The 57,257-nt window shown below is 69.0% G+C and carries 47 protein-coding genes and 4 pseudogenes (1 of these 51 running past the window's edge); 20 read left to right on the top strand and 31 right to left on the bottom strand.

Translation table 11 applies throughout. The annotated features are described in order from the left end of the window. Positions 1–2,347: the 3' portion of a SpoIIE family protein phosphatase gene (locus IEZ19_RS26210; protein WP_229840787.1), read on the top strand. Its footprint begins 56 nt before the window's first position; the window shows 2,347 of its 2,403 coding nt (coding positions 57–2,403); its start codon lies off the left edge, out of view; its stop codon occupies positions 2,345–2,347. 52 nt (positions 2,348–2,399) lie between these two features. On the opposite strand, the gene IEZ19_RS26205 is transcribed toward IEZ19_RS26210, so the two are convergent. The 10 genes from IEZ19_RS26205 to IEZ19_RS26160 are packed head-to-tail and all read right to left on the bottom strand — an operon-like array spanning position 2,400 to position 13,062. Next, positions 2,400–3,401 (bottom strand): acrylyl-CoA reductase family protein, encoded by a 1,002-nt coding sequence (locus tag IEZ19_RS26205; RefSeq protein WP_189313746.1) that lies wholly within the window; start codon positions 3,399–3,401, stop codon positions 2,400–2,402. A 15-nt stretch (positions 3,402–3,416) separates the two neighbouring features. Further along, positions 3,417–4,610 carry an acyl-CoA dehydrogenase family protein gene (locus tag IEZ19_RS26200; RefSeq protein ID WP_373297050.1) on the bottom strand — a complete coding sequence of 398 codons (1,194 nt, stop codon included), beginning with the start codon at positions 4,608–4,610 and terminating at the stop codon, positions 3,417–3,419. Beyond that, on the bottom strand, positions 4,607–5,758 hold the full coding sequence (locus IEZ19_RS26195; protein ID WP_189313744.1) for an acyl-CoA dehydrogenase family protein: 1,152 nt from the start codon (positions 5,756–5,758) through the stop codon (positions 4,607–4,609). The genes IEZ19_RS26200 and IEZ19_RS26195 overlap by 4 nt, the downstream gene beginning before the upstream one ends. Then, positions 5,743–6,645 carry a 3-hydroxyacyl-CoA dehydrogenase family protein gene (locus IEZ19_RS26190; RefSeq protein WP_189313743.1) on the bottom strand — a complete coding sequence of 301 codons (903 nt, stop codon included), beginning with the start codon at positions 6,643–6,645 and terminating at the stop codon, positions 5,743–5,745. The genes IEZ19_RS26195 and IEZ19_RS26190 overlap by 16 nt, the downstream gene beginning before the upstream one ends. A gap of 3 nt (positions 6,646–6,648) precedes the next feature. Continuing rightward, the gene (locus tag IEZ19_RS26185) at positions 6,649–7,449 is read right to left on the bottom strand and encodes an enoyl-CoA hydratase/isomerase family protein (RefSeq protein ID WP_189313742.1); all 801 of its coding nucleotides are present in this window, start codon (positions 7,447–7,449) and stop codon (positions 6,649–6,651) included. A 15-nt stretch (positions 7,450–7,464) separates the two neighbouring features. Then, a complete protein-coding gene (pcaF, locus tag IEZ19_RS26180) occupies positions 7,465–8,664 on the bottom strand; it encodes a 3-oxoadipyl-CoA thiolase (protein WP_189313741.1) in 1,200 nt (399 codons plus the stop codon). Then, positions 8,661–10,295 (bottom strand): AMP-binding protein, encoded by a 1,635-nt coding sequence (locus IEZ19_RS26175; protein ID WP_189313740.1) that lies wholly within the window; start codon positions 10,293–10,295, stop codon positions 8,661–8,663. Before IEZ19_RS26175 ends, pcaF begins: the two co-directional genes overlap by 4 nt. 12 nt (positions 10,296–10,307) lie before the next feature. Further along, positions 10,308–11,054 carry an SDR family NAD(P)-dependent oxidoreductase gene (locus IEZ19_RS26170; protein WP_189313739.1) on the bottom strand — a complete coding sequence of 249 codons (747 nt, stop codon included), beginning with the start codon at positions 11,052–11,054 and terminating at the stop codon, positions 10,308–10,310. Between the two features lie 34 nt (positions 11,055–11,088). Beyond that, positions 11,089–12,234, bottom strand: coding sequence for an acyl-CoA dehydrogenase family protein (locus IEZ19_RS26165; RefSeq protein WP_189313738.1), 1,146 nt, complete (start codon positions 12,232–12,234; stop codon positions 11,089–11,091). Positions 12,235–12,264: 30 nt separating this feature from the next. Continuing rightward, positions 12,265–13,062 (bottom strand): enoyl-CoA hydratase-related protein, encoded by a 798-nt coding sequence (locus IEZ19_RS26160; protein WP_189313737.1) that lies wholly within the window; start codon positions 13,060–13,062, stop codon positions 12,265–12,267. Positions 13,063–13,215: 153 nt separating this feature from the next. On the opposite strand from IEZ19_RS26160, the gene IEZ19_RS26155 reads away from it, so the two are divergent. Together IEZ19_RS26155 and IEZ19_RS26150 are read left to right on the top strand one after the other, a co-directional pair. Continuing rightward, positions 13,216–13,860 (top strand): TetR/AcrR family transcriptional regulator, encoded by a 645-nt coding sequence (locus tag IEZ19_RS26155; protein WP_229840783.1) that lies wholly within the window; start codon positions 13,216–13,218, stop codon positions 13,858–13,860. Then, positions 13,857–14,084 (top strand): hypothetical protein, encoded by a 228-nt coding sequence (locus IEZ19_RS26150; protein WP_189313735.1) that lies wholly within the window; start codon positions 13,857–13,859, stop codon positions 14,082–14,084. The genes IEZ19_RS26155 and IEZ19_RS26150 overlap by 4 nt, the downstream gene beginning before the upstream one ends. Positions 14,085–14,301: 217 nt before the next feature. Here the strand turns inward: IEZ19_RS26150 and IEZ19_RS26145 are convergent, their stop codons facing one another. Next, on the bottom strand, positions 14,302–14,946 hold the full coding sequence (locus tag IEZ19_RS26145) for a carbonic anhydrase (protein ID WP_189313734.1): 645 nt from the start codon (positions 14,944–14,946) through the stop codon (positions 14,302–14,304). A gap of 52 nt (positions 14,947–14,998) precedes the next feature. Here IEZ19_RS26145 and IEZ19_RS26140 point away from each other — a divergent pair, with 52 nt between their 5' ends. The 3 genes from IEZ19_RS26140 to IEZ19_RS26130 all read left to right on the top strand — a co-directional run bounded on the left by IEZ19_RS26140 (position 14,999) and on the right by IEZ19_RS26130 (position 18,443). Beyond that, positions 14,999–15,697, top strand: a complete 699-nt coding sequence (locus IEZ19_RS26140; RefSeq protein ID WP_189313733.1) for a GNAT family N-acetyltransferase — start codon at positions 14,999–15,001, stop codon at positions 15,695–15,697. A 178-nt stretch (positions 15,698–15,875) separates the two neighbouring features. Beyond that, complete coding sequence (locus tag IEZ19_RS26135; protein WP_189313732.1) at positions 15,876–17,096, top strand: MalY/PatB family protein; 1,221 nt, start codon at positions 15,876–15,878, stop codon at positions 17,094–17,096. Between the two features lie 432 nt (positions 17,097–17,528). Beyond that, a complete protein-coding gene (locus IEZ19_RS26130) occupies positions 17,529–18,443 on the top strand; it encodes an RNA repair domain-containing protein (protein WP_189313822.1) in 915 nt (304 codons plus the stop codon). A gap of 284 nt (positions 18,444–18,727) precedes the next feature. On the opposite strand, the gene IEZ19_RS26125 is transcribed toward IEZ19_RS26130, so the two are convergent. Together IEZ19_RS26125 and IEZ19_RS26120 are read right to left on the bottom strand one after the other, a co-directional pair. After that, complete coding sequence (locus IEZ19_RS26125) at positions 18,728–19,732, bottom strand: aldo/keto reductase family protein (protein WP_189313731.1); 1,005 nt, start codon at positions 19,730–19,732, stop codon at positions 18,728–18,730. Positions 19,733–20,139: 407 nt separating this feature from the next. Beyond that, a complete protein-coding gene (locus tag IEZ19_RS26120) occupies positions 20,140–21,075 on the bottom strand; it encodes an RNA polymerase sigma-70 factor (RefSeq protein WP_189313730.1) in 936 nt (311 codons plus the stop codon). Between the two features lie 697 nt (positions 21,076–21,772). Here IEZ19_RS26120 and IEZ19_RS26115 point away from each other — a divergent pair. Then, the gene (locus tag IEZ19_RS26115) at positions 21,773–24,547 is read left to right on the top strand and encodes a helix-turn-helix transcriptional regulator (RefSeq protein WP_189313729.1); all 2,775 of its coding nucleotides are present in this window, start codon (positions 21,773–21,775) and stop codon (positions 24,545–24,547) included. Positions 24,548–25,075: 528 nt separating this feature from the next. Here the strand turns inward: IEZ19_RS26115 and IEZ19_RS51025 are convergent. Both IEZ19_RS51025 and IEZ19_RS26105 read right to left on the bottom strand, forming a co-directional pair. Beyond that, a pseudogene (locus IEZ19_RS51025) lies at positions 25,076–25,325 on the bottom strand (DUF5133 domain-containing protein); the annotation flags it as partial. A 338-nt stretch (positions 25,326–25,663) separates the two neighbouring features. Then, on the bottom strand, positions 25,664–26,593 hold the full coding sequence (locus IEZ19_RS26105; protein WP_189313728.1) for a UTP--glucose-1-phosphate uridylyltransferase: 930 nt from the start codon (positions 26,591–26,593) through the stop codon (positions 25,664–25,666). A 992-nt stretch (positions 26,594–27,585) separates the two neighbouring features. On the opposite strand from IEZ19_RS26105, the gene IEZ19_RS26100 reads away from it, so the two are divergent. From IEZ19_RS26100 to IEZ19_RS26090, 3 genes are all read left to right on the top strand, one after another. Next, a complete protein-coding gene (locus IEZ19_RS26100; RefSeq protein ID WP_189313727.1) occupies positions 27,586–28,326 on the top strand; it encodes an SDR family oxidoreductase in 741 nt (246 codons plus the stop codon). A gap of 120 nt (positions 28,327–28,446) precedes the next feature. After that, positions 28,447–31,134, top strand: a complete 2,688-nt coding sequence (aceE, locus tag IEZ19_RS26095; protein WP_189313726.1) for a pyruvate dehydrogenase (acetyl-transferring), homodimeric type — start codon at positions 28,447–28,449, stop codon at positions 31,132–31,134. Positions 31,135–31,303: 169 nt separating this feature from the next. Beyond that, positions 31,304–31,789, top strand: coding sequence for a MarR family winged helix-turn-helix transcriptional regulator (locus IEZ19_RS26090; protein WP_189313725.1), 486 nt, complete (start codon positions 31,304–31,306; stop codon positions 31,787–31,789). 164 nt (positions 31,790–31,953) lie between these two features. Here IEZ19_RS26090 and IEZ19_RS26085 read toward each other — a convergent pair whose 3' ends face one another. The 6 genes and pseudogenes from IEZ19_RS26085 to IEZ19_RS26065 all read right to left on the bottom strand — a co-directional run bounded on the left by IEZ19_RS26085 (position 31,954) and on the right by IEZ19_RS26065 (position 35,917). After that, positions 31,954–32,865 (bottom strand): sigma factor, encoded by a 912-nt coding sequence (locus IEZ19_RS26085; protein WP_189313724.1) that lies wholly within the window; start codon positions 32,863–32,865, stop codon positions 31,954–31,956. Beyond that, the gene (locus IEZ19_RS53580; protein WP_189313723.1) at positions 32,852–33,292 is read right to left on the bottom strand and encodes a transposase; all 441 of its coding nucleotides are present in this window, start codon (positions 33,290–33,292) and stop codon (positions 32,852–32,854) included. The genes IEZ19_RS26085 and IEZ19_RS53580 overlap by 14 nt, the downstream gene beginning before the upstream one ends. Positions 33,293–33,600: 308 nt before the next feature. After that, positions 33,601–33,780 (bottom strand): M20/M25/M40 family metallo-hydrolase, encoded by a 180-nt coding sequence (locus tag IEZ19_RS51020; protein WP_229840808.1) that lies wholly within the window; start codon positions 33,778–33,780, stop codon positions 33,601–33,603. Between the two features lie 191 nt (positions 33,781–33,971). Then, a pseudogene (locus IEZ19_RS51015) lies at positions 33,972–34,526 on the bottom strand (M20/M25/M40 family metallo-hydrolase); the annotation flags it as partial. 25 nt (positions 34,527–34,551) lie between these two features. Continuing rightward, positions 34,552–34,863: a hypothetical protein gene (locus IEZ19_RS26070; RefSeq protein WP_189313722.1), complete on the bottom strand. Its 312-nt coding sequence runs from the start codon at positions 34,861–34,863 to the stop codon at positions 34,552–34,554. A gap of 133 nt (positions 34,864–34,996) precedes the next feature. Then, a complete protein-coding gene (locus IEZ19_RS26065; RefSeq protein WP_189313721.1) occupies positions 34,997–35,917 on the bottom strand; it encodes an MBL fold metallo-hydrolase in 921 nt (306 codons plus the stop codon). Between the two features lie 311 nt (positions 35,918–36,228). Between IEZ19_RS26065 and IEZ19_RS26060 the strand changes: the two genes are divergently transcribed. The 3 genes from IEZ19_RS26060 to IEZ19_RS53575 are packed head-to-tail and all read left to right on the top strand — an operon-like array spanning position 36,229 to position 37,418. Next, positions 36,229–36,789: an HPP family protein gene (locus tag IEZ19_RS26060; protein ID WP_444545195.1), complete on the top strand. Its 561-nt coding sequence runs from the start codon at positions 36,229–36,231 to the stop codon at positions 36,787–36,789. A gap of 27 nt (positions 36,790–36,816) precedes the next feature. Continuing rightward, positions 36,817–36,966, top strand: coding sequence for a hypothetical protein (locus IEZ19_RS53125; RefSeq protein WP_308429005.1), 150 nt, complete (start codon positions 36,817–36,819; stop codon positions 36,964–36,966). After that, positions 36,963–37,418, top strand: a complete 456-nt coding sequence (locus tag IEZ19_RS53575; protein ID WP_373297049.1) for a histidine phosphatase family protein — start codon at positions 36,963–36,965, stop codon at positions 37,416–37,418. The genes IEZ19_RS53125 and IEZ19_RS53575 overlap by 4 nt, the downstream gene beginning before the upstream one ends. Before the next feature lie 117 nt (positions 37,419–37,535). On the opposite strand, the gene IEZ19_RS26045 is transcribed toward IEZ19_RS53575, so the two are convergent. After that, complete coding sequence (locus IEZ19_RS26045) at positions 37,536–39,014, bottom strand: catalase (RefSeq protein WP_189313718.1); 1,479 nt, start codon at positions 39,012–39,014, stop codon at positions 37,536–37,538. A gap of 533 nt (positions 39,015–39,547) precedes the next feature. Between IEZ19_RS26045 and IEZ19_RS26040 the strand changes: the two genes are divergently transcribed. Continuing rightward, positions 39,548–40,279: an alpha/beta fold hydrolase gene (locus IEZ19_RS26040; RefSeq protein WP_229840780.1), complete on the top strand. Its 732-nt coding sequence runs from the start codon at positions 39,548–39,550 to the stop codon at positions 40,277–40,279. A gap of 145 nt (positions 40,280–40,424) precedes the next feature. On the opposite strand, the gene IEZ19_RS26035 is transcribed toward IEZ19_RS26040, so the two are convergent. The 7 genes and pseudogenes from IEZ19_RS26035 to IEZ19_RS26005 all read right to left on the bottom strand — a co-directional run bounded on the left by IEZ19_RS26035 (position 40,425) and on the right by IEZ19_RS26005 (position 47,851). Beyond that, complete coding sequence (locus IEZ19_RS26035; RefSeq protein WP_189313717.1) at positions 40,425–40,784, bottom strand: hypothetical protein; 360 nt, start codon at positions 40,782–40,784, stop codon at positions 40,425–40,427. A 19-nt stretch (positions 40,785–40,803) separates the two neighbouring features. Further along, positions 40,804–42,483 (bottom strand): aa3-type cytochrome oxidase subunit I, encoded by a 1,680-nt coding sequence (gene ctaD, locus IEZ19_RS26030; protein WP_229840778.1) that lies wholly within the window; start codon positions 42,481–42,483, stop codon positions 40,804–40,806. Between the two features lie 38 nt (positions 42,484–42,521). Further along, complete coding sequence (gene hemQ, locus IEZ19_RS26025; protein ID WP_189313716.1) at positions 42,522–43,262, bottom strand: hydrogen peroxide-dependent heme synthase; 741 nt, start codon at positions 43,260–43,262, stop codon at positions 42,522–42,524. Between the two features lie 38 nt (positions 43,263–43,300). Continuing rightward, on the bottom strand, positions 43,301–45,088 hold the full coding sequence (locus IEZ19_RS26020) for a nitrite/sulfite reductase (protein ID WP_189313715.1): 1,788 nt from the start codon (positions 45,086–45,088) through the stop codon (positions 43,301–43,303). 502 nt (positions 45,089–45,590) lie between these two features. Further along, on the bottom strand, positions 45,591–46,061 hold the full coding sequence (locus IEZ19_RS26015) for a carboxymuconolactone decarboxylase family protein (RefSeq protein WP_229840771.1): 471 nt from the start codon (positions 46,059–46,061) through the stop codon (positions 45,591–45,593). A 658-nt stretch (positions 46,062–46,719) separates the two neighbouring features. Further along, positions 46,720–47,082 (bottom strand): annotated as a pseudogene (locus IEZ19_RS51010) (iron chelate uptake ABC transporter family permease subunit); the annotation flags it as partial. 115 nt (positions 47,083–47,197) lie between these two features. Then, positions 47,198–47,851, bottom strand: a complete 654-nt coding sequence (locus IEZ19_RS26005) for an FMN-dependent NADH-azoreductase (protein WP_189313714.1) — start codon at positions 47,849–47,851, stop codon at positions 47,198–47,200. A gap of 1,114 nt (positions 47,852–48,965) precedes the next feature. Here IEZ19_RS26005 and IEZ19_RS26000 point away from each other — a divergent pair. The 3 genes and pseudogenes from IEZ19_RS26000 (at position 48,966) to IEZ19_RS25990 (ending at position 52,038) form a co-directional block, all read left to right on the top strand. Further along, complete coding sequence (locus tag IEZ19_RS26000; RefSeq protein ID WP_189313713.1) at positions 48,966–50,213, top strand: MFS transporter; 1,248 nt, start codon at positions 48,966–48,968, stop codon at positions 50,211–50,213. Positions 50,214–50,247: 34 nt separating this feature from the next. Then, positions 50,248–51,111, top strand: coding sequence for an oxidoreductase (locus tag IEZ19_RS25995; RefSeq protein WP_189313818.1), 864 nt, complete (start codon positions 50,248–50,250; stop codon positions 51,109–51,111). 30 nt (positions 51,112–51,141) lie between these two features. After that, positions 51,142–52,038: pseudogene (locus tag IEZ19_RS25990) on the top strand (helix-turn-helix domain-containing protein). 641 nt (positions 52,039–52,679) lie between these two features. Here IEZ19_RS25990 and IEZ19_RS25985 read toward each other — a convergent pair. Further along, positions 52,680–53,051, bottom strand: coding sequence for a winged helix-turn-helix transcriptional regulator (locus IEZ19_RS25985; protein WP_229840764.1), 372 nt, complete (start codon positions 53,049–53,051; stop codon positions 52,680–52,682). Positions 53,052–53,143: 92 nt separating this feature from the next. On the opposite strand from IEZ19_RS25985, the gene IEZ19_RS25980 reads away from it, so the two are divergent. From IEZ19_RS25980 to IEZ19_RS25970, 3 genes are all read left to right on the top strand, one after another. Beyond that, on the top strand, positions 53,144–54,046 hold the full coding sequence (locus IEZ19_RS25980; RefSeq protein ID WP_189313712.1) for an LLM class flavin-dependent oxidoreductase: 903 nt from the start codon (positions 53,144–53,146) through the stop codon (positions 54,044–54,046). Then, on the top strand, positions 54,043–55,392 hold the full coding sequence (locus IEZ19_RS25975; protein WP_189313711.1) for an FAD-binding oxidoreductase: 1,350 nt from the start codon (positions 54,043–54,045) through the stop codon (positions 55,390–55,392). The genes IEZ19_RS25980 and IEZ19_RS25975 overlap by 4 nt, the downstream gene beginning before the upstream one ends. Before the next feature lie 389 nt (positions 55,393–55,781). After that, positions 55,782–56,030 carry a hypothetical protein gene (locus tag IEZ19_RS25970; protein WP_189313710.1) on the top strand — a complete coding sequence of 83 codons (249 nt, stop codon included), beginning with the start codon at positions 55,782–55,784 and terminating at the stop codon, positions 56,028–56,030. A gap of 230 nt (positions 56,031–56,260) precedes the next feature. Here IEZ19_RS25970 and IEZ19_RS25965 read toward each other — a convergent pair whose 3' ends face one another. Further along, positions 56,261–56,947, bottom strand: a complete 687-nt coding sequence (locus IEZ19_RS25965; protein ID WP_189313709.1) for a TMEM175 family protein — start codon at positions 56,945–56,947, stop codon at positions 56,261–56,263. Positions 56,948–57,257: the final 310 nt, after the last annotated feature.

Genomic DNA, 57,257 nt, shown 5'->3' with positions numbered 1-57,257 from the left:
GTGGAGCCCACAAGCACAGGCCCTGCTCGGGCACCCGGCAGAAGAGGTCTGCGGAAGGCCCGCGACGGATCTGCTGGCCAGGCAGGAGGACCGGGAAGCAGCGCTGGCTGCCCGAGGCCTGCAGCCGGCCGGGCAGTGCTGGAACGGCGTGCTGGCCCTGCGGCACCGCGCTGGGCACGAGGTGCAGATCTCGCTCCGTGTACGCCCTGTGCTCTGCGCGCAGGGCCAGGCCGGCTGGTCGGTCGATGCTGCCGACGCACGGCAGGTGGAGCAGGCGGAAGTCGATCGCGCAATATTGGAGGCGCTGTTCAGCCAGTCCCCGATCTCCATCACCGTGTTGGACACCGAGCTGCGATACCTACGCCTGAATGCCACGACGGAGCGTGACGCCACCGTCGCCGCCGAGCAGCTCATCGGCCGGCGCGTCGGCTACGGGGCACCGGGACTCGACTTTCAGGCGATCGAGGAGCTGCTGTGCCAGGTGCGAGACACCGGCGAGCCGGCGATCGGTTTCCAGTTCCACGGCAGGCCCCCGTCGGACCCGGACCGCTGGCACGTGTGGTCCGGCTCCTGCTTCCGGCTGACCGACTCGGCCGACCGTGTCCTGGGAGTGTGCCAGACGTACGTCGACATCACCGAGGGCTGGCAGGCCCAACGACGGCTGGCGCTGCTGACCGATGCGGGCGCCCGCATCGGCACCGCACTGGACGTGGTACGAACCGCGCAGGAACTGGCCGACACGGGCGTTCCGGGGCTCGCGGACATCATCGTCGTCGACCTGCTGGAGACCACGGTGCGGGGTGAGGAACCGCCCCCAGGGCCGGTCGGCGGTCAGTGGCTGCTCCGTCGGGCGGGAATCCGCTCGATACACGAGGACGCCCCGGCGGCCGCGCACGCCCTGGGCGACAGGGTAGCTGTGCATCCCGGCACCCCCCAGCTTCGATGCCTCGAGACCGGGCAATCCGTTCTGATGCGGACACCGGACGCCGACGAGTGGTCGACGCTTGACACGCGAATCATCGAGAAGATCCGCGAGTTCAAGATCCACTCGCTGATGATGGTGCCGCTGCAGGCCCGGGGCATCGCCCTGGGCGTGGCCACCTTCGGCCGCTACCGAGAAGCTCAGCCGTACGACGAAGGGGACCTGGCCCTGGCCGAGGACTTCTGCTCCCGCGCCGCGGTATCCATCGACAACGCCCGCCGCTACACCCGCGAGCACACCACCGCCGTGGCCCTGCAACGCAGCCTGCTCCCCCACGACGTGCCCCGCTACCCCGCCGTCGAGACTGCCTACCGCTACCTGCCCGCCGCCACCCACGCCGGGGCGGGCGGGGACTGGTTCGACGTGCTGCCTCTGTCCGGGGCCCGCGTCGCCCTCGTCGTCGGAGACGTCTGCGGCCACGGTCTGCACGCGGCGGCCATCATGGGGCGGCTGCGGACCGCTGTCCACACCCTGGCCGACCTCGACCTCGACCCTGATGAGGTCCTGACCCAGCTCGACGACCTGGTAGTCCGCCTTGCCGAGGAGGACCCGGACTGCGAGGGGTCGACCTGTCTGTACGCCGTTTACGACCCCATCTCCCGCATCTGCACCTTCGCCCGTGCCGGCCACCCCCCACCCGCGTTGGTACAGCCCGACGGTGCTGTGGAATTCCTCGACGACATCCCAGCCGGCCCACCGCTGGGCTTGGGCGGCCTGCCTTTCGAAACCGCACAACGCCACCTCGCCGAGGGCACGCTCCTCGCTCTCTACACCGACGGCCTGATCCAGGCCCCTGGACGTAACATCGATGTCGGGTTCGACCGACTCGCTGCAAGCCTCGCGCACTGCAGCCGACCGCTGGATCAACTCTGCGACGCGATGGTGACTTCCCTCGTGCCGGAACACCGGCCCGACGACGTGGCACTGCTCCTGGCCCGCACCCACGCCCTTGCCGACGATCGGGTCGCCTCCTGGGAGCTCCCACTCGACCCTGCCCTGGTCGGTCACGCCCGGGTACTGGCTGGTCGCCAGCTTGACGCCTGGGGCCTCGAATCACTCACTTTTACCAGTGAACTGATCATCAGTGAGCTGGTCACGAATGCCATTCGGTATGCACGTGCCCCCATCGTGCTACGCCTCATACACGCCGACTCCCTCATATGCGAGGTCTCCGACGGCAGCCTCAGCGCTCCTCATCTCCGCCGCGCCCGCTACAACGAATTGGGCGGCCGCGGCCTGTTCCTGGTGGCTCAGCTCGCATCACGCTGGGGCACCCGGTACAACCGCGACGGAAAAACGATCTGGGCCGAGCAGTCCACGGAAGTCGCGGGCTTGATCGTAGAAACATCCCTTTCGTCGTCCTAGGGGGTCTTGTCGTTCACAACCCATATGCGCGGCGCCTTGCGCCTCCTCGGCTTCAGGTTCGGCCATTGACCCGGACCACAACCCGCCCCCGCATGCGACCGGTCAGGAACTCGTCGAATGCGTCGGGAAGTTCATGGAAGTCGATGGTGCGGGCGATCTCGTTGAGGTGGCGCGGACGAAGGTCGCTGTTCATGCGCTGCCACAGCTGCCGACGCAACTGGTCACTGAAGTAGCCGGTGTTGACTCCCAGCAGGTTGATCCCACGCAGGATGAAAGGCAGTACGGAGGTGGACAGCTCGTGCCCGCCCACGTTGCCGAAGGTGGCGATGCTGCCGTGCCGTTCGGTCGTCCGGATCAACCAGGTGAGCAGGTCACCGCCCACTGCGTCCACCGCACCTGCCCACCGGGCGCTCTCCAGCGGTCGGCCCGTCCCGGGAGCGGTGGGTCTTTCCACGATCTGGCCGGCACCCAGACGTCGGAGGTAGTCGTGCGCATCCTCCTTACCGGTCACGGCGGCGACGTCGTACCCCCGGCCGGCGAGCATGCTGACCGCGAGGCTGCCGGTCCCTCCGCTCGCTCCGGTGACGGCCACCGGCCCTTCGTCCGGCAGCAGCCCGTTGTGCTCGATCCGGTGGATCGCCAGTGCAGCGGTGATACCGGCCGTGCCGAGTGCCATCGACTCCCAGGCAGTCATCCCGTCCGGCAGCGGCACGGCCCAGTCCGCAGGCACGCGGACCCACTGCGAATAGCCCCCGTCGTGTTCCTCGCCGAGCGCGAAGCCGGTCACCACAACCTCGTCGCCCTCCTGGAAGCGACCATCGGTCGACTTCGCGACCACGCCGACGACGTCGATCCCTCCGATCAGGGGGAAGGTCCGCACGACCTTTCCGGCTCCGGTCGCGGCGAGTGCGTCCTTGAAGTTCACGCTCGAGTACGACGTCCGGATCAGCAGCTCGCCGGCCCCTACATCCGCGATCGGGACGTGCGCCCAGTCACCCCGCACTCGGTGGCCGTCGGACGTGATCCGATAGGCCAGGCTGGTCTCGTTGCTCATCGTTCTGTTCCCCCATCACCGGAAGGCGGCGTGTCCGGTGACGGTGCGGCCGATGACGAGTTGGTGGACCTCGGAGGTGCCCTCGTAGGTGAGGACGGATTCGAGGTTGTTGGCGTGCCGGAGTACCGGATACTCCAGGGTGATGCCGTTGGCTGCCAGGATGGTGCGGCACTCGCGTGCGATGGCGAGGGCCTCGCGCACGTTGTTGAGTTTGCCCAGGCTGATCTGCTCGGGACGGAGCCGGCCGGTGTCCTTGAGTCGGCCGAGCTGTAGCGCCAGCAGCATGCCCTTGCCGAGTTCCAGGGTCATGTCGGCGAGCTTGGCCTGGGTGAGCTGGTAGGCGGCCAGCGGCTTGTCGAAGATGTCCCTGTCGCGGGCGTAGTCGATGGCGGTCTCCAGGCAGTCTCTTGCGGCGCCGAGCGCCCCGAACACGATCCCGTAGCGGGCCTCGTTGAGGCAGCTGAGCGGCCCGGAGAGCCCGATGACGCCGGGCAGGACCGCCGATTCGGGCAACCGCACGTCATCGAGGACCAGTTCGCTGGTGACAGAGGCCCGCAGCGACAGCTTCTTCTTGATCTCCGGTGCGGAGAAGCCAGGCGTGTCGGTGGGGACGACGAACCCCCGGATCCCGTCGTCGGTCTGTGCCCACACCACCGCGACATGGGCGACGGAGCCATTGGTGATCCACATCTTGTTGCCGCTGAGCACCCAGTCGGTGCCGTCCCTGCGGGCGCGGGTCCGCATGCCCGCGGGGTTGGAACCGAAGTCGGGTTCGGTCAGGCCGAAGCAGCCGATCGCCTCGCCGGCGGCCAGGCGCGGCAGCCACTCGGACTTCTGCTCCTCGCTGCCGTGCTTCCAGATCGCGTACATCGCCAGCGACCCTTGCACGGAGACCAGGGACCGGAGTCCGGAGTCGCCGGCCTCCAGCTCCATGCAGGCCAGCCCGTAGGCGGTGGCGGTGGTGCCGGCGCAGCCGTAGCCCTGCAGGTGCATGCCGAGTACACCGAGGGAGCCGAGCTCCTTGGCCAGGTCGCGGGCGGGGATCGCTCCGTGTTCGTACCAGTCGGCGATGTGCGGCTTGATCCGGTCCTCGACATATTTGCGGACGGTGTCGCGTATCGCGCGGTCGTCCTCATCCAGCAGCTCATCGATGCTCAACAGAGCCAGCGGGGTCTGCGGGGTGACAGTGGCCACGGGTGTTCCTTTCAGATGAAGGCGCTGATGCCGGTCTCGGCGCGGCCGATGAGGAGCTTCTGGATCTGGCTGGTGCCTTCGTAGAGGGTCATCACGCGGGCGTCGCGCATGTACTTCTGCACGGGGTATTCGTCGACGTACCCGTAGCCGCCGAACGCCTGGATGGCGGCGTTCGCCGCGCGTACGGCCGCCTCGCTCGCGTAGTACTTGGCCTTGGAGGCGGCAACGCCGAACGGTTCGCCTCGCTCGATCAGGCCGGCGGCCCGCCACACGAGCAGCCGCGCGGCGTCCGCCTCGACGGAGATGTCGGCGATCATGTCCTGGATCAACTGGAACGACGCGAGGGGCCTGCCGAACTGCTTGCGTTCCTGGGAGTACTGCACGACCGCCTCCAGGCAGCCCTGGATGATCCCGACGCAGCCGGCTCCGACGGACACGCGTCCCTTGTCCAGGGAGTGCATGGCGATCTTGAAGCCCTCGCCCTCCGCGCCGAGCCGCGCGGACTCGGGGACCCGGACGTCGGTCAGGAAGAGCTCGGCGGTGGCCTGGCCGCGCAGCCCGAGCTTGCCCTTGATCTCGCGCTGTTCGAACCCGGGAGTGCTGGTGGGGACCAGGAACGCCGAGACGCCCTTGGGCCCGGGCCCCCCGGTACGGGCGAAGACCAGGCACAGGTCGGCCCAGGTCCCGTTGGTGATGAAGATCTTCTGGCCGTTCAGGACATAGTCGCTTCCGTCACGGACCGCCCGCGTGGCGAGGTTGCCGGCGTCCGAGCCGGTGTCCGGCTCGGTGAGCCCGAAGCAGGCGAGGATCTCACCGGTGGCGATCCGCGGCAGCCACGACTGCTTCTGCTCCTCGGTGCCGTGCGACAGGATCACCTTGCCGACCAGGCCCATGGACACCGAGACGATGCCACGGACCGAGGAGTCGGCCCGGCCGAGTTCCTCCATGCCGATGCAGTAGGTGATGTAGTCGCCGCCGAGGCCGCCGTACTCCTCGGGGATGGTCAGCCCGAAGAAGCCGATCTCGCCCAGCTTCGGGACGATGCCGACGTCGACGCTCTCGGCCCGGTCCCACGCCGCCCGGTGGGGTATGACCTCCTTGTCGAGGAACTCGCGCGCGAGCGCTTGGAAGTTCTTCTGGTCGTCGTTCAGCGCGAGATCCATGGCGTTCCTTCGATCTTGTTGCCGTGCCGGTCGTACGCGTACCAGCCCTTACCGGTCTTCCTGCCGAGCTCACCGCGCTCGACCAGCTCGGTGACGCTGCGGCTGGGCAGGTCCTGTGGGTCGCCGCTCTCCTCGTAGCGCGCCTTCTTGGTGTGGTAGCCGATGTCGATGCCGGTGAGGTCCATCAGCTCGAACGGCCCCATGGGGTAGCCGAGTGCGGTGCGGCACACCGTGTCGATCGCCTCGACCGAGGCGATCCCGCCTTCCAGGAGCCGGATGGCCTCGTCCCGGACTGCGCCCAGGATCCGGTTGGCGACGAACCCGGGGATCTCCTTGTCCAGGACCACCGGAAGCTTGCCGAGCCGCTCGGCGAGCGCAACGGTCGCCCGCACCGTCTCGTCGGAGGTCTGCGGGCCGCGCACGATCTCGACACACCGCATCACCATGGCGGGATTGAAGAAGTGCAGGTTGCAGACCCGGTCCGGCCTTCCGGTGGCGTCGGCGATCCGCGACGGCACGAAGCCCGAGGAGTTGGTGGCGAGGATCGCGTGTGGTGGGGTGAGCCGGTCCAGCTCGGCGAACAGCTTCCGTTTGACGTCCAGCCTCTCCACCGCTGCCTCGATGACGAAGTCGGCCTTCGCCGCTGGGCCGGTCAGGTCGGTGCCGAATCTCAGTCGGGCGAAGGCGGCGTCGCGCTCGGCCTCGCTGAGGCGGCCCTTCTCCACGGCGCGGGCGGTCCGCTCTTCCAGTTCCGTACGGGCTCGGTCCAGGGCCGTCTCGGCGAGGTCGTACACCGCGGTCTCGAAACCGGCCAGCGCACAGACCAGGCCGATCTGGGCGCCCATGGTTCCCGCGCCGATGACGAGGATCCGGTCGATCGTTCCCATCGGTCACCTTCCCCGGAAGACAGCGGGTCGCTTGGCCAGGAAGGCTTCCGTCCCCTCGCGCTTGTCGTCGCTGGTGTAGAGCAGCGCCTGCGCCAGGCGCTCGACGACCAGCCCGGTGTGCTGGTCGGCATCCATGCCGGAGCGGATGACCAGCTTGGCCAGGCGCACCGCGAGCGGCCCCTTGCGCAGCACCTGGTCCGCCACCCGGCGAACCTCGTCCATGAGCGCCTCGGCGGGGACCACGGAGGTCACCAGCCCGATCGCGGACGCCTCGGCGGCGTCGACCATGCGGCCGGTGAGGATCATCTCGATTGCCCTGCCGGTGCCCACCAGGCGGGCCAGCCGCTGGGTCCCGCCGGCGCCCGGCAGCACGGACAGGTTCGTCTCCGGCAGCCCGAACCTTGCGGTGTCGGCGGCGATCCGGATGTCGCAGGCCATGGCGAGCTCGCAGCCCCCTCCGAGCGCATAGCCGTTCACGGCGGCGATCGTCGGCTTCTCGAACGCCTCGATCTCGTCGTACAGCCGTTGCATGTCCGACTCGAGTGCGGTGTGCAGGGTGTAGTCCTTCAACTGGGTGATGTCGGCCCCGGCGATGAAGGAGTGGTCCCCGGCGCCGGTGAAGACGACCGCGCCGACGGTGTCGTCGTCGCGGAGGTCTGCAAGCGCTCGGCGCAGATCCGACTGCACGTGCCGGTTGATCGCGTTGCGGACCTCGGGCCGGTTGATGGTGACCCTGGCGAGCCGGTCGGAGATGTCGACGAGGACCGTCTCTCCAACTGGTGTGGTTCCTGTCGCTGTTGTCATCGGTCTCTCCACATCTCACGCGGCTTCGAGGAGCAGGGAGACGCCCTGCCCCACGCCGACGCACATGGTCACGACGGCACGGTGGGCCTGCCGGTCCGCAAGCTCGATGGCCGCGGTGAGGGCCAGCCGGGCCCCGCTGGCGCCGAGCGGGTGTCCCAGGGCGATCGCACCCCCGTTGGGGTTCACGTGCTCCGCGTCGTCGGGCAGCCCCAGGCCGCGCAGTACCGCCAACGCCTGGGATGCGAAGGCCTCGTTGAGCTCGAACAGGTCCACGTCCCCGATCCCGAGGCCGGATCTGTCGAGCAGCTTGCGCGTGGCCGGGTCGGGGCCGATGCCCATCACCCGCGGCTGTACTCCCACCGAGGCCGCTCCCGAGATCCGGGCCAGCGGCGTGAGTCCGTACTGCGCCACGGCCCGCTCCGAGGCGACCAGGACGGCTGCCGCACCGTCGTTGACGCCCGAGGAGTTGCCCGCCGTGACGGTGCCGCCCGGCACGATCGGCTTCAGGCGGGCGAGCGCTTCGAGTGAGGTCCGGCGGGGGTGTTCGTCCGTCTCGACCGGCGGCGTCTCGCCACGCCTGGAGGGCACCGGCACCGGCGTGATCTCACGCCCCAGCCGTCCACGGTCGATGGCCGCAGCCGCCCGCTCCTGCGACCGCAGAGCGAACGCGTCCTGGTCCACGCGGGAGATGCCGTAGGTGTCTGCGACGGTCTGGGCGGTTTCCGGCATCGCGTCCGTGCCGTACGCGGCCCGCATACGTGGGTTGACGAAGCGCCAGCCGATGGTGGTGTCGTGCACCTCGCCTGCGCGCGACCATGCGGTGGGTGCCTTGGGCAGGACGAAGGGGGCGCGTGTCATGCTCTCCACCCCGCCGGCGACGACCAGGTCGGCCTCGCCGGCCCGCACCGACCGCGCGGCGACGGCCACGGCGTCGAGGCCGGAGGCGCACAGCCGGTTCACGGTGATCCCGGGCACCTCCACGGGAAGTCCCGCGAGCAGCCCTGCCATACGTGCCACGTTGCGGTTGTCCTCGCCCGCCTGGTTGGCGCACCCGAGGACGATGTCGTCGACGGCCTCCCAGCCGACGGAGCCGAGCTGCTCGACGAGGGCTTGGACGACGTGGGCGGCGAGGTCGTCGGTGCGGACGGCGGCGAGGGCGCCACCGTACCGCCCGATCGGGGTGCGTGTTCCCGCCACCAGGTAGGCCGTGGTCATGCATCCCCCCGGAAGCGGTCGCGGAGCTGGAACTTCTGGATCTTGCCGCTCGGCGTTCTCGGGAACTCCGGGCACACCACGAGCTTCTCGGGCCAGTACTGGCGGGCCACGCCCTTCTCCTTCAGGTACTGCTGCATTTCGTCGAACGTGAAGTCGCCGGCCCCGGGCCTGAGGACGACGCAGGCGCAGGCACGTTCCTGCAGGCGTGGGTCGGGCACTCCGACGACGGCGACGGAGTCGAGCTTGTCGTTCTCGTAGAGGACGTTCTCCACGTAGGCGACGGGGATGTTCTCGCCGCCGCGGATGATGACGTCCTTCACCCGCCCGGAGATCTTGAGGTAGCCGTCCTCGTCGATGCGAGCCAGGTCGCCGGTGTCGAACCATTCCCCGCTGAAGCTCTCCCGGGTCATCTCCAGCCTCTCGGCGTAGCCGACGAAGAGAAACGGCCCGGTCACCTGCAGGCGCCCGTCGCGGTTCGGGGCGAGCTCGCCGCCCTCGGAGTCGACCACCCGGATCCGCATGCCCGGCCAGGGGCAGCCGTCGGTGTCGACGATCTTCTCCTCCGGGTCACCGGGGATGCCGAGCGTGACCAGCGCATTCTCGCTCTGGCCCCACCCGCCCAGCACCACCATGTGCGGCAGTTTCTGCTGGGCCTCCCTGACGATGACCCGGGGAATGGGCGCCCCCATGCAGCAGAAGCGCTCCAGCGACGCCAGGTCGTGGTCGGCCAGGTTCGGGGCGCCCAGCAGGTCGTGCAGGAACGGTGTCGCCCCGGAGGTGTACGTGATCCGGTGCTTCTCCACGAGCTCGACGAACGCGCGTGCGTCCCAGGCTTCTTGGAAGACGCCGGTGGCCCCGGTCTGCACCGGCAGCCGGGCCCCGTACAGGAAGCCGGTCAGGTGCGCGAGGGTGGACCCCATGTGGATCACGCTCGCGTCCGTGATCCCGAGCCGGGAGGGCAACGGATCGTTCGCGGCGACCAGGGTGTTGTGGGTGTGCATCACTCCCTTCGGCTCGCCCGTGGTCCCGGAGGTGAAGATCAGGAGCGTCACCTCGTCGGGATCCGGCCGCAAGGCGGCGAGCCGTGAACGCTCGCGCTGCTCCTCCCGCGCGGTGGCCATGAAGTCCGGCCAGGGGAGGGTGCCGCAGCGCGGCTTGTCGCCCACGACGATCACGTGCTTCAGGTCCGGCCACTGCGGGCGGAGCCGCTCGATCATGGCCGGGTAGTCGAAGCCCCGGAACTCATCGGGGACGATGACGACCTTGGACCGGGCCAGGCTCACCATGAAGCTGATCTCCCGCTCCCGGTAGATCGGGATCAGCGGGTTGCTGATCGCCCCGATCCGGCTCGCCGCGAAGTGGGTGACCGCCCACTCGATCCGGTTCGGAAGCTGGAAGGAGACCACGTCTCCCGGCTCGACGCCGAGTTGCAGGAACCCCGAGGCGCACCGGTCGACCTCATCTCTCAGCTCCCCGTAGGTGATCTGCCGGCGCGAGTCGATGAACGCGGTCTTGCCGGGGGTCCGGGCGGCGGCCTCGTCGAGGAAGTCGGTGATGGTGCGATTGCGCCAGAACCCCTGCTGGGTGTAGCCGTCGATCTGGTCCTGCGTCAGGATCGTCTCGAAGGACATGGAACCTCCGCGTCAGCTCATGGTGAGGCCGCCGCTGACGCTGACGGTCTGTCCGGTGATGTAGCCGGCCTCGTTGGAGGCGAGGAAGGCGACGGCGTTGGCCAGGTCTTCCGGCCGACCCAGCCGCCGGAAGGGGATGGCCCGGGTCAGGGCCTCCCGGAGCTTGGGGTCGTCACCGCCGATGGAGGCGAAGAGCGCGGTGTCGGTGGGGCCGGGGCACACGCAGTTGACGTTGATCTGGTAGCGCGCCACCTCGCGCGCGATCGCCTTGGTGAACGCGATCACCCCGCCCTTGGCCGCGGAGTACACCGCCTCACCGGAGGAGCCGACCCGGCCGGCGTCCGAGCCGAGGTTGACCACCGAGCCGGACTTCGCCTCGGCCATCAACGGCAGTACGGACTTGCAGGTGTTGAGAACGCCGTAGAGGTTGATCTGCATCACCCGGTCCCAGTCGGCCGGGTCGGAGTCGAGGAACGTGGAGGCCTTGTCCCAACCGGCGTTGTTGACGAGCACGTCGACGCGGCCGAACTTCCGGACCACTTCCTCGACCATGGCGTCGACCGACTCTCGCGAGGTGACGTCCGTACGGATGCCGATCGCACCGTTCCCGATGCCCTCGGCGGTCTCCTTGGCGGTCACCTCGTTGATGTCGGTGACCACCACCGTCGCGCCGCCGGCGGCGAGCCGCTCCGCGATCGCCTTGCCGATGCCCTGTCCGGCACCCGTCACGATCGCGACCTTGCTGTCGAGCTGTCCCACGGATCTTTCCCCTTCTGGTGGTGGCTGGGCTGGGTTACGGCGCATAGGTACGGCCGAGAAGGTTCCGGGCGATGACGAGCTTGGAGACCTGAGCGGTCCCGTCCCCGATCTCGAGCCCGATGACGTCACGGAGCCGCTGCCCGAGCGGGCTCTCGGCCGAGTAGCCCAGGTGCCCGAACGTGAGCAGGCACTGATGGATCACCTCGGTCGACAGCTTCGGGGCCCAGAACTTGGCCATCGCCGCCTCGGTGCTGTGGTCGAGGCCGTTGTCCTTGCGCCAGAGGGCCTCGTAGCAGACGTGCCGCGCACCGCGCAGGTAGGTGGCGTGGGCGGCCAGCGGGAAGGACACCCCCTGGAACTTCCCGATCGGCTGGCCGAACGCCTCCCGGTCCCGCGCCCACTGGAGCGCCTCATCGAGCGAGGCCTGGGCGGCGCCGAGGCAGGCGAGCCCGATGATGGCCCGGGAGTAGTCGAAGCCCTGCATGACGGAGACGAAGCCGCCACCCTCGTCGCCGATCAGCCGGTCCCGGGAGACGGGCAGGCCGTCGAAGTGCAGTGAGGCGCGGCCGATGGACCGGCTTCCGAGGTCGTCGAACGCGGAGCGGGTGACGTACCGGTCGTCGAGGTCGACGTAGAACGCGCTGACACCGCGTGCGCCACCCTCACCGGTGCGGGCCAGTACGAGACCCGTGTGGGCGCTCATCCCCAGCGTGATCGAGGTCTTCTCGCCGGTCAGCCGCCACCCGTCCCCGTCGGGCTCGGCACGCAGCTCCAGCTTCGCCGCGTCGGTGCCGTGCCCCGGCTCGGTGACGCACAGCGACGGGATGACGTCGCCCGAGGCGATCGGGGGCAGCCACTGTGCCTGCTGCGCCTCGGTGGCGTTGCGCACGAGGACGTCGCTGATGAGGGCGGTGTTGATGATGAGGTAAGTGGCGTTGAAGTCGGCGCGGCCCACCTCCTCAGCGGCGAGTCCGGCGACCACCGCGCTGGCCTCCTCGCCTCCGTGGCGCTCCGGGATCCGCAGCCCGGTGAGGCCCATGCCGGCCATCTCCTTGACCAGGGCCGGGCGCAGCCGCGCGGCCTTGTCGTCGGCCTGGTAGTGCGGGGCCAGCACCCTGGTGGCGAAGCGGCGCAGCTCCTGGCGGTACGACTCCTCGTACTCGTCGAACCGGAAGTCCACTGTCTGTTCCCTTCGGAGTGGTGCGGCGACTCAGTGCCAGTTGACGTGACGGTTGAAGTCGGGGGTCCGCTTCTCGGCGAAGGCAGCGGCGCCCTCGAGACCCTCGGGCGAAGCGGTGAACAGATCGAGCGCCGACATCGCGAGATTGCTGAGACCGGCCTGGTGGTCGGTGTCGGCGTTGAAGGACTGCTTGAGGAAGCGGATCGCGGTGGGGCTCTTCGGGGTGAGCTCGGCCGCCCAGGCCCGGGCCTCGTCCATGAGCCGGTCGGCCGGCACGACCGCGTTCACCAGGCCCATCTCCAGGGCGGCGTTCGCGTCGTACATGCGGCACCAGAACCAGATCTCCCGCGCCTTCTTCTCGCCCACGATGCGCGAGAGGTAGGCGGAGCCGAAGCCCGCGTCGAAGGAGCCGACCTTGGGGCCGGCCTGCCCGAACCGGGCGGTCTCGCTGGCGATGGAGACGTCGCAGAGAACCTGCAGGACGTGGCCGCCGCCGACGGCGACGCCGTTCACCGCGGCGATGACCGGCTTGGGGATGTCACGGATCAGCTTGTGCAGGTTGCCGATCTCGAACATGCCGCTCTCGCTGGGCCCGTAGTCACCGGTCTCGGCGCGCTGCTTGACGTCGCCGCCGGTGCAGAACGCCTTGTCGCCGGCGCCGGTCAGGATCACGCACCTGACGTCCTTGTCCGCCCAGGCGAGCCGGAAGGCCCTGATCATCTCCTCGACCGTCCTGGCCCGGAAGGCGTTGTAGCGCTCGGGGCGCTCGATCGTGATGATCCCGGCGGGGCCGTCCACCACGTAGCTGATGTCCTCGAAATCCGTCATCCCAGTTCCCTCGAGAGAAGCGATGAATCATCATTCACTGAACGTTCATTCATTGAATGATGGTTCACTCGCGGGTGTCAAGGGGGTCGGGTCGCTTTGACAACCTCGGGAAAAATGAACGACCATTCACTGCACACGGAGGGAGGGGGCGCCTTGACCACTGGGACGAGCCCGCGAGCACGCGGGGAGCAAGCACGCGAGGAACGGGTGCGCCGACGCCGCCGGGAGATCCTTCAGGCGGCGGCCCGGCTGATGGAGGAGTCCGGCTACCACGCGGTGTCGATGCAGGCAGTCGCCGACCAGGCCGACATCAGCGTCGGCCTCATCTACACGTACTTCGGCAACAAGGAAGACCTGCTCCGCGCCGTGATCGTGGACATCCTCCAGGACTTCCAGGAACGTGTGCCCGCCGCGATCGAGAACGCGGGCACCAATCCGATCGACCGGCTCTTCCGCGGCTTCCAGGAGTTCTGCCGCGTCATCGACGCCAAGCTCGACGCCACCGTGCTCGCCTACCGGGAGAGTCAGACCCTCGACGTCGAGGGACGCAGGCAGCTCATGGAACTCGAGATCCAGACGGCAGCACCGATCAAGCAAGCCGTCGTCGACGGGATCACCCAGGGCGTCTTCCGCGACGTCGACCCCGACCTGGTCACCCACAACATCGCTCTCATCGCGCACGGCTGGGCGCTCAAGCACTGGAACCTCGCAGCCCGGTTCGACGTGGACCAGTACATCGAGCGCGAGTTCGAACTCCTGCTTGCCGCCATCCTCCCAGCGACGACCACCGGAGCTTGACCGAGACTGCACGCGCCACCGAGCTCAAGCGATGGCTCAAGGCCACCATCCGTCACGGTTCGGGCACCGCCCTGTTTGCGGTGTGCCGGCTTCGATGCGGCCTGTCGTCCAAGGCCGTTGAGATCCGCATGATGTCGGGACGGCTCGGCGACGAACGGAGCCACGGTGCGGTGGAGCAGGTCGACTTCGGTGACGTGGTGGAATCCGCCGCGGTCCGGGACTGAGCCGGCAGCGGCGAGCAGTGTGGTCCGGGGGCGGCAGTGAGGACGCGTCAGAAGCGGTACATGCCTGGCGCGTGGGCATGCCGGGCGGAGTGCATGGATGCCGGCCGAAGCCACACGGACCGCCGCGCCCGTGGACCGGCTGCGCCGGATCGCCTTCGCTCCGAGCATGGGCGGCATCGAGTCTCTGGACGAGGGCAAGGCACGGGCAACCTGGTCCTCAACTCCTTCGGGTGAGGGTCTCGTCCAGCCCCCGGGCGGCGATCAACTGCGCGGTTCCGTCAGCGAGTCGATAGGCCATCCCCACCACCGCCGTCCGCCCCGCCGCCACGCGCTCGGCGAGCGCCTGGGAGCGGTCGAGGAGCAGGTCCACCGTGTGCCGGATGTGTTCGTGAAGGACCTCGTCATCCCCCGCGCGTCCGGTCGCGCGGGCCGCAAGGACGCTCGGGGTCACCCGCTCCACGACGTCCCGCACGAAGCCGCCCGGTGTCGTGCCGTCCTCGACGGCGGCGCGCGCGGCGGCGACGGCTCCGCACGAGTCGTGCCCGAGGACCACGACCAGCGGACTGCCGAGCAGACTCACGCCGTATTCGATGCTGCCGAGCACCTCGGGTCCCAGGACGTGACCGGCGGTGCGCACCACGAACAGGTCGCCGAGGCCCCGGTCGAAGATGATCTCTGCGGCCAGCCGGGAGTCGGCGCATCCGAACATCACGGCGAAGGGGCTCTGGGCGGGCGCGGTCTCGGTGCGGCGTGCGGCGTCCTGGTTGGGGTGCGCGGGCTCCCCGGTCACGAACCGTTGGTTGCCCGCCATCAGCATCGCGAAGGCGTCGTCGGGGGTCGTCGGTGTGAGCGCGTCGGTCATGGGCGCAGCCTACGATCCGTTCCAGGTGCGACCCACGCAAGAAAGGCTCACGATGACGGTTCCTCACGACGACGCGGCACTCGACGATCCGGTCGGTGAGTCGCTCCGCGGCCACCACGCGCATCTGGCGCGGCGGCTCGGCGCGGCCGCCACCTACCTGCCGGACGTCGCGACCTTCGCAGTGGTGCCCGCCGGCTCCGGCCCGTCCGCGTGGGCCGATCTGGCCGCGCTGCTCGGCCCGGGCGAACTCGCCGACATGTTCAGCTGCCCGGCGACGCCGCCGGACGACTGGGAACCCGTCTTCTCCCTCGCCGGCCTCCAGATGATCCGCCCCGTGAACGGCGGCACCGCCCCCGCGGACGCGGCCGAGATCCTCGAACTCGGACCCGCCGACGTCCCCGACATGCTCGCCCTCGTCGCACGGACAAGTCCCGGGCCGTTCTGGCCCCGCACCCACGGACTCGGCACCTACCTGGGCATCCGCGAGCACGGCGCACTGGTCGCCATGGCGGGCGAGCGGCTGCGCCCGCCCGGCTGGACCGAGATCAGCGCCGTCTGCACCGCCCCCGAGGCACGCGGCCGCGGCCACGCCGTCCGGCTGGTGCGCTCCCTGGTCACCCGCATCGAGTCACGGAACGAACGCCCCTTCCTGCACGTGGCCGAGGCGAACACCGCGGCCATCGCGCTCTACAAGCGCCTCGGCTTCGAGGTGCGCGAGCAGGTGACCTTCCGCGGCTTCCGGACACCCTGAACGCCGTTCATCCCTGAGGTCGGGCACGGTTCTTGCGCCGCACGGCGCGGCCGCGTCAGATTTTTGCCTGCACCCGCATTTTCGCGGCAAAAGTGGCGAACATTTTACGGCAATGTGTTGCTACTTTCATGGCGCGGCTGAAACCTCACACAACGATCACCCGACCCGGGGATGAACCATGAACGAGGAATTCTCGATCTTCGACGAAATCATCGACCGCAAGAAATCCAACTCCATGAAATGGGCCGCCGCCGGAGCATTCCTTACCCCCGAGGAAGCGGCGGCGGACCCCCTGCCCATGTGGGTGGCCGACACCGATTTCAAAGCACCCCACGTCGTTCTCGACGCACTCCACGAAGCGGTGGACCACGGTGTCTTCGGTTACCCGGCCGGCGCCACGAACAGCTATCTGGACGCGGTGACGGGCTGGCAGGCGAAGCGCTTCGGATGGGGCGTCGACCGGGACTGGGTGGTGCAGACCGCAGGCATCATCACCAGCCTGAAGACAGCGGTTCAAGCATTCTCCGCCCCCGGTGACTCCGTCCTCATCCAGCCACCGGTGTACGCCCACTTCCACGACGACGTGCTGCTCAACGGCCGCCACCTCGCGCGCGCACCCCTCGAGCGGGCGAACGACGGCTACGCCTTCGATGCCCGCACATTCGAGGCCGCCATCCGCCCCGACACCAAGATCTTCATCCTCAGCCACCCGCACAATCCGACCGGAAAGGTCTGGTCCGAGGACGAGTTGCGGACCATGGGCGAGATCTGCGGGCGGCACGGAGTGCTCGTCATCTCCGACGAGGTCCATCAGGACCTGATCATCAATCCGGCCAAGAGGCACATTCCCTTTGCTTCTCTCGGCGCGGAATTCGCACGCAACAGCATCACGTGCACGGCTCCCAGCAAGACGTTCAACCTGCCCGGCCTGCAGTGCGCGAACGTCTTCGTTCCCGACCGCAGGCTGCGCGAGGAGTTCGCCCGCCAGTACGAGCGCAATCTCTTCCCGCTGGTGAACGTGCTGGGCATGGTGGCCGCCGAGGCCGCCTACGCGCACGGTGAGCCCTGGCTGGAGGAGCTGCTCACCTATCTGCGCGCCAATCACGCGCATTTCGCCGAGTCCGTGCACGCGGCCACCGCCAAGGTGCGGGTGCTGCCCGCCGACTCCCTCTACCTGGCGTGGATGGACTGCCGGGGCCTGGGCATGGACGCGGAGTCCCTCGACCGCTTCATGCTCCTCACCGCCCGCCTGTGGCTCGACAAGGGACAGAAGTTCGGCCGCGAGGGCCACGGCTACATGCGTGTGAACCTCGGCTGCCCGCGCGCCACCGTCGACGAAGCCATCCGCCGCCTCACCACGGCCGTCGCCGACTCCGACCGGAGGGACAGCACACCATGACGTCATCCGTCGAAGCGCGCCTGGCCGCCACGGTCGTGGTACCCCCCGGCCGGCCAAGTCCGTGGCCAGCTACCTGCCGTGGACACAGCGGGGGACCTGCTCTTCGCCTACGGTCAACTGCCCCCGCGCGACGGTGAACTCGCGGCCACCGGGCTGCTCGGCAGAGACCTGGGCACGGCGGCCGGACGCCTCTGCGCGCGGTCGCTCCCGGCGACAAGGGCCGGCGCGCTCGCTCGGCTGTCGGTGTCTCGGCCCAGCCGACGAACGCGCCGGCGCTCCCACCGTCACCCGGAACAAGGAATGCCCGCTCTGCGCTCCACTCCCGTCCAGGGGGCAGCCCCGCACCTTGATGCGTCGCGGCGCGAGCGGAACAACCGTCGAGGACAGCGGCACCCTGGAGGAAGAAGGTGTGAAGGCGGGAGAGAAGGCGTGATGCGCACCAGCGACGAGATCTACAACCGGGTCCGCTGGGACCCGAGGTTCGACCCGGCCCGGTTCGTCCTGGGAATCAGCCAGCGCGGGGGTGCCCTCGAACGTATCCCGCTGCCTTCCTTCGTGCCCGGGGGCGACATCCCGTGGCACCGGGTGGTGTTCATCGAGGCGGACGGCGAGGTGGTCTGGGACCGGGCCACGGGTGTGGACCGCATCGACGCGTCGGGCGCCGGCCGGGTGCGGGAGCCGCAAGCGGACCTGAGCTTCGACACGAGCTCCGGCAGGGGCGAGCCCGCCGACGTCCTCGACATGTCCCCGACAGCCCGCACGGCGGTGGCCTGGATTCCGCCCGCGGAGCTGTGGCCACCGATCCAGGACATCCGCCGGGATTACGATCCGCAGATCCACCGCTGGCCGCCGCACGTCAATGTGATCTTCGGCTTCGTGCCGGAGTCCGACTTCGAGCGCGCGGCCCCGCTGCTCGCCACGGCGACGGCCGAGACGCCGGTCTTCACCGCCCGGCTGGACGGAGTGCGCACCTTCCGGCACAGGGCGTACTTCACCGTGTGGCTCGACCCGACGGCGGCGGGCGAGGCGCCGTGGGCGGATCTGCACTGCGAACTCCACCAGCGGTTCCCGCGCTGTCGCGGGCCCGCCAAGAACTTCACCCCACATCTGTCCCTGGGCCGGACCCGGGATCCGCGGCAAGTCACCGCCGACTGCGCCACCCGGCTCGACGCCATGACGGCAACAGTCTGGGAACTCGTCCTGCTCTCCCGCAGGGGCGACGGGCCGATGCGGCCACGGGCCACGGTCGCCCTGCGCACGGGCGAGGTCCGCTGGCTGCCCGCACCCGGCCCCGAGGCGCCGGGCCCTGAGGACACGGCCTGGCTCTCCGAGATCACCGACAGGTGAGGCCATTGCCAGGTGGGGCCGCGCCGCCTGGATCAGGGTTTTCAGCAAGGGCAGGGTCGACATGAGGATGCCGGACCCGTGGCTGCACGGAGCGGGCCAGGTCTCCGGGAGATGGTGACCTCCGTCCGCCACCAGGACCGTGCCGGTGACGGAGGAAGCCGATTCATGCGCCAAGAACAGCACGCACGCCGCGATCTCCTCCGCGCTTCACGGAGATCCGCCCGGCCGCCTGAACGGTCGCGTGAACGGTCGCGGCTGCCGGTCACATCAAGGGCGCCGGTGACTCAGGGGCGGCGCTCCGGCACATTGTCGTGGACCCGCTTGGGGTCGGTGACCGCAACCGGCTCCAGTACCTCCTCGATACGCGCCATCAGATCGTCGTCCAGCACGACACCGGCCGCCTTGGCGTTCTCCGCTACCTGCTCCGGCCGCGACGCGCCGATGATGGCGGCCGAGACGTTGGGGTTCTGCAGCACCCACGCCACGGCCAGTTGCGCGAGGGAGAGCCCGGCGTCGTCTGCGAGCGGCTTGAGCCGCTGAACGGCCTCCAGCACCTCCTCGCGCAGCCACCGGGCGATCATGCCGGCGCCGCCCTTGTCATCGGTGGCCCGGGAACCCTGCGGGAGCTGCCCGCCGGGTGCGTACTTGCCCGTCAGCACACCCTGCGCGATCGGCGAGAACACCACCTGGCCGATCCCCAACTCCTCACAGGCCGGCACGACCTCCCCCTCGATGACCCGCCACAGGGCGTTGTACTGCGGCTGGTTGGACACCAGAGGGATGCGCAGCTCTCGCGCCAGTGCGTGGGCACGCCGGATCTGCTCCGCGGGCCACTCCGAGACACCGATGTAGTGGGCCTTGCCGGAGTGGACGATGTCGGCGAACGCCTCCATCGTCTCCTCCAACGGCGTGGCGACGTCGTACCGGTGGGCCTGGTACAGGTCGACGTAGTCGGTCTGCAGGCGGCGCAGCGACCCCTCGATCGACTCCATGATGTGCTTGCGTGACAGCCCCCGGTCGTTGCGGCCGGGCCCGGTGGGCCAGTAGACCTTGGTGAAGATCTCAAGTCCCTCGCGCCGCTCGCCCTTCAGCGCGTCGCCCAGGACCGTTTCGGCTCGCGTCCCGGCGTAGGCATCGGCGGTGTCGAAGGTGGTGATGCCGGTGTCCAGCGCGGCGCGCACGCACGCGGTGGCCGCCTCCGCCTCCACCTGCGAACCGTGGGTGAGCCAGTTGCCGTAGGCGATTTCGCTGATGATCAGGCCGCTGCGGCCGAGGTGACGGTATTCCATGGGGAGCAGTCCTTTGCTTGCGTGTGCGAGACAGTCGGCACGGCCCGGTGCAAGCGCACCATGGTCTGCCGCCGGCTCGGCACCCGCGCGGTTGTCGGTCGCTGGGCAGAGCTTTCATCAGATCATTTCGTACCCACCGGCAACAGCACTTGACTACTGCTGCTGAACGTACTCCGGACAGGGTTACCCAGACGCCGCCGGCCGGCCTCGTGACTCGGCGACGAGGGTGCCTTGGCCGGAAGTGGGCCAAAACACCCTCTGTCAGCCCTGGAGGCCATCTCACCGAGCAGGGACCATCATCCTGCTCGAGGACCATGTGCGGGCTCACCGGCCTGCCCGTGACCCGGAGCAGACGCTGCCGGGTGCCTGCGCCGGTCACACGATGACCTTCTCATCACGTGCCGCAGTCACGCACCGTCCGTCGCAAGGCGGGGGACTTCCGCGTAACGGGAAGGCGAGCCGAGAAACGCGGCGATCTTGCTCGGGTTGAACAACCACATCACCCGGTGGATGCCCGCCTTCGAGGCAGCGACCGTCAGCAACGTGGAGGGCTCGCCGTCCCGGTGGATCATCACGCCCGTACGACCATTGGCGTCCACCAACCGAAGATCCACACTGCGCCAGAACCGCGGATAAGCCGTCGCCAGGTTGGCCACCCGCGCAGGGCCCACCACCGGTATACGAGCGACGCCCCGGATGCCGTTGCCATCGGACAGACTGACGGCATCAGGCGCGAGAACGGCCTCCAACGACGCCACATCCCCCGTTCGGGCCGCCGAGACGAAAGCACTCAGAAGACGCCGGTGCTCCGCCGTGTCCACGCTCTCCCGCTGCTCGTCCAACAGATGCTTACGCGCACGACTCACTATCTTCCGCACGTTGACCGGACTGAGCTGAAGCATCTCGGCGATCTCGGGATAGCCGTAGTCGAACGCCTCACGCAGCACATAGGCGGCACGCTCGGTCGGGCTCAGCTTCTCCAACACCAACAGCAGAGCCATTTCCAAAGCCTCCGCTCGTTGCGCGCCCACCTCCGGATCCGAACTCGTGTCGACGGGCTCAGGCAACCACGGACCGATATAGGTCTCCCGACGCACGCGCGCCGACTGCGCAACGTTGATGGCCAAGCGAGTCGTGGCACTCGAGAGAAAAGCCAACGGGCTGACCACCACAGAGCGGTCGGTCCTCTGCCAACGCAGCCACACCTCCTGCACAACATCCTCAGCCTCGACCACGCTGCCCAGCACGCGGTAGGCGATTCCGAAGAGCCGTGCCCGGTGCTGCACAAAGACGGAGACGGCCCCTTCGAGGTCATCTGTCGTCGGTGACGGTTCGAGATGCATGATCCTGCGGTCTCCGTTCCTCCGGCTGCGACTGCCTAGTAGCGGCACCACGCGGCTACCGCGTGGTTGCGGACGACACTGGCGCGCGGCGCCGACACACTCTCCTGAAGACCACAGTCCCGGCAGGCACGAGGCACTGCCCGGCCGGCACGGGTACCGCTCAGAGCCACGGCTGCTCCGATCGCTTCGGGGTTGACGAAGCGGTCTGCAGTCTCGGGCAGCCGGCGGGTGTCTCGCGGCGTCTGCGGGAGGACTGGGCGACATCGATGGCGAGCCTGGTGGTCAACGCGAGGAATGCGGGCGGGCTGATGACGACGGAGTCGGTCTGATTCGGGTGGTCTGTGTACGACTCCAACAGCTTCATGGTCGCGCTCTCGGCTCCGTTCACACGCGGCATCCGTTGATGCGGCTGTGATCACGGTCGCTTGCCGGACCCTTCCATGGCGCCCTGGGCAGTGCCTGGCCCACTCCGTGGCCCCGGGGTGGTAACCCCGTGGGGCCGTGGGTGCCACGGCTCAGCGCGAGCCGCCACACACCGCGCAGCCTGACCCGAGGCAGATGGTCTACGCCAGTGGCAAATTGGCGGGTTTGACGTCAGAAAGGTAGGCTGCGCGTCGGTCTGAGATACAGCGCCGGTAGCCCCTGTCATTCGGTGGTCGACGGGCAACGGACGAACAGTCGGCGGGGGGCGGCGCCAATGGCAAGCAGAAGTGCCAGGGTGCCACTCCGCGGGCGGCAGGTCGAGTGCGAGACGCTGGACCAGCTTGTGGCGAGGGTACAATCCGGCCACAGCTCGGTGCTCGTCCTGCGCGGCGAGGTGGGCATCGGCAAGACCGCGCTGCTGGACTATGTGCGCGGCAGCGCGGACGGCTGCCGAATAGCCAGGGCGGTGGGCGTCGAGTCCGAGATGGAGCTGGCCTTCGGCGGCCTGCACCAGCTGTGCGCCCCGTTCCTGGACCATCTCGGTCGCCTGCCCGCGCCGCAACGGGATGCGCTCGGGACGGCATTCGGCCTGAGCACGGGGAGTCCACCGGACCGCTTCCTCGTCGGGCTCGCAGTGCTCAGCCTGCTCGCCGAAGTGGCCGAGAAGGAGCCGCTGATCTGCGTCGTGGATGACGCCCAGTGGCTGGACAAAGTCTCCGCGCAGACCCTCGCCTTCGTCGCGCGGCGCCTGCTGGCCGAGCGGGTCGGACTGGTGCTCGCCGTGCGCGAGCCCTCACTCGAATGCGAGCTGGCGGGGCTGCCGCAGCTCACGGTGGGGCGGTTGAGCGACAGCGACGCCCGCGCACTGCTGGCCTCCGTGATCCCCGGCCGGCTCGACGAGCGGGTCCGCAACCGCATCGTCGCCGAGACCCAGGGAAACCCATTGGCCCTGCTCGAGCTGCCCCGCGGACTGACACCCGCGGAGTTGGCGGGCGGGTTCGGACGCCTCGATGCGAGCCCGCTGGCCAGCCAGATCGAGCAGAGCTTTCTGCGGCGCGTCCAGGCGCTGCCGTCCGAGACGCAGCAACTGCTGCTCATCGCGGCGGCCGAGCCGGTGGGTGACGTGAGCCTGCTGGCCAGGGCGGCGGAGCTGCTGGGAATCGAAGCGTCCGCCGCCTCCCCGGCCGAAGCGGCCGGGCTGATCACCATCGCGACCCGGGTGCGGTTCCGGCATCCCGTGGTGCGCTCGGCGGCCTACCGGGTGGCGGCCACCGAGGCCCGTCAGCAAGTGCACCGGGCACTGGCCGACGCGACCGACCCGGACACCGACCCCGACCGCCGGGCATGGCATCTGGCCAACGCCACGGCCGATGCCGACGAGACGGTGGCCGCGGAGCTGGAGCGCTGCGCAGGCCGGGCGCAGGCGCGCGGCGGGGTCGCGGCGGCAGCGGCGTTCCTGGAGCGGGCCGCCGAGCTGACCCCCGACCCGGCTGTGCGCGGCGCCAGGGCGCTGGCGGCAGCCCGGTCCAAGTACCAGGCCGGCGGGTACGACACGGCGCGCGAACTCCTGGACGCCGCCGGCCTCAGCCCCATGGACGAGCACCAGCTCGCCCAGGCCGACCTGCTGCGCGGTCGGATCACGTTCGCCTCCAAGAGCGCCGGCAGCGCCCTGCCGCTGCTCCTCGAAGCAGCCAAGCGCCTGGAGCCGCTGGACGCGGGACTGGCCCAGGAGACCTACCGCGACGCGCTCAACGCCGCTCTCATCGTCGACCGTCTGCCGAGCGGCGTTCAACTGCAGGACATCGCCAGGGCGACGCTCGCCGCACCGCCGGGGCCGCCACCGGAGCGCAACGATCTGCTCCTGCGGGGCCTGGCCGTGATGACCGTCGACGGTTTCGCGGCGGGCACGCCCATGGTGCTGCAGGCCCTGGAGGCCTTCTGTACCGAAGAGGTCTCCAGGGAGGAAGGCCTCGGCTGGTTGCCGCTCGCCGCCCGCATGGCCTTCAACGTCTGGGATTTCCACAGCAGTACGGTGCTCTCGACGAGGCTGGTCGACCTGGCCCGCGAGACGGGAGCGCTGTCGGTGCTGCCGTCGGCTCTCCTGCAGCTCGTATCGAACCGGGTGCTGGCCGGTGAGCTCGACCACGCGGACGCCCTGATCGCGGAGGCACAGACCATCGGTGAGGCCACCAGCAGTCGCTACCTCGCGCATTACGTGTCGATGGTGACCGAACCGTGGAAAGGCCAGGAGGACGCGACGCTCCAGGCGATCGACGCGATGACCCGGGACGCGGATCTCCACCAGGGGCGGCAGGACAAGGTGCTCAGCTCGAGCCAGTGGGCGAAGGCGGTGCTCTACAACGGACTCGGTCGCTACGAGGAGGCGTACGCCGCGGCCCAGCGCGGCGCCGAGAACCTGCAGGAGCTCGGACTGGCGATCAGATCGATGGTCGAGCTCGTCGAGGCGGCCGCTCGGAGCGGACGGCCGGCCCGCGCCGCCGCAGCCGCCCGGCAACTCGACGGGATGGCACAGGCCAGTGGCACCGACTGGGCCCTCGGCACCTCGGCCATGGTGCGTGCCCAGGTGAGCGAGGGGCCTGCTGCCGAGGCCCTCTACCAGGAGGCGATCGAGCGACTCGGCCGTACCAAGATCCAGCTCACGTACGCCCGTTCTCGTCTGCTCTACGGCGAATGGCTGCGCCGGGAGAACCGCCGCGTCGACGCGCGCGAGCAACTGCGTATCGCGTACAAGGTCCTCAGCCGGATCGGGATCGAGGGGTTCACGGAACGCGCCTGGCACGAGCTGCGCGCCACCGGCGCGACGGTGCGCAAACGCACCCTCGAGATGCGTACCGCTCTGACCGCCCAGGAGGCGCAGATCGCGCGCCTGGCCGGTGGCGGGATGACGAACCCCCAGATCGGGGCCCAGCTCTTCATCAGCCCGCACACCGTGGAATGGCACCTCCGCAAGGTTTTCGCCAAGCTCGGTGTCGCGTCCCGCAAGCAGCTCAGCAGCACATTGCTCGAAGGCACGGTGGTCACGGCCTGAGGCTCGGCGGGCTGCCGTCGGAAGGCGGGCACCCGCCTCGGGCGCTCCACCTCGGCCGGCCCCGTCTTCCGGCCGGTGCCACGCGCGCGGCGGCTGTCCGGTCACAGATGACCGGAGCGCGGGAATCACCTTCAACAACTCGATCCTGCTCCTCGTCCGCAGCGTATCCCCCACCGGCCTGCCGGCGTTCGTCGTCGACATCACGGTGACCGTCCTGGCCGGCTCGATGACCACGCCCAGGCCGGCGAGTCATGGGCCCGCCGTTGCGGCCCCCTCCGTTGTCCCCGCCGGTTGCCGGGACGCCCTGGTCCGCGCGGACACGGCGGGTGGGAGCCGCATCCCCAGAAGGCGCTCCGCCCCAGGGGACCCTGTCGAGTCGGAGCCCCATGAGCGGCCGCCGGCCGCGTGGCGATCCGTGGCTGCAGCCCCAATCCGTCATGCGGAGCGCGTCGAAGTTCCGCTGCTCCCTTGTCCAGGGAAGGCCGGACGTTGTGTTCCCGCCTCCTCGGACAGAGGCGCCCGCCACCGCAGACCGTTCTTGCCGTCCGGCTCCCGGGCGCTTTCCCGCCTGGTCCCGGCCACGAGCAGCGCGTCGGCGGCCGCTATGGCGTCGTACACACACCTGGTTCCCATCATGACGCACAGTGTGTAGCTGACGTCCTCGAGCTCACGTGCCCTTTCCAGCTTCCCGCCTTTCGGCGAGCGCGATCTGCAGGGACGCGTACCGGGTCAGCAGCTCTCTGACGACCTTCGGATCCGGAACGAGCGGCGCAGACAGGCCCTTTCTGACGATCTTCGAGTCGAGTGCCCGGTCACGGGCGGAAGTCGGGCGCGCCGCGTCGGTGCCTGACACCTTGTACCTCCGTGGTTGTTGCCTGCATAGGTGGCTGCCCGTTTGCCGCCGGATGGTGGGCTGTTATGCCGACATCTCACGCTCGGCGGCTGCAGCGTCCGTGCATTCGAGGCTCACACCACTGCCTCGAAGTGAAAGACCGGAAGCGCCCAACTTCTGTGACGGCGCCCGCTGTTCCAGACCAGCAGCGCCGCGGTACCACGAGGTGGTCGTCCGTCTCGGCCGCTCGCCGGGCGCGGGCGGCCGAGGCGGACAGCGGCGGGTCAGGTGCTCGTTACCGCCTGGAGGGCGGCCGCACGGTCGTCGTCGAGACCGGTGAGCAGGCCCCGCAGGAGGGGTCCGTACTCGGGGTGGGCGAGGGCGAACGCCATCTGGGCGACAAGGTAGTCGGCCGGGTTGCCGGTGTCGTACCAGCGGCCCTTGATGACCTGTCCGTACACCGCGCGCGTGGAGGCATAGGCGTTGATGGCGTCGGTCAGGTAGATCTCGCCGGTCCTGTGCTCGTACCAGCGGCGGGTCTGTTCGCGCAGTTCGTCGATGATGCCGGGGGTGACGACGTAGCCGCCGATGGCCGCGTACGACGACGGGGCGACAGCGGGCTCGGGCTTTTCGACGAGGCCGGTGATGCGCAGTTGGCCGTCCCCGAGGTCTTCCTTCACGATGGGTACGCCATAGCGTTGGGAGTCGGAGGGGTCCATCGGCAGGAGGGCCAGCACCGGGCAGCCCGTCTGCTCGTACGCGCGGATCAGCTGCTGAGCGCGGGGGACCTCGGCCACGAAGACGTCATCGGGCCACAGCACCAGCACGGGCTCGTCGCCGAAGGCACGGGCAGCGTTCAACACGGGGGTGCCGTTGCCGTACGGGCCGTGCTGGTCGAGGTAGGTGATGTGGCCCTGGCTGGCCAGTTCCGCGACCTCCTCCACCGCGTCCGCGTAGGCCGTCTTGCCGTCTGCGCGGAGTTGTTGGACGAGGGCGGGGTTGGGGCGGAAGTGGTCCTGGATGAGACTCTTGCCGCCGGAGACCACGATGGTGATGTCGGTGATGCCGGAGTCCACCAGCTCGCGCACAGTGTGCTCGATGACCGGCTTGTCGCCGACCGGAAGCATCTCCTTCGGTGTCGCCTTCGTCAGGGGCAGCAGACGGGATCCGAGTCCAGCGGCGGGGATCACAGCCCTGCGAATCGTCGGGGACATCACATCTCTCTCTCGGTCGGTCGGCACCGTACCGGCCGGCACGGCACTTGTTGACGCCCAGGTCCGTGCCTGCGGCCGGCGCCGCCCTCGGCCGCCGCGGAACCCGGGACGGCACCGCAACGGCCCTCGTCCGGTGGGCGGCCGAGCGCCCTTTCGGCCCCGGCTGTCCGGCTTCCGGTCCTTGGGGCTACCCGTACCAGGTGTTCGCGTCCGACGCGTTCGGACCCCCAGGAACCACACGACCCTGGACACCGCGCGTGAGCAACCGCAGAGCACACAAGGAGATACCGCACCCGTACGCCGGTACCTGCGTCGGGGGTGGTCGGTTGCCCCAAGGAGTGACCGGCGTGGACCGCGGCCAGGCTCTCACGTCCCGACTCGCCGTCGGGCGGCCCGTCCGAGCCATCGTGGCGATGCCCGCGGCGGTCACCGGACTCCGTGCTGCCGCGGCACGTCACGGCCCGTCACGCCGGCTGATCACCGACAAGGGGAATCACAGCGCCACGGCCGCGAAGAAGACCGCTCGCAGGCATCCACGCGACCCGGCTCCATGCCGTGGCGGACATGGCGCTCATGCTTCTTCCGCCCTCCCACGGAGCGCGTCTGCTTCGGGCTGCGCCGACCTCGTCGGCGGTAAGCCCTCGGGGATACGGGGCGGCTTGGCGTCCTGCAGCATCGTCGCCGCGGTCGACCACGTCCCGGAACGCGCCTTGTCGTCGCTCGCGCCCACTGAGTCCTTGGTTGACACCGTGTGCACCTCCGTTGGTCGTTGCCCCGACGGGAACAGCGTTCGTTCGTTTCCGGCTGCTCGCACGGCTGTCCCTCAGGAAGACCGAGGGCAGGCGGCATGTGTGACAGAGGTCGCTGCTTCGGCACTGCTCCGATCGATGTCACAACAGTGGTGCGAGTCCTGTCGATGTAGTGCACGTGGCTGACTTCGCCGTCACGCAGACGTACACGGGGTCGATGACCCCTCGATGGGAGGGATTCGGATGAGAGTCGTTGTCGCAGGGGCCACCGGGTTGATCGGTTCCAGAACGGTTGCCAGGCTCCGTGACCATGGCGTAGAGGTCGTGCCCGTCTCACGCCACCACGGCGTCGACGTGATCACAGGGAGCGGTCTCGACGAGGCGTTGCGCGGGGCCGAGGTGGTGGTGGATGTCACCGATGCGCCCGCGCGCACCGAGGAAGCCGGTCTGCATTTCTTCCGCACCGCGACGGCCAACCTCCTGGCCGCGGCGGCCTCCGCCGGTGTCGAGCATCACGTGGCCCTGTCGGTGGTGGGGGCCCAGCGGCTGCGGTCGGGTTACTTCCTCGCGAAGGAGCTCCAGGAGTATCAGGTGGGAAAGTCTCCGATCCCCCATTCGATCGTGCGTGCCGCGCTGTCCTTCGAGGCCCTCCAGGCCATCGCTGTCGCTGACACCCGTCCGGACGGGGTCCACGTGGCGCCCGCGCTGGTCCGTCCTCTGGCGACGGACGACGTCGCTGCCGCGGTCGCGCATGTCGCCGTGGGAGTGCCGCTGCTCGGCACGCTCGAGGTGGCCGGCCCCGAGGAGTACCGCCTCGACGACCTCATGGCGAAGCTCCTCGCCGCCAATGGTGACGCCAGAAGTGTGGTCACCGATGTGCGCGCCGGACTCTTCGCCGCCCAAGTGGGCAAAGGCGCGCTTCTGCCCGAACCGGGCGCCCACATCGGACACACGACCTTCAGCATGTGGCTCGCGCAGCGCTGACGCGCGCGGGCGCGGCGGCGGCCTCCCCACGCACATCTCTTACGGACGGCCGCCACGGCGCACTCGTGGCCGCAGCCGCCCTCCGCCTTCACCTCCCCTCGCCTTGACAGGAAAGCCTCGATGAGTGATCAGATCCGACCCGCAGAGTCCTCCGTGACGAGTGAGCTCGACCAGGTACCCGACCGTGACGCCGAGGAGACGAGGGAATGGCAGGCCTCCCTCGACGCTGTCATCAGGCATGCCGGGCCCGAGCGCGCCGTGTACCTGCTGCGGCGCGTGCACGAGTACGCGGCCAGGTCCGGAGTGGCCCTCCCGGGGCTGCTGGCCTCGGACTACATCAACACGATCCCGGCGTCGTCCCAGCCGCCCTTTCCGGGCGATCTCGCCATGGAGTCGCGCATCACCGCGCTGAACCGGTGGAATGCGGCCGCGATGGTCACCCGCGGTTCCCGTCTGGGTCTCGGCGGCCACATCGCGACCTACGCGTCCGCGGCCTGGCTCTATGAGATCGGGTTCAATCACTTCTTCCAGGGCAAGGACGGGGACGGCTCCGGGGACCAGTTGTACTTCCAGGGGCATGCCTCGCCCGGCATCTATGCGCGGGTGTTCCTGGAGGGGCGGCTGAGCGAGGAGCAGTTGGACAGTTTCCGCCGGGAGGCGGACGGTCACGGGCTGCCGTCGTACCCACACCCGAGGCGCCTGCCGTGGCTGTGGGAGTTTCCGACCGTCTCCATGGGGATCGGTCCCCTCTCCGCCATATACCAGGCCAGGTTCAACCGCTATCTGCACAACAGGGGAATCAAGAACACTTCCGGGTCGCGGGTCTGGGCCTTCCTGGGAGACGGGGAGGTCGACGAACCCGAGTCGACGGCCGCACTGGCGCTCGCCGCCCGCGAGGGTCTCGACAACCTCACCTTCGTCATCAACTGCAATCTTCAGCGGCTGGACGGCCCTGTACGGTCGAATTCCAAGATCGTGCAGGAGCTCGAGGCCCGGTTCCGCGGTGCGGGCTGGCACGTGGTCAAGACCCTGTGGGGCGAGGCCTGGGACCCCTTGCTCCAGCGGGACACCGACGGCTCCCTCGTACGCCGCCTGGGCGAGATACCCGATGCCCAGCTCCAGACCTACGCCGCGCGGGACGCCGCCTACATCCGCGAGCACTTCTTCAGCGGCGACACGCTCTCCGGCATCGCCGCCGGACTGAGTGACGCGCAGCTCACCGACCTGTTCGAGAACTCCCGGGGCGGGCACGAACCTCTCAAGGTCTATGCCGCCTACCGGGCCGCGGTCGAGCACCGGGGCGAACCCACCGTCGTTCTCGCCCAGACGGTGAAGGGACACACGCTGGGCGCGGGCTTCGAGTCGCGCAACGCCAACCATCAGATGAAGAAGCTGACGATGCCCCAGTTCCGTCAGATGCGCGACGCGTTGGAACTGCCCATTCCGGACAGTGCGTTGAGCGGGGATCTGGTGCCGTTCTGGCACCCTGGTGAGAACTCGGAAGAGGTCCAGTACCTGCGTGAGCGGCGTTCTGCTCTGGCAGGCGCTGTCCCGGTGCGCAGGGTGGTGGCCAAGCCCCTGAAGCAGCCACCGTCCGGCCCCTTCGAAGCCCTCCGGAAGGGCTTCGGCAAACAGGAAGTGGCCACCACCATGGCTCTGGTCCGGTTGGTCAAGGACCTGATGCGCGACGAGGAGACGGGGCGACGCTGGGTGCCCATCATCCCCGACGAGGCACGGACGTTCGGCATGGAGTCCCTGTTCCCGACGGCCGGGATCTACTCGCCGTCGGGTCAGAACTACGAGCCGGTCGACGCCGACCAGCTGCTGCGCTACAAGGAGGCCAAGGACGGCCAGCTCATCGACGAAGGCATCACCGAGGCCGGTTCCATGGCCGAGTTCACCGCCGCGGCGACGTCGTACGCCACGCACGGCGAGCCCATGATCCCCTTCTACATCTTCTACGCCATGTTCGGATTCCAGCGAACCGGCGACCAGTTCTGGGCCCTGGCAGACCAGATGGGCCGCGGCTTCGTCATCGGAGCGACGGCCGGGCGTACGACGATGACCGGCGAGGGACTGCAGCACGCCGATGGGCACTCCCACCTGCTGGCATCCACGAATCCGGCCGCCGTCAGCTACGACCCGGCCTTCGCGTACGAGATCGCGGTGATCGTCAAGGAAGGGCTGCGGCGGATGTACGGCGACCAGCCCGAAGACATCTTCTACTATCTGACGGTCTACAACGAGCCCAAGCAGCAGCCTGCCATGCCCGCCGGGTCAGCGGTCGAGGAGGGGATCGTGCGGGGCATGTACCGGTTCCGGCAGGCGGAGCCCCACGGCGCCGGACCGCGGATCCAGCTGCTGGCCTCCGGCACGGCCATCCACTGGGCGCTCAAGGCCCAGGAGCTTCTCTTGTCCCAGTGGGAAGTCCACGCTGACGTCTGGTCTGTGACGTCCTGGACGGAGCTGCGCCGCGACGCGCTGAACGCCGACAGGGCGCGGCGGCGGGGTGAGGAGCGCGTCCCGTATGTGACGGAGGCGCTGTCGGGTACGCGAGGGCCCGTCCTGGCGGTCAGCGACTGGATGCGACAGGTGCCCGATCAGATCAGCCAGTGGGTCGATCGGGACTACTCGTCACTGGGAACGGACGGCTTCGGACTGTCGGACACCCGCGATGCCGTGCGCCGCTACTTCGGAGTCGACGCCGAGTCCGTCGTGGTGGCCGCCCTGGACCAGTTGGTGCGGACCGGGGCGCTCGATCCGGACACGGTTGCCGAAGCGCGCGATCGCTACGGCCGGCAAGGGTGAGCACTTTGCCGACGGCACCCCTTCGTCGTGGCGGCCGCGGTCGGCGATGCGACGTCGACCTGGTCTGCAGCCGCTGCATCGACACCTGGCCCGGTGGAGCCTCACCTGTGGCCCCATTTGGTTTCACATGAAACTGTATCGAACGAATGGATGGCTGTAGTGTGGCCTCATGACCGCCAATGCCCCTCACAGAACCACGACCCCACGTGCGACCGACCGCCCCGGGGATGAGTCGCCCTTCGCTCTCGGCTTGCTGCTGCGCCGGGCGCACTGGCACGCGGCCGCGGTCATGGGGAAGGCGCTTCAGCCGCTCGGCATCGAGTTGCGGCATCTTGCCGTGCTGATCGTGCTGGTCGACCGCGGACCCACGGTGCAGCGAGACCTGGCGGCGGCGACGGGGTCGGACAAGGCGGGAATCATGCGGGTCGTGGACGACCTGGAGCGCAAGGGTCTGGCCGTACGCAAGAGCGTGCCTGGAGACCGGCGAGCGCGGGCAGTGGAAATCACACCTCAGGGACTCGAACTCTTCGATGCAGCCCATGTGGCGGCGGAGCCGCTCGTGGCACGTCTGGTCGCCGAACTGGGGCCCGGCGAGCCCGAACAGCTGACGGATCTGCTGACCCGGTTCACCTACCCTGCAGGCGGCGAGGCGTAAGCGCGCCCGCGCACTGTTCGCCCGCCGCGTGGGTGCGCTTCGCCTCATGCGGCTTTCGCGTCGAACCCGGCCGTTGCATGTCGTTGGCCAGTCAGTAGCTCGCTCTGCACCCCGACGAGGCCAGGACGCTCCTCTCAACCGCGTTTCACGCCACAGGCGAGGGATCACACGGTGGTGTCGGAGTCGGGGGTGGGGTTCGCCGGCTGATTCCACGAGCGCAGTTTGTCGGGGTTGAGGACGGCCCATACCTGTTCGACGTGGTGGTCGGTGATGCCGAGGCTGATGACGGCGGCGACCTGGTCGTCGTAGCGGACGACGAGGCCCGTGCGGCCGTTGACGGACTGGGCGGTCAGGCTGGTGCGCGGACGGCAGGCCAGCAGGGCGAGCAGGCTGTGGGCGACCTGCCGGCTGCCATGGACAGGCCTGACGAGGGCCCTCACCTTCCCGCCGCCGTCGAAGAACGCCGTGACGTCCGGAGACAACAGCGACGCGAGGTGTCCGGCGTCCTCGTGCACACAGGCCTGGCGGACGGCGCGGGCGACAGCGTCGTGCTGTTGCGGCGTCGTGGGACGTGAGTACTGCAACCGCTGGCGATGACGGGCCCAGCGGGCGAGTTCGGCACCTTCGGATGGTTCGGTGCGTCCCACGGTGTCGGCGACCTTTCCCGGCGTCATCCCGACCACGTCATCGAGGACGAACGCCGCCCGCTCGGCCGGCGACAGGGAGTCCAGCACATTCAGCAAAACCCGGCGAATCTGCGCCTCCTGCGACATGCCCCCAGGATGTTCAGAGGCCTGGGAGGGTTTGTCGGACTCCGCCGTGCCGGTGGCCTCGTCGCCACAGTCGGGCCGGGTGAGGCGGCCCAGACAGATCTCACGCGCGGTCTTCGTGAGCCACGAGCGGGGCGCCGTGATCCCCGCTCGCGCCACGTCCGACAGCCCGTACCAGCGGCGGTAGGTCTCATCGACAACCTCCTCCGCCTCATGGGCGCTGCCCAGCATCCGGTAGGCGACATCCAGCAGATACCGACGCTCGTCGACCATCTCCGCGATCGGCACTGCTTCAGCATGGTCCATACGACAGCCTCCCTCTCGCACGGCACGACACAACGCGGCTGCCGCGGCACACATCCAGATGACGGATCCGGCACAGTGGTGAGCTGCCAGGCTGCTTTCTCAGTGGCCAAGGCTCGGTGGTACCCGGCCTCGGACTCCTCGGGTGGTAGGAGTCGAGGGCAGAATGCAGGCGCTCGGTGTTGTACCAGCCGACCCACTGGAAGACGGCGTGTTCGACCTGGTCAGTGTCCCGCCAGGGACCTTGGTGTTCGATCGGTTCGGCGTTGAAGATGCCGTTGAGGGTCTCGGCCCGGCGGCCCCATTGCCGCAGGGCTTCCTTGTGGATGCCCAGATCCCGGGGGACGGGCGCGACCGGACGGCCCGAGGTCTGGACCTCGCGGATCGCGCGCTCACGCAGCTCGTCAGGGTGCTTCCGTGGTGCAGGCATCGGACCTGTGTCCCCCCATCTGCCGAGGCGATCATGCCTGGCTTCAGAGCCGCTACAAAATCCGGGTCAGCTCAATGAACGCATCCGGTTCGGACAGCTCCTGGAGCTGGACTGCGATGCCGCCATCGGCGAGAGCGTCCGGATTCCGCAAGGTCCCGCACCAAAGCCACATGAACGGGCTGGCTGAGGGTCTGTGCGAGTTGCCGCAATGAAAGCACACGTGCTGCACGAACCGGAGTTGGAGTTCCGCGCCGGAAACCGGGATCTGGCGTTCCGTGCCGGACCCGGGAGTCGGTCCGGCCGAGGGCTCAGGAACAGAACTCGGCGATGGTGGCCGTGAGGATGCCGGTGAGGCGGTCCAGCGAGGCGAGGTCGACGTACTCGGTGGCCGCGTGGGCGCCTTCGCCGTCCACGCCGAAGAGGAGACAGGGGATGCCCGCGCGGTCCAGGAGGGCGCAGTCGGTCCAGAAGGGTTCGGCGCGCACCACGGGCGGGTGGCCGAGAGCCTGCTCGGCGTGGCGGGAGAGGGTGCGGACGATGGGCGCCTCGGATCGGCCTCGAAGGGCTCGCGGTGCAGACCGCGGATCAGCCGGTAGCGGAAGTCGGAGACCGTGGCGGTGAGGTGGTCGAGCAGGGCGGTCAGCTCGCGTTCGACGCTGTCGGCGTTCTCGCCGGGGACCGTGCGGCGCTCCAGGGTGATGCGGCAGTGCGCCGGGTAGGTGGAAGCCTCCTCGCCGCCGTGGATGACGGAGGCGTGCACGGTGCCCGTGCCCAGGAGAGGGTGGGCCGGGCCCTGCGCCAGGTGCTGCCCCAGCTCCTCGAGGGCGACCAGGAAGCGTCCGGCCTTGGCGATCGCGTCGACACCGAGCTCGGGCCGCGAGCCGTGCGCCGCGCGGCCCTCGATCTCCACGTCGAACCAGGCAAAACCCTTGTGGGCCAAGGTGACTTGCAGCCGGCTCGGCTCGGTGACGATCGCCGCGTCGGCGGTGAAGGACTCCAGCACCTCCTCGGTGCCCGAGCTGCCGTGTTCCTCGTCGGCGACGCAGGCGAGGACGACATCCCCGCGCAGCGGTCCCCCGGCAACGGCTCGTGCGGCGGCGACCATCATGGCCGCGATGCCACCCTTCATGTCGAAGGTGCCCCGGCCGTACATCCTGCCGTCGCGGATCTGCGGATCGAGCGGATCGCCGTCGTAGTCCGCGAGGCTCACCGTGTCGAGGTGGCCGTTGAGCATCAGGGAACGGCCGCCGCCGACCGGGCTAGGTGCGGCACCGCCCACCAACGATCAAGGCCTGGGAGAGGTACGGGGTAAGACCGGCGAAGGCCGTCGTGGCCACCGTCCCCACCGCCTGCTCGCTGAGCCGTCCCGCGATCGCGAACTGCTCCGGAGCGAAGCGGAGGAAGCGCCCACGGCGCTGACCATGCCGGCCACCGGCGCCAAGACCATCGCTCCGATGAGGGCCGTCGCGGTGTGCCCGCACGTCATGAGCTCGAACGTCGACACCGGGCAGGACCAGCGGCAGAACGCCGAAGACCACGAGCGTGGGCTGCCACCCGGCGCGGTCGCTCACCGCTGCTCGGGATCACCCCACGACTCCGTCAGATCCCGGCACATCAGAGCCTCCCTCAGCCCCAGCGGTTCACGACCGTTGGTCCGACACCCGGGAACCGGCAACGCCCTGGCACGGATGCGGGCACGGCGGCTCACGTGAGGTCGGCGAGAGGTGCGCTCGGTTGCCAGGCGACGGGCATGACGACGTCGACACCGGCGCGGCGGGCCAGGGGCAGCAGCTGCCTCATCGTGGCGTCGATGTCGTCCAGGAAATAGGGCATGGGCCGGAGGGGCCGGTGGAGGCCGCGGAAGAAGTCGTCCCAGTGCACAAGGACGACGCGACGGGCCCCGGTCGCGACTACGACCTCGTCCCAGTAGGTGCGCAGGAACTCGGGGGACTGCTTGCCCAGGCTGCCGATACCCAGATAGACGACGTCGGCGCGCAGGCCTCGCAGGGCGCCGGGCCGGAAGTTGGCACTGGCGTGGAGCAGCATGCGACCTCTCGGATGGGCGATCAACACGCTGTAGGCGATGCCGGTCTTCCATGCGCCGGCGCGCGCCGGTGGAACAAGGGGCTCGTCGACAGTGCCGGGATAGTGGTCGCCGGGGCTGTGCACGGAGCTCAGGAAGGTCAGATCGAAACGGCCGTAGGAGACAGTGTCCCCGTCTGCGACGACGCGCAAGGACGACTCCGGCACTCCCAGGCCGCGGCCGATGTTCGCCGTGGAGTGCGATCCGACCAGCTCCGCGCCGGTCTGCAGGGCCCACACCGGTGCGTCCAGGGCGTGATCGTAATGGGAGTGAGCGCAGACCACCGCGGCCAGACCCTTCACCTGCAGTCGGTCGGTGGCGGCGCGCACGAGGGAGCGGTCAGGCACGATCTTGCCCACGGCAACGCGCAGCATCCCGGGCCGGCTGACAAAGCCGTCACTGAGCACGGAGGTCTCCCCGTCCGACACAAGTACGGAACTGGTGCCCAGGAAATAGGCGACCAGCCCGTCATCGCGTGCCATGACGGGCTGCTTGTACGGCAGATAGGGGCGAAGACTCGGACGACCGACGGGCATTCTCATACAGGCATCCTGACCTGTCGCACGCGGCTGGACGAGGCTGGGCTGTCCGCTGACCGGCCAACCAGGGGTCGTTGGACGCCCCGGTGGCGCGACCAAGCCGGCGGCTTCCCCCAAAGGTTGTCCTGCAACCCCCGCGCGCACCCTGAGTGGTTGCTCTGCGACCTTGGCGGAATCACCTTTGATTGGCGACGTCAATCGAGCGATTTAAAAACGGACTTGGACAGGCACCCGTTCCGGGCACCAGGTTGTGGTGAGTTACCCCTCTTGCCAGATGACGAGCGCCGTTGGCCCGGAAACAGGGTCCGAGGAGTGTGTCGGTGACGCATATTCGATCTGAGATACGGGAGACCGAAGACGTCTCAGAGCGTCCGACGAAGCAGCCCGCGGGCAGCGGGGGGAAACCCGCCGGGACGCGGCCTCACTGGCGCACGGTCGGGTCGGCGGTCGTCACCACTTCAGCCGGACTGGCCGTCCTGGTGACCGTGGGGGCGATCATGCACCAGACGGTGCTGATACCGCCGCTCGCGGCCACGACGGCGATCATCACCACGACTCCTGACTCGCCTCTCGCGCAGCCCCGCCGTGTCATCGGCGGCCACATGCTGTCCTGCCTCGTCTGCTTCGCGATTGTCGCACTCGGCTGGCACGGCCCTTGGGCCGCTACCGTGGCCTGCGGTATCGCCGGCGCACTCAAACTTCTGCTCAAAGCCACCCATCCGCCGGCCATGGCGACCGCAGTCATGATCGTGCTCACCGACCCGCCTGCCAGCCGCTTCGTGCCCCTGCTGGCCGCCGGCGCGGTGCTGCTCGTCCTGGTGCAGATGGTCTCCTCCCGTTTGCAACGAGAGGCTTATCCCACCTCCTGGTGGTGAAGCTGCCACAACCTCATCCGAGCGAAGATGTCCTTGCCGGAAACCTCATCCGCCCAGGCGGCAGCGGGTATCGAGATCCCTGCCCTGCGGCACCGACTGCTCGTACGGCAACGCCAGGTCGGCAAGCCCGCGTTCACGGACACCGACCGGTGGCATCGCAAACTGCTCAAGCGATGACATGCAACCACCTGCGTGCCGAAGCGGCACGGACGCCCGCCCACAGTCCGGTCGATCCGCGCCCTGGTCCTGCGCCTGGCTCACGAGAGTTCCTCGTGGGGCTTCCATACCCCGGCAGGCAGCTGAGGGCTCCAGTCCCACGTCTCCGGGCCACGGAAGGCTCCGGATGCCATGAGCCACACCCGGTCCTCCCGGACCGCCAACATGCTCGAGGAGACAGCTATGGGCGAGATCATCCTGGTCCGCCACGGCAAGACCGGCGCATTGCTCTTGCCATGGTCAGCCCCATGGCCCGTGCACGGCGCACTGCTGAGCTTGCCGGGCCGGCGGATCAGCAGGTGGTCCCCGACCTGATGGAGTGGCAGTACGGCGGTTGCGAGGGTGTGACCACTGCGGAGATCCTGCGCGGCTCCGGCCTGTCTGCGGGTTCCCGGCTCACCACGGCGCCGTAAACCCGGGAAACCCTGAAGCAGAGGCCGCTCCCCTCTGCCCCATGGGTCAGGCTGCCCGGACGTGGCCGGGCAGCCTGACGTTGTTTCGTCCTGCCGCTCGGGCAGGGACACGGCTGTTTACTTGCCGCGGCGTTCCGTGACTGCGGCCTCGAGCCGCTTGCCGTAGTCGGCGTCGGCTTTGGCGAAGTTGGCGATCGTGCGTGCGACGATGTCGTCGCGGTCGGCGGAGACCCCGGCAATGGCGGTGGCCAGGTTGCTGATCAGGCGTTCCTTCTCGTCCTCGGACATCAGCCGGTAGAGGTCACCTGCCTGCACGAAGTCGTCGTCCTCGGCGTGCAGCGGAGCGGGATGATTGCCGGTGAGCCCGGCCACCTCAGTGCCGCCCCAGAGCGGACGGCCGGTCTGCACCGGGCCGCCGAAGCTGTTGGGCTCGTAGTTCTTCGCGCGGCCGTGGCGGCCGTCGTAGAGGGCGCCGTCCCGTTGGTAGCTGCGCGCCTCGGCGGCGTGCGGGCGGTTCACCGGCAGCTGGTCGGCGTTGACCCCGACGCGGTACCGGTGGGCGTCCCCATAGGCGAAGAGCCGGCCCTGGAGCATCCTGTCCGGCGACGGGCCGATGCCGGGGACGAAGTGCGCCGGAGAGAAGGTCGACTGCTCGACCTCGGCGAAGATGTTGCCGGGGTTGCGGTTGAGCTCCAGCCTGCCGATCTCGATCGGCGGGTAGTCCGCGTGCGGCCACACCTTGGTGAGGTCGAACGGGTTGAAGCGGTAGGTCTCCGCGTCGGCCGCCGGCATGATCTGGACCTGCACCGTCCAGCTGGGGAACTCGCCGCGCTCGATGGACTCGCGTAGGTCGCGCTGGTGCGAGTCGGGGTCCTTGCCGGCCAGCACCGCGGCGTCCTCGGCCGTCAGGTTCCTGATCCCCTGGTCGGTCTTGAAGTGGTACTTCACCCAGAAGATCTCGCCAGCCTCGTTCTGCCACTGGTAGGTGTGCGAGCCGTAGCCGTTCATGTGCCGGAACGAGGCAGGGATGCCACGGTCACCGAAGAGCCAGGTCACCTGATGCGTGGACTCCGGGCTCAGCCCCCGGAAGTCGAAGACGCTGTCCACCTCCTGCGAGCCCGTGTAGGGGTCGCGCTTCTGGGTGTGGATGAAGTCGGGGAACTTGCTCGGGTCCTTGATGAAAAAGACCGGGGTGTTGTTGCCGACCAGGTCGTAGTTGCCGTCCTCGGTGTAGAACTTCACCGCGAAGCCGCGCGGGTCCCGCACCGCGTCCGCCGAGCCCAGCTGGCCGGCGACGGTGGAGCAGCGAAGGAAGACCTCGGTCTCCTTGCCCAGCTCTGAGAGGAACTTCGCCCGGGTCCACCGCGTGACGTCGGCGGTCACCCTGAACGTGCCGTATGCGCCTGCGCCGCGCGCGTGCACCACGCGCTCCGGGATGCGCTCCCGATTGAAGTGCGCGAGCTTCTCGAAGAGGTGCTGGTCCTGGAGGAGCAGCGGCCCGCCAGGGCCTGCTGTCTCGGTGTTCTGGTTGTCGGCGACGGGTGCACCCGTCCCGGTCGTCAAGGTGAACGGAGTTTGGGTCTGATGCACTGTCATGGGTGTGCCTCGCACTCAAGAGGTCGGTGGTAGAAACCGCTCTCGGAGACCGGCGCAGGCGAAGAAAACAACTGCGGCGGAAACCCGGGAGCATTGGTCAGGCAACTGCCGATCGCGGTCTGCTGCCCGGACACGTGACTGTCATGTGGCGGGTGAGCTCCGCAGGCCATCCGGAGAGCTGGGCATGTAACGGCCGGCCACCCAACAGACCGGAAAACCACCGCAGGGTCTCCTCACGCCCGGCCGCGCGTGAGGAGACCCTGGGCTGCGCAGACAGCGCGACCGCACGCCCGAGGGCCACCGGATGCGTGAGATCCTCCTCGGGGCACGATCCACCGGCACTGCACACAACGCAGGACCAGGCAAGAATGGCAGATCCGTACATGGCCACCACCGTGACGCCACCCGAGCGGCTGGGACAGACACGCCTTGCCGGTGGACGCCGGCTCGCATGGGCGGAGTGGGGGCCGCCCACGGGCATCCCTGTCCTGCTGTGTCCCGGATCGGCGACAAGCCGATGGCTTGGCCTACCCGTGGACACGATCAGACGGTTCGGTGTCCGCCTGATCACCGTGGACCGCCCCGGACTGGGCGCCTCCAGCGCGGACGACGGGTGGACCCTGCGCGACTGGGCGCTCGGCATAAGGGAGTTCGCTCAGGTACAAAGAGCGGAGGGGATGGCAGCCATCGGCTTCTCGATGGGTGCGCCTTTCGCACTGGCATGCGGTGCAGCGCGGGTGGTCACCGGCGTCTCCCTGGTCTCCGCCACCGATGAGCTGGCACACCCGGCGCTGGCGTCCGCGCTTGAGCCGGAGGCAGCCGTCCTGGTGAAGCAGGTGGCCACCCGCGCGTCCAGCGCCGAACTCCTCCTCCGGGACGCGGCCGACGCAGACATCTTGTGGGAGGCTACAGTCGGCACGAGCCACGACGCCGACCAGCGCATTTTCGCCGACCCGGCGTTCGAGCAGAACTACCGGCGCGCCCTCACCGACGGCTTTGCCCAGGGCGGCGCCGGCTACGCACGCGAGACAGTACTCGCCCTGAGCCGCTGGCCGTTCGACCCTTCAACGATCACGGTCCCGGTCGACCTCTGGTACGCAGACCGGGACACCAACCCCCTGCACTCGCCGGACCTCGGAGCCTTCTTGGCCCAACGCATCCCCACAGCACGCCGCTTCGTCGTGCCCTACGAAGGCAGCATGCTCCTGTGGACGCACACGGACGCCATCCTGCGTTCGCTGCTGACCCGTATCGCCCAGCAGTGAGAGGCGGTACGGGTCGCGTGGGAGGAGCAGAACCGAGCGGTGCCTTGACGCCGAACTGTTGGTCCCCCTGGCTGCATTCGGGGCGCGAGGTGATTCCGCCGGCGACCGTTCGACGAGGGTGGGCGGGAATCTCTCTTTGTGCGGGTTATCGTGCGCCGGCGAGGATGAGAGGCGTGACGGATCCCACCGTCGTTGCCATGGCGATCAGGGTCCAGGCAATGCAGCGGACCTTGAGATGTTCGTAGCGTTCTGTGTACTCCGCTCGGATCTCCAGGATGCGGCGGACTATGTGGGCGTCCGTGGCCCGAGAGAGGGCCAAATGGTCGCTCACGTAGGCATTTTCCACGTCCTCGCGTTGCGCCGTCGTGAGCCACGACAGACGGGACGTGAAGCGAGTGGCCTGTTCGTGGGCCTCTGTGAGGTGGGCGCTCCAGAGCAGGTAGCCCTCCAGTCTCGCGATGCCGTCCGCCGCTTCTCTCTTCTCGTGCTTCTCCTCTTCGGGCATGGCGTCCTCCTGCCCCTCGTCACGGACCTTCCAGGGCCGCGATGTCCGGATGGTGGAGGTCGAACGCCGGGGACTCCGACCGGATCGGTGGCAAGGAGCGGAAGTTGTGGCGGGGCGGCGGGCAGGACGTGGCCCATTCGAGGGAGCGGCCATATCCCCAGGGGTCGTCGACCTCGATCTTCTTGCCGTACTTGGCCGTCTTCCAGACGTTGTAGAAGAACGGCAGCAGCGACATGCCCAGGAGGAAGGAGAAGATCGACGAGACCGTGTTCAGGGCCGTGAAACCGTCTACCGCGAGGTAGTCGGCGTAGCGGCGGGGCATGCCCTCCGCGCCCAGCCAATGCTGGACCAGAAACGTCCCGTGGAAGCCGATGAACAGCATCCAGAACGTCATCTTGCCGAGCCGCTCGTCCAGCATCTTGCCGGTGAACTTCGGCCACCAGAAGTGGAATCCGGCGAACATCGCGAAGACGACGGTACCGAACACGACGTAGTGGAAGTGCGCCACCACGAAGTAGCTGTCGGTGACGTGGAAGTTCATCGGGGGCGAGGCCAGGACGACACCGGTCAGGCCGCCGAAGACGAACGTCACCAGGAAGCCGGTCGTCCACAGCATGGGTGTCTCGAAGGACAGCGAGCCCTTCCACATGGTGCCGATCCAGTTGAAGAACTTCACGCCGGTCGGGACCGCGATCAGGAACGTCATGAAGGAGAAGAAGGGGAGCAGCACCCCTCCCGTGGCGTACATGTGGTGTGCCCACACGGTGGCGGAGAGGCCGGCGATGGCCATCGTCGCGGCGATCAGCCCCATGTAGCCGAACATCGGCTTGCGGGCGAAGACCGGGATGATCTCGGAGACGATACCGAAGAACGGTACGGCGATGATGTACACCTCGGGATGGCCGAAGAACCAGAAGAGGTGCTGCCACAACAGGGCGCCCCCGTTGGCCGGGTCGAAGATGTGGGCGCCGAACTTGCGGTCCAGCTCCAGCGCGAACAGGGCCGCGGCCAGGACCGGGAAGGCAATGAGCACCAGGACGCCGGTGAGCAGCGCGTTCCAGGCGAAGATGGGCATGCGGAACATGGTCATGCCGGGGGCGCGCATGCATATGACGGTGGTGATGAAGTTGACCGAGCCGAGGATGGTGCCGAAGCCGGACATCGCCAGGCCCATGATCCACATGTCACCGCCGACGCCGGGCGAGTGGACGGCGTCCGAAAGCGGCGAGTAGGCGAACCAGCCGAAGTCGGCCGCGCCGTCGGGCGTGAGGAAGCCGCCGACCGCGATGAGCGAGCCGAACAGGTAGAGCCAGTAGGCCAGCATGTTCAACCGAGGAAAGGCAACGTCGGGCGCGCCGATCTGGAGCGGCAGGATCCAGTTGGTGAAGCCGGCGAACAGGGGCGTCGCGAACATCAGCAGCATGATCGTGCCGTGCATCGTGAACGCCTGGTTGAACTGCTCGTTGGACATCAACTGCAGTCCGGGGCGGGCGAGTTCGGCGCGCATGAGCAGCGCCATGACGCCACCGACGCAGAAGAAAGCGAAGGAGGTGACGAGGTAGAGCGTTCCGATGGTCTTGTGGTCGGTGGATGTCACCCACTTCACCACCTGGGCACCCGGTCGTCGCCCGAGTACCGGTGTCGGTGGGGTCTCGGGGCGATCACGCAACGTAGTGGCGGAGGGATCCGATGTGTTCATGCGGTTCTCAGCTGTTCTTGTTCGGATGCGGAGGGGAATCAGGCGAGGGCGGCGACGAGTTCGGGCACCGTGGTGCGGCGGCCCGTGTGGAAGGGGACTTCCTCGCGGACGTACAGCCGCGCCCTGGAGCCGCGCAGATGGCGCATGAGGTCGACGATGCGGTGCAGTTCGTCGGCCTCGAAGGCGAGGATCCACTCGTAGTCGCCGAGGGCGAAGGAGGGGACGGTGTTGGCACGGACGTCGGGGAAGTCCCGTGCCATGCGGCCGTGTTCGGCGAGCATCTCGCGGCGGTCGGCCGGTTCGAGGAGGTACCAGTTGTACGTGCGGACGAACGGGTACACGCAGATGTGGTCGCGGGGGCGTTCGTCGGCGACGTAGGCCGGGATGTGGGACTGGTTGAACTCGGCCGGGCGGTGCAGGGCCATGGCCGACCACACCGGTTCCAGGGCTCGCCCGAGCGCCGTGCGGCGGAACTGCTGGTGGGCCTCCTGGAGGGCGTCCGCGCTCGCGGCGTGCCACCAGATCATGACGTCGGCGTCGGCGCGGAACCCGGACACGTGATAGGTGCCCCGCACCATGACGTCCTGTGCGGCGAGCCGTTCGAAGAGCGCGGTGACCTCGTCCGCGAGTCCGGACCGCTCGGGCGGGAGCGGGCCACGCAGCCGGAACACCGACCACAGGGCGTACCGTACGACCTTGTTGAGGTCCTTGGCCTTCTTGCCGGCGTCCGGCACCCTGCCGTGTGCGGCAGGTTCCGTACGTCCGTCGTCCTTCGACATGAGCACTCCGTTCTCGAAGCCGCGCGTTCGTGCGTGGCCTAGCGCAGGTCGTTCTCGTCCGCCCTTGCGACCCAGTCGGCGAACCGCTCCCCGTCCTTGCGGGCGGTCTCGAAGCGCCGTACGAGTCGTTCGACGTAGTCGGGCAGCTCGTCGGCGGTGACTTTGTGGCCGCGCAATTTGCGGCCCAAGCGGGCGTCCATGCCCACGGCGCCGCCGAGGTGCACCTGGAAGCCCTCCACCTGACGGCCCTCGGCATCGACGACCAGCTGACCCTTGAGACCGATGTCGGCGATCTGGATACGGGCACAGCTGTTGGGGCAGCCGTTGACGTTGAGGGTCAGGGGTTGGTCGAAGGACGGCAGCCGGCGTTCGAGTTCGTCGACGAGAGCCGCCGCGCGCGCCTTGGTCTCGACGATCGCGAGCTTGCAGAACTCGATCCCGGTGCAGGCCATGGTGCCGCGCCGGAACGTCGACGGCCTCACCCGCAGGCCCAGTGCCTCGACTCCGGCCACGAGGTCGTCGACCTCGGTCTCGGGGACGTCGAGGAGGAGCAGTTTCTGGTGCGGAGTGGTGCGCACGCGCCGTGATCCGTGGGCCTCGGCGAGGTCGGCCAGGGCGACGAGGGTGCTGCCGAGGGGCCGGCCGACCAGCGGGGCGGCACCGACGTAGTAGCGTCCGTCGCGCTGGCGGTGGACGCCCATGTGGTCGCCCTCGCCGGTGGGCGGGGGCGGTGCCGGGCCGTCGTTCAACGGGTGGCGCAGATAGTCCTGTTCGAGGACCTGGCGGAACTTCTCGATTCCCCAGTCGGCGACGAGGAACTTCATCCGTGCCCGGCCGCGCAGTCTGCGGTAGCCGTGGTCTCGGAAGAGTGCGACGACAGCGGCCCAGATGCCGGGGACCTCCTCCAGCGTGGCGAAGACGCCCAGACGCTGGGCGAGCATGGGGTTCGTGGACAGCCCGCCGCCGACCCATACGTCGAATCCGGGGCCGAGTTCGGGGTGGCGTACGCCGATGAAGGAGACGTCGTTGATCTCGTGGGCGACGTCCTGGTGGGGCGAGCCGCTGATCGCCGTCTTGAACTTGCGGGGCAGATTGGAGAATTCGGGGTCGCCGATCCAGCGGCGGTGAATCTCCTCGATCGCCCAGGTGCCGTCGACGATCTCATCGGCGCTGATGCCGGCCACGGGGCTGCCCAGGAAGACACGGGTGGTGTCACCGCAGGCCTGTGCGGTGGTCAGGCCCACCGACTCCAGGCGACGCCAGATCTCCGGGACGTCCTCGATGCGGATCCAGTGCAGTTGGATGTTCTGCCGGTCGGTTATGTCGGCGCTGTCGCGGGCGAAGTCCCTCGACACCTCGCCGATCGTGCGCAGTTGGGCAGTGGTGAGGCGACCGCCGTCGACACGGACGCGCAGCATGAAGTACTCGTCGTTCAGTTCGTGGGGTGCGAGGGTGCCGGTCCTGCCGCCGTCGATGCCGGGGCGACGCTGGGTGTACAGGCCCCACCAGCGCAGGCGGCCGCCCAGGTCGTCCGGCTCGATACTCGCGAAACCGCGCCTGGCGTAGATGGATTCGACGCGGACGCGGACGTTGAGACCGTCGTCCTCGAGCTTGAACCGTTCGTTGGCGTTGAGCGGGGTGCGGTCGCCGAGCGCCCACTGCCCTTCGGAACGGCGCCGTGTCCGGTCCGCCGCGGGCGGGGCCGGCTCCTCCTGGCAGGTGCAGGCGCCGTGCCCGCGACAGGAGCGTGCGGGGGCCAGGTCCAGAGTGCGGGCGGTGGCCGGAGCGGTCACGAAGTCGGCTGGCGCGGGCTGGTGGTTGGTCATGAGTGCTACTCCTCGGATTCTCGGCCCGGAGTACGGCGTGCGGCGTCGGTGGCGGAAGCGGGGCCGAGGGGCGTCGGTCCCGCCTCCGCCACCGGATTCGAGGCGATGTCAGGGGTCGTCAGGCGGCGTGGGTCCGGGCGACGGGGACGCCGACCAGGACCCGCGTGCGCTTGTCCGTGTCAAAGCTCATGGGCCGATTCAACCGAGCATCTTTCCCAAGAGGCAAAACTTTTGCCCATCAGGCAATGCGACGGATCTCATGCATGTCACGGGGACGCGAACCCTCTTCGGACCTCCTGTCGCTCGGGGAAGTCAGAGGCCGGGCGAACTCGAAACGCTGCGGAGCCATATCGATTCCGGTGCTACCAGGGTGTGGGCGGCTGTCCGCATGCAGGCGGGCAGGCGGCCCCCGGCGCGAGGCCCGACCGGCGTTACAGCTCGGGCGCGGCCGGCAGGTCGAGTTCGGTGTCGGCCCACCGGTTGAAGTGGTTGGTGTAGAGGTTTATGGCGATGTGGATGTGGAGCTCGGCCAGTTCCGCATCGGTCCACCCGGCCTGCTGGGCGGCTTTCCACGTGTCGTCGTCGACGACGCCGACGTTGGCGGCAGCCTGGCGAGCCACGGCCAGCAGCGCGCCGACTTGGGGTCGAAGTCGACCTCGCCGCGCCGGATGGCGATGGTCTGCTCCTGGGTCAAGCCGGCCTGCTTGCCGGTCAGCGTGTGGGCGGCCTGGCAGTAGTCGCAGTGGTCCTGGTTGGCAACCGCCAGCGCGATGGCCTCACGGGTGCGCGCGTCGAGGGTGCCGTAGTCCTCGATCACGGACTGCAGCGCCACATAGCCCTGCAGAACGGCAGGCGAGGCCGCCATGTGTGCGAAGAAATTGAGGATCTTGCCGTTGGGGAAGGCGAGGGCGGCCAGGGCCTGCCGGCTGAGCTCGGGGGCAGTTTCGGGCGTGTGGCGGGCGATGCGCGACATGGGTCAACTCCTGGGAACGAGAGGGCGGGTGATGATCTGCAATGACCGGAGCCTGCAGCGGCAGAGGATGGTGTTCTCAGCCGCGGGTTCGAGGTGTCGAGGGTGTGGGCGGGGAGGCGGATTCCGGTCGGGTCGTAGAGAGCGGCAGTGATGCCGTGGCCGCCGAACTGGTTGTGCAGTGCCGGTGCCGCGATCATCTTCACTGCGGGGAGTCGTCCTGGCGGGACGAGAACCGCGCGAAGAGCGAGGTGGTGATGGCGGACAGCGGCACGGCGAGGTCGACGGCGGACAGGGCGTAGCCGGTCTCGAGGCCCAGACGCTGCCGGAGACACCCGCGTCGACGAAGCCGATGCCTTGGCGGCCGGCGCCTCGGCGTGCGCGATGTCGACGCGGGCATCCGTCGGACGACCGAATCCTGGATGTGCGGTATGCAACGGCCGCTCGGTCTGCGGGCCGGTCGGAGATTCCCGAGCCCACGCACACACCTGCAGGACGGATCTGTCGGGCATCGTGCCCGGCAAGCTGTCAAAGTCCGGTGGACGTCGGTCGGTCGGCTGCGGGGTTCAGCCTCTGCGGCAGGCAAGCCGGCCATAGTGGCACCCCTCAGCAGGCCCCGACCCATTGTTCGGTGCCGTTCGAAAAGTTTTGATGTTTCCACCGAGCCGAACGCCCGCTGCGCCGCCCAGTCCGCGCCGACCAGCAGCAACGCCCCCATGGCGGCAGCCGGCAGCAACTGCGGACCCGAGCCCCGGGTGAGCCGCCGGGCCAACTGCGGAGCGGTCAGCGCCACAAGGGAGACCGGCCCCGCCGCAGCCGTCGCCACCGCGGTGAGCAGCACCGCCGCCAGCACCGCGACCAGCCGGGTCCGCTCCACCGGCACCCCCAGCGCTCGCGCCGTGTCGTCCCCCAGCTCCAGCAACGCCAGCCCCCGCCCCTGCCACAGCAGCAGCGGAACCAGCACCAGTACCGCACCCAGCAACGGCCACACCTGCGACCAGTCACGACCGTTCAGCGAACCGGTCTGCGGAACTCGGGCGGGCAACTGCGGGGCACAGAAGCCTCTCGGGTACGGGCGGGCGCCCGTACCGGGCGGGCTCCGATGGTGACGGACCCCGCCCGGCGGCGTCCTGGGGCGGTCAGGCCGCGGCGACGCGCTGTGCGACTTCCTTGCCCTTGGTGACGGCGTCCTCCAGGGCCCTGGTCCAGGAGACCTCGGCCAGGGGGATGAGCTCAGCCATGGCCGGGTTGGAGGCGGCTGCGGTCAGCTCAGGCACGATGAAGTCGATGTCGAAGCCCATGTACTCGCCGAGGATGGACCGCAGGTAGTTCTGGACGTACTCCGACGACTCCCGCGGCGTGCCCGGCGCGTAGGAGCCGCCGCGGCTGGCGACGACGGTGAGCGGGAGGCCCTTGACGCTGGAGCTGTCGCCCGTGGTGCGTTCGACCAGGAGCACGTGGTCGATCCAGCTCTTGAGGGTCGAGGGGATCGTGAAGTTGTACATCGGTGCGCCGAGCAGCACGGCGTCGGCCCGCTCGAGTTCCTCGATCAGCGTCAGGCGCCTGGCGAACGCCGCGGCCTGCTCGGGTGTGCGGGAGTCGTCGTCAGCGAAGGTCGCGGAGAAGCCGTGCACATCCAGGTGGGGCAGCGGGTCCGCGGCGAGGTCGCGGTAGACGACCTCGCCGCCGGGGTGCTGTTCCCGCCATGCGTCGCGGAACGCCTGGGCCACGGTACGGGACTTGGAGTCGGAGCCGGGGTGCAGGGACGAGTCGAGGTGCAGCAAGGTTGCCATAGTGAGGTTCCAGGTGTGTAGGGCGTGGTCTTTCATGGCCGCCGGCAGAGGCGGCACGTGTTTCACTGTGCGGCCGCAGACACCGACCCCTCAAAGCATCCGTAATCTACTAACTATAAGTAAGTAACCCTTGACTGGGCAGTCTTTCCTGCCGGGCATTTGCGAACGCCGAACGGGGCGACATGCCTGTATCGGCGCAGGACCAGCGTCTGAGCCGGCGGAGGCGCCGCTCACGCAGGCGTTCTCGACGGTGAAGACCGGCTGGCGGGGGACGCCGACCGCTGCAGGACGCGTTGGGCGAGCGAAGACCGCCGTACGAGGAGCCGCCGAACCGGGCCTCGACTGCGCCGGGGGCCATTCCGGTCCGGTCGAGCAGTTCGCGGACGGCGCACACCACTACTGCGGTGCGGACCCCAGGAGGTCATAGGCCGGCTGCTGCCTGGCCCAGCCCATGGGCACCCTCGGCGAACCGGCCGACGCGGCCCGGGCCGCGCTGCTTCGCCTCACCCGCGAGCCGGTCCGTGACCGGTCAGGTGCTGTACATCTGCGACGGCAAGAGTCTGTACGCCCGGCCGGCGCGCGCCTGAGCGGGGCTTGTCACGGCGCACCGAGGCCTCCACCACGGCCTCGGCGCTCCCGCAGGACCATCTGACCGGCGGTGCGCCTGAGTTGCCGGCTCCTGCCGTACTCGGTGCGGCACGCACAGCGGAGCCACGGCCGGGCTCGGGGAGCCGAACGGGGATCGATCTGGACCACCCAACGGCGGCCGGCCCTGTCCGCTCAGTCCTGGGACCGGTTCCAGCCGGTGCATGGCTCTTACCAGGCTGAGGGACGGGCGCGGCAAGTCCCGGCCCTACGCACTTCGCCGATCTACCGCATCCCCATTCCGCGAGCCGGCGCCGTGATCGCAATCCGCCTACCGCAGCACCAGCCCGGAGCCTGGCAACAGCCTTCGCACAGGGCCGGACCTCGCGTGCCTGGTACTGGCTTTCCCAGGCACGGTTGCCCAGGAAAAGGTCTCCCTGTATGCCGCGGCTTTCCGCCACGACCCTGGATGTCACACGGCGCCGACCGCCGGCGACCGCCCCCGATTCCATGGGAGATGTCAGGACTCATGAACGCCGGCAAACCGGCCGCCCTCCAGGTCCGGGAGCGCGCACACAGTACGATCCACCGCCACCGACCACACCAGCCCTGGCACTTCGGCGGCGTGGTCGCCGTGGTTTTCGTGGTCATGGCCGCCAGCAGCGTGCCGTCTCCGCTGTACGGCCTCTACCAGCAGCAATGGCACTTCGGTACGACCACCTCGACGATCGTCTACGCCTGCTACGCCCTCGGTGCGATCTTGACTCTTCTGTTCGCAGGAGGCCTGGCCGCGCACCTGGGCACCCGACGGACGATCGTCCTGGCGCAGGCCACCCTGGTGCTCAGCTTCCTGACGTTCCTCCTGGCCACCGGAGCCTGGGCCCTGTGCCTGGCCCGCTTGGTCCAGGGCGTCGCGGTCGGGCTGCTCACCAGCAGCGCGGGCTCGGCGCTGGCCGATCTCCACCCGGACCGCAGTCACCGGGCCGCGGCGGCGGCCAACAGCACGGCAACCTCGACCGGTATCGCGCTGGGCGCGGTGTTCTCCGGCCTCGCCGCGCAGTACGGTCCGGCGCCACTGGTCACCCCGTTCGTCGTACTGACCGTGCTGTCGGTCTGCGGACTCGTGCTGGTGCGGGCCATCCCCGCCTGGCAGCCGGAGCAGCAACAGCTCCGGTCCTGGCGCCCCCGGGTGCCGCGGCTGGGAGCAGGGTCGCGCAGGATCCTGTTGAGAGTGGCACCTCTCGTGACGGTCGGCTGGAGTGTCGTCGGACTGTACCTGGCGCTGGGCGTCGACCTCGTCGCCGGCCTCCTGCACACTCACGACAGGGCTCTGTCCTCACTGGTCATCCTGGTGGTACAGGGCTGCGGCGGTATCGCCCCGATGCTGCTGCGAAGACTGAGCGACCGGACGGCGTCGGTGACGGGGTGCGGGCTGCTCGTAGCCGGGCTCGGGGCGTCCGTAGCCGGGTACGACATGGCTCACACCACGCTGTTCTTCCTCGGAGCCGCGATCACCGGTGCGGGCTTCGGCCTGACGTTCATGGGGTCCACGAGCGCCGTGACGGCGGCGGTGAGGTCCGGCGACCGGCCCCAGCTCCTGCCGGGATTCTTCGCCCTGGCCTACCTTGCCGTGAGTGTGCCGGTGGTCGCCCTGGGCGCCGCCGCTTCCCACTTCGGTGTCGCAGCCGCCTTTTCGTGGTTCGGGTTCCTGGTGGCCCTGCTCGCCGTGGTCGCGGGGGTCCTCGCGGTGCGTCCGAGTTCACGGTATCCAGCCTGATTTTTCTAGCATCGAATACATGAGAGGTAATGACATGACCACATGGTTCATCACCGGCGCGTCCCGCGGTTTCGGCCTGGAGATCGCACGCCAGGCACTGGAGCGGGGTGACAACGTCGTGGCGACGGCCCGCAGGCCCCAGGACGTAAAGGACGCGCTCTCCCAACACGGGGACAGGCTGCTCGCCGTGGCCCTGGACGTCACCGACGAGGCACAGGCCCGTGCCGCCGTCGATGCGGCCACTGCGCGGTTCGGAACGATCGACATCCTGATCAACAACGCGGGACGGGGCGTGCTGGGCGCGGTGGAGGAGACCTCCGACGCCGCGATGCGTTCGGTCTACGACACCAATGTCTTCGGTCTCGCCAACGTCACCCGGGCCGTCCTGCCGGTCATGCGCCGGCAGAGGTCGGGCCGTGTGCTCAATCTCAGCTCCATCGGGGGGTTCGAGAGCGCCGCGGGTTTCGGCGTCTACTGCTCGACCAAGTTCGCGGTGGAGGGCCTGTCCGAGGCGATGCGCGCCGAACTGACACCGCTGGGAATCCAGGTCACCATCGTCGAACCGGGATACTTCCGCACCGACTTCCTCGACGCCACCAGCCTGCACACGGAGGGTCAGGTCATCCCCGACTACGCCGAGACGGCAGGCACCGTGCGTCGGGCAGTGCCCGGACTGAATCACGCTCAGCCCGGTGACCCCGTCAAGGGGGCCACGGCGATCCTCGCCCTTGCCGACGCCGCCGAGCCGCCGCTGCGCGCCCAACTCGGCAGTGACTGCGTGGCGGCGATGGACCGTAAGATCGCGCAGCTGCGCGAGGAGACCGACCGCTGGCGCGAACTGGCCCAGTCCACCGATCACGACGACGCGGAGATCGCCGCCGGTCGACCGGCCGTATGACTCGTACAGGTCACAGGGGAAGGAGTCGCCGTGACAGAACTCGGTGAATACCTGCGCGCATGCCGTGCCCGGCTCAGCCCGGACCAACTGGGCCTGCCCACGAGCGGCCACCGCCGGGTGCCTGGACTGCGGCGTGAGGAACTCGCCTCGCTGGCGGGCGTGAGCGTGGACTACATCGTGCGGCTTGAACAGGGCCGCGTGAAGTCGGCCTCGACCACCATCCTCACGGCCCTGGCCAGGGCACTTGAGCTGCGCCCCGATGAGGAGGAGTACCTCCTGCGCTGTGCTGCCGAGGCCGGTATCTCCGGTGGGGCGCGGCCGGCCGAAAAGAGAAGTCAACAGGTGTCACGGGCCACCCGGGTCCTCCTGGACAGCATGGTGAACATCCCCGCACTCGTGCTGGGCCGCCGCATGGACATCCTGGCGTGGAACAGTCTGAGCGCTGCGCTGTTCACCGACTACTCGAAGCAGCCTGCCAGGCGGCGCAACCACATCTGGCTCACCTTCCTCGACCCCGAGGTCCGCGGGCGATACGCGAACTGGGAGAGAGTCGCTCAGGAGTGCGTGGCCTACCTCCGCATGGACGCCGGCCGCTATCCGAACGATCCCGAACTCGCCCGTCTCGTCGGGGAACTCTCCGTGAAGGACCCCGACTTCCGCCGCTGATGGTCCGACCACCGGGTCCGGTCCCAGCGACAGGGACGCAAGGACTTCGTCCACCCGGTCGCCGGGGAGTTGAACCTGGACTTCCAAGTGCTTGACGTACGGGGGTCCGCGGACCAGAGCCTGCTCGTGTACACGGCGGAACCCGACTCACCGAGCGCACAGGCCCTGGCCTTCCTGACCGGTTGGGCCGCCACCGAGCTGCCCACCGGGCCGACGGAGACGGCAGGAGAGGAAAGGGACGAGCAGTCACGGCGCGGCTGAACGGCATCCGACTCAGCGGCACTTTCGGCTCCGAGTAGACATGCAGATGATCCAGGCAGGGGCGGCGGGCGCGGCAGCGAGGACGCACGGCTCGAGGACGATTTGCTTGCTGCCGTGAGGGGTGGCGGGGTGGGCAACATCGCTGATGCCGTACTGGTCCAGCAGGAGCTCGGGCTTCAAGTGCCGCGTGCGGTCGGTTCGGAACGCGCCCCGGACGTCTCCCGGCCGCCCCTGCCGCCCTCGACCCGGTAGCCGTAATCACTCGGGAGCAGGGCCTCCCGTACGAAGGTCAGGCGTTCGCGTTACGACGGGATCGGCGGCGAGTTCCGCCATCGTCGTCGGCGCGCCGACCCGGGCAGTGGAGTCGGTGGTACGCGGATCGGCGCTCGCCACGGCCACGGCTGCATCGTCAACTCTCCGCTGTCACTTCGCGAATGGCCTCACGGATGTTCGGACAGGCACGCGTCGTGGGGGCGAACGCCGCCTGCACGGGGTGCAGCTCGCAGACCGCCGACAGGCCCTCCATGGTCGCTGTCCCAGGGTGTGACCCCGGCCGCACCCTGGGGGGAACTCCGGCCGAGTCACTGGTCGAGTCCCCGAACAGACCACGGGAGCGGTGCGCGTCCGACTGTGGCGCCCCGCTAGCGCGCCCGCCGGGCGGCACGCCCTGCGCTCCACTGCACCAGCGGCTGCAGGGCGGCCAACAGGGCGTGGCCTTCCGCGGTCAGGCCGTAACGGACCTGCACCGGCGTGCTGGGGATCACGGTCCGGTCGATGAGTCCCTCGGCCTCGAGTTCCTTCAGGCGCTGGGCGAGCAGCCGGTCGGAGATGCCGTCGATCAGGGCCCGGAACTCGCCGAAGCGGCGCGCACCCTGGGCGGCGGCCGCCAGGATCGATCCCGTCCAGCGGCGTCCGACCAGCTCGAGGGCGCCCTGGAACCTCGGGCAGGAGTCGTCGTGGATCGAGCTGCGCTCCAGGTGCAGGGTTTGGATCTGGGACTGGGTGTTGATCACTTCTCTGCCTCTCCTGAATTCAAGCTACTAATTAAATATTAGCACCTTACCCAAGCTTTGTCGGGCGGAGCCGTCCGCCGCACTGTGGACGCATGACCGACTACGGACGCTCCCTCTCCTTCGGGCTCAGCCTGGATCCGGCGGCCGGGTCACTGGACCTGACCCGGCGCCTCACACGCCAGGCCGAGAACAGCGGCCTGGACCACCTCGCCGTCCAGGACCACCCCTACCAGCCGGGATATCTCGACACCTGGACCCTGATCAGCAACCTCGCCGCCGTCACCGATCGCATCTCGTTCTTCACCGACGTCGCCGACCTGCAACTACGCCCACCGACCATGCTCGCGAAGGCCGCCGCCTCGCTCAGCGTCCTCACCGACGGACGGATCCAGCTCGGCGTCGGCGGCGGTGCCTTCGCCGAGGCCATCGCCTCGATGGGCGGCACGCCCCGGCGCGGCGATCAGATGGTCGCCTTCACCGAGGAATCGCTCGAGCTCATGCGCCGCGCCCTCGCCGGAACCACCGTACGGCTCCAGAGCCCCCATCACTCGGTGACCGGCTACCAGGCCGGTCCGCTGCCACCCAGGCCCGTCGAGCTCTGGCTCGGCGCCCAGAAGCGCAAAATGCTGGCCGTGACGGGCCGTTCGGCCGACGGCTGGGTCTCCCCGCTGAACATCTACGTCCCACCGGACGAGGTGCCCTCCCGCCAGGAGATCATCGACGAAGCAGCCACTGCCGCGGGACGCGCCCCGGAATCGATCCGCCGTATCTACAACGTGATCGGCGCCATCGGCGCGGGCGGCCGGGGTGGCCAGGGCCTCGTCGGCGACGTGCACCGGTGGGTGGACACGCTCACCGAGTGGGCCGTCGTCCTCGGCTTCGACACCTTCGTGTTCTGGCCCACGGTGAACCCTGAGAATCAGCTCGCGCTCTTCGCCTCCGAGGTCGCTCCCGCTGTCCGTGAACACGTCGAAGCCATGAGGAACGGACGATGACCACAACCCTCGGCACATCGCCGACCGACCTCGCCGGCAAGATCATCACCCCCGACGACCGCCGCTACCCCCTGCTTCGCTCCACGTACACCACTACCGGCCGCCCGGCAGCGGTCGTCCTCGCCGAATCCGCCGCCGATGTCGCCTCGGCACTGCGGCTGGCCCGCGAGCAGCAGCTCCCGCTCGCGGTCCGCAGCGGCGGGCACGGCCTGTCCGGCAGCGCCACGAACAACGGCGGGCTCGTCATCGACCTCAGTGAGATGCGCCGGGTCGACGTGCTCGACCGCGACGCACGCCTGGTACGCGTGGAGGCGGGTGCGCGCTGGGCCCAGGTCGCCCAGGCACTCGCCCCGCACGGCCTGGCCATCAGCTCCGGCGACCACGGCAACGTCGGAGTCGGTGGCCTGGCCACAGCCGGCGGCATCGGATGGCTCGTACGGCACTACGGACTCACCGTCGACCACGTCCGCGCGGTCGAGGTGGTGCTGCCCGACGGCACCCAGGTCCGCGCCGACCCCGTCAACGACCCGGATCTGCTGTGGGTGATGCGCGGCGCCGGAGCCGGCGCCGGCATCGCGGTGGCCTTCGAGATCGAAGCCACCGAACTCCGTGACGTCGGATTCGCCCAACTCGTCGCGCGCGTGGACCCGGCCGGCGAGACCCTGCAGGGCTGGAGCGACGTCATGGCCCAGGCACCACGCGAACTGTCGACGAAAGTGATACTGGCCTCCCACGGCACGACACCGCTCGCCGTCATCACGGCGGTCGTGGCCTCGGACAACCCTGCCACCATCCAACAAGCCCTCCAGCCGCTCCTCGGCATCGGCGAAGTCACCGTCCAGCAGGCCCACATCGTGCCCTACACGGACCTGGTCTCCACCGCCCACCTGCACCGCAACACCGGGCAGATGCCGTCCACCACCACCAACGGACTCCTCACCGACATCACCCCCGACGCGGCCCGTGCCCTCGTGACAGCGGCGACGGGCCCCGACCCGGCCCTCATCCAGCTGCGCTCACTCGGCGGCGCGGCCGGCGACCCGGACCCGGCCGCCACCGCCTTCACCCACCGCCACCAGGAGACGCTGGTCATCGCCTCGATGTTCCCACCCCACGACCGGCCCGCCCTGTCCGCGGTCTGGGACACCCTGGCCCCGCACACGGACGGAGCGTACGTGAACTTCGAAAGCGCCCCCGACGACACGACCTTCACCCGCGCCTACCCCGGACCGACCGGCACCCGCGTCAGAGAACTGTGGAAGCGCTACGACCCCGACAGCATCCTGCACCGACCCCCAAGCACGTCTGAGACGCCCCCCTCCGGAAGTCCAAGCAGCAGCAGATGAGTTCCCCGTTCCCGACGAGAACGACTCGAGGTGGACGGCGCGGGGCGGTGTGTTCGTACGGCGGTCCGAGGGCGTCCGGCGAGGGCTCGCGGGCGACACCTACACCGTCGAGGTCACCGCGGACGGCACGAACGGTTCACTCGGGTTCGCCGAGGCCACCGTGCCGCCCGGCGGCAGCCCCGTCGCCCACGGCGACGACGAACTCGAACCCGGCAAGCAGCCACTCGTATGGGGGTCCCGAGCGTTACACCGCCCTCGTCGACGGACCGCTCGATCACAACGTCTCCCTCCTCCCGGAGGGACAGCCCTCGCCGAAGCGGCGGTCTCCGTTTGCTGTACACACCACTCACGACAACGGAGGTCCATAACCTGATCGAGGTTGCGCGGCGTTGTTCACCACCCCGATCGTCACAGGCATCGGCCAACTCGAAGCGGCCGACGCCGCACGTTCGGCACCACCGGCGGCAGAGCCCCTGCGCCCGAGCGACCTGCTCTTGGACGGCATGACCACGATGATCCTCGACGGCGCCGCCGCCGGCGTGCCGAGGCTGCGACCGGCGCTGAAAGCGTTCCGTGGGCCGGGCCTCTCCGAGGACGAGGGTCTGCGCCGGCTCTGGCTCGCCACCCTCATGGAGTGAGCCTGTGGGACGACGAAACCTTTCTCCTGCTCGCCGACCGGCACATCCGGCTCGCCCGGGAGAGCGGCCGCCTCACCACGCTGCCCCTCGGCCTGTCCGCACGGATCGCCGTACACGTGGTCGCGGGTGAACTGGCCGCCGCCGCTTCGCTGCTCGAGTGGGTGAGGGCGGTCTCCGCGACGGTCGGAGTGTCCTGTCCGGCGTACGGAGCGTTGCTGGTCGCCGAATGGTCAAGCGGGACGGGAGCGGCGGGGTCGGCGCTTTACTCCCCGTGCGGGGAGCCCTTCGCTGGTCACCGCATGGTAGACGATCATGATCATGATGCAGGTCATGCCCGCCCACGGGCTGACCAACCAGCCGGCGAGACCGCTGATCGTGTACAGCGCCATGCCGGTGAGAGGCCTGAATCGCTGTGCCTGCATGTAGGACGGCTCCACGTCGGGCTCCCACAGGTGCGGTCGGCTGCGCAGGTAGCGGAATGCCGCCCACCAGGTGGCCGACATCAAGGCCGCTGCGATCGCGTATAGAGCCACGGCGACCTGGGCGTCCCGGCCCGTGGCGTCCTGGGCCAGTGCTTCGGCGAGGATCGCGGTCGGGAACGGCATGACCACGGCGCCCAGCAGGATCCCGAGGTTCACCCAGTGCAGGCCTCGGTCGACGTGGCCGATGCGCTGGAAGAGCGCGTGGTGGTTGAGCCAGATGACGCCCACGTAGACGAAGGACATGAAGAACGCCAGGTAGGAGGGCCACTGGGCGGCGAGGGCGGAGAGCAGTCCTCCGGGTGTGTGCGCAGGGTTTTGCAGGTCGAGCACCAGCAGCGTGATGACGATGGCGAACACCCCGTCGCTGAAGGCTTCGACCCGGGTGGTTTCCGATAGCCGGCTTCCCTGCTCCGGCTCGTCATCGGGTCTGGACATGAGGCGCTTTCCCATGGTTCAGAAGGCTAGGTGGTGGTCGGACAAGACCTCGGCCACGATATCCGGCGGCGCCGCCGGAACCGTTGTGTGGTGGTCCGCCGGTCGTTGGGGGTGAGCGCGCGGACGCGATGCCTCTTGGGCGTCCGGCTCGTGCGGCGGGCAGACCGCCTGGGGCTACCCGGTATCAAGGCAGGCAGACGGCCTCCAGGCCTTCGCCGCATCGGACGTCACGTGAATTACGTGATGACTCTTAGGGCGCGTATTGAATCGTGATCAAGTGGTGGTCTGAGCGAGGTCTTTGATCCAGATC

The sequence above is a fragment of the Streptomyces brasiliensis genome, assembly GCF_014647875.1.
In the GTDB taxonomy this organism is placed as follows: Bacteria; Actinomycetota; Actinomycetes; order Streptomycetales; family Streptomycetaceae; genus Streptomyces; species Streptomyces brasiliensis.
This window is presented reverse-complemented; position numbering and strand designations above follow the sequence as displayed.

Excerpts from the sequence above, each read along its gene's own strand:
- IEZ19_RS26205 (WP_189313746.1), bottom strand. The coding sequence starts at position 3,401 with ATGAGCAACGAGACCAGCCTGGCCTATCGGATCACGTCCGACGGCCAC.
- IEZ19_RS26195 (WP_189313744.1), bottom strand. The coding sequence starts at position 5,758 with ATGGATCTCGCGCTGAACGACGACCAGAAGAACTTCCAAGCGCTCGCG.
- IEZ19_RS26190 (WP_189313743.1), bottom strand. The coding sequence starts at position 6,645 with ATGGGAACGATCGACCGGATCCTCGTCATCGGCGCGGGAACCATGGGC.
- IEZ19_RS26185 (WP_189313742.1), bottom strand. The coding sequence starts at position 7,449 with ATGACAACAGCGACAGGAACCACACCAGTTGGAGAGACGGTCCTCGTC.
- pcaF (WP_189313741.1), bottom strand. The coding sequence starts at position 8,664 with ATGACCACGGCCTACCTGGTGGCGGGAACACGCACCCCGATCGGGCGG.
- IEZ19_RS26175 (WP_189313740.1), bottom strand. The coding sequence starts at position 10,295 with ATGTCCTTCGAGACGATCCTGACGCAGGACCAGATCGACGGCTACACC.
- IEZ19_RS26160 (WP_189313737.1), bottom strand. The coding sequence starts at position 13,062 with ATGACGGATTTCGAGGACATCAGCTACGTGGTGGACGGCCCCGCCGGG.
- IEZ19_RS26145 (WP_189313734.1), bottom strand. The coding sequence starts at position 14,946 with ATGACCGACGCGCTCACACCGACGACCCCCGACGACGCCTTCGCGATG.
- IEZ19_RS26140 (WP_189313733.1), top strand. The coding sequence starts at position 14,999 with ATGACGGTTCCTCACGACGACGCGGCACTCGACGATCCGGTCGGTGAG.
- IEZ19_RS26135 (WP_189313732.1), top strand. The coding sequence starts at position 15,876 with ATGAACGAGGAATTCTCGATCTTCGACGAAATCATCGACCGCAAGAAA.
- IEZ19_RS26130 (WP_189313822.1), top strand. The coding sequence starts at position 17,529 with ATGCGCACCAGCGACGAGATCTACAACCGGGTCCGCTGGGACCCGAGG.
- IEZ19_RS26125 (WP_189313731.1), bottom strand. The coding sequence starts at position 19,732 with ATGGAATACCGTCACCTCGGCCGCAGCGGCCTGATCATCAGCGAAATC.
- IEZ19_RS26120 (WP_189313730.1), bottom strand. The coding sequence starts at position 21,075 with ATGCATCTCGAACCGTCACCGACGACAGATGACCTCGAAGGGGCCGTC.
- IEZ19_RS26115 (WP_189313729.1), top strand. The coding sequence starts at position 21,773 with ATGGCAAGCAGAAGTGCCAGGGTGCCACTCCGCGGGCGGCAGGTCGAG.
- IEZ19_RS26105 (WP_189313728.1), bottom strand. The coding sequence starts at position 26,593 with ATGTCCCCGACGATTCGCAGGGCTGTGATCCCCGCCGCTGGACTCGGA.
- IEZ19_RS26100 (WP_189313727.1), top strand. The coding sequence starts at position 27,586 with ATGAGAGTCGTTGTCGCAGGGGCCACCGGGTTGATCGGTTCCAGAACG.
- aceE (WP_189313726.1), top strand. The coding sequence starts at position 28,447 with ATGAGTGATCAGATCCGACCCGCAGAGTCCTCCGTGACGAGTGAGCTC.
- IEZ19_RS26090 (WP_189313725.1), top strand. The coding sequence starts at position 31,304 with ATGACCGCCAATGCCCCTCACAGAACCACGACCCCACGTGCGACCGAC.
- IEZ19_RS26085 (WP_189313724.1), bottom strand. The coding sequence starts at position 32,865 with ATGGACCATGCTGAAGCAGTGCCGATCGCGGAGATGGTCGACGAGCGT.
- IEZ19_RS53580 (WP_189313723.1), bottom strand. The coding sequence starts at position 33,292 with ATGCCTGCACCACGGAAGCACCCTGACGAGCTGCGTGAGCGCGCGATC.
- IEZ19_RS26065 (WP_189313721.1), bottom strand. The coding sequence starts at position 35,917 with ATGAGAATGCCCGTCGGTCGTCCGAGTCTTCGCCCCTATCTGCCGTAC.
- IEZ19_RS53125 (WP_308429005.1), top strand. The coding sequence starts at position 36,817 with ATGTCCTTGCCGGAAACCTCATCCGCCCAGGCGGCAGCGGGTATCGAG.
- IEZ19_RS53575 (WP_373297049.1), top strand. The coding sequence starts at position 36,963 with ATGACATGCAACCACCTGCGTGCCGAAGCGGCACGGACGCCCGCCCAC.
- IEZ19_RS26045 (WP_189313718.1), bottom strand. The coding sequence starts at position 39,014 with ATGACAGTGCATCAGACCCAAACTCCGTTCACCTTGACGACCGGGACG.
- IEZ19_RS26035 (WP_189313717.1), bottom strand. The coding sequence starts at position 40,784 with ATGCCCGAAGAGGAGAAGCACGAGAAGAGAGAAGCGGCGGACGGCATC.
- ctaD (WP_229840778.1), bottom strand. The coding sequence starts at position 42,483 with ATGAACACATCGGATCCCTCCGCCACTACGTTGCGTGATCGCCCCGAG.
- hemQ (WP_189313716.1), bottom strand. The coding sequence starts at position 43,262 with ATGTCGAAGGACGACGGACGTACGGAACCTGCCGCACACGGCAGGGTG.
- IEZ19_RS26020 (WP_189313715.1), bottom strand. The coding sequence starts at position 45,088 with ATGACCAACCACCAGCCCGCGCCAGCCGACTTCGTGACCGCTCCGGCC.
- IEZ19_RS26015 (WP_229840771.1), bottom strand. The coding sequence starts at position 46,061 with ATGTCGCGCATCGCCCGCCACACGCCCGAAACTGCCCCCGAGCTCAGC.
- IEZ19_RS26005 (WP_189313714.1), bottom strand. The coding sequence starts at position 47,851 with ATGGCAACCTTGCTGCACCTCGACTCGTCCCTGCACCCCGGCTCCGAC.
- IEZ19_RS26000 (WP_189313713.1), top strand. The coding sequence starts at position 48,966 with ATGAACGCCGGCAAACCGGCCGCCCTCCAGGTCCGGGAGCGCGCACAC.
- IEZ19_RS25995 (WP_189313818.1), top strand. The coding sequence starts at position 50,248 with ATGACCACATGGTTCATCACCGGCGCGTCCCGCGGTTTCGGCCTGGAG.
- IEZ19_RS25980 (WP_189313712.1), top strand. The coding sequence starts at position 53,144 with ATGACCGACTACGGACGCTCCCTCTCCTTCGGGCTCAGCCTGGATCCG.
- IEZ19_RS25975 (WP_189313711.1), top strand. The coding sequence starts at position 54,043 with ATGACCACAACCCTCGGCACATCGCCGACCGACCTCGCCGGCAAGATC.
- IEZ19_RS25965 (WP_189313709.1), bottom strand. The coding sequence starts at position 56,947 with ATGTCCAGACCCGATGACGAGCCGGAGCAGGGAAGCCGGCTATCGGAA.